At 58.1% G+C, this 57,671-nt stretch carries 54 protein-coding genes and 1 tRNA gene (1 of these 55 running past the window's edge); 31 read left to right on the top strand and 24 right to left on the bottom strand.

Annotated features, from left to right (window positions below):
- The 11 genes from murD to PHC90_06060 form a co-directional block, all read left to right on the top strand.
- Positions 1-928: the 3' portion of a UDP-N-acetylmuramoyl-L-alanine--D-glutamate ligase gene (gene murD, locus PHC90_06110; GenBank protein MDD3845920.1), read on the top strand. 398 nt of this gene lie to the left of the window's left edge; 928 of the gene's 1,326 nt are visible here — the last part of the coding sequence; the start codon falls outside the window, past its left edge; the stop codon is at positions 926-928.
- On the top strand, positions 925-1,713 hold the full coding sequence (locus tag PHC90_06105; protein ID MDD3845919.1) for a hypothetical protein: 789 nt from the start codon (positions 925-927) through the stop codon (positions 1,711-1,713). Before murD ends, PHC90_06105 begins: the two co-directional genes overlap by 4 nt.
- Entirely contained in the window at positions 1,710-2,777 is a 1,068-nt protein-coding gene (gene murG, locus PHC90_06100; GenBank protein MDD3845918.1) for an undecaprenyldiphospho-muramoylpentapeptide beta-N-acetylglucosaminyltransferase, read from the top strand. The genes PHC90_06105 and murG overlap by 4 nt, the downstream gene beginning before the upstream one ends.
- On the top strand, positions 2,764-4,140 hold the full coding sequence (gene murC, locus PHC90_06095) for a UDP-N-acetylmuramate--L-alanine ligase (GenBank protein ID MDD3845917.1): 1,377 nt from the start codon (positions 2,764-2,766) through the stop codon (positions 4,138-4,140). The genes murG and murC overlap by 14 nt, the downstream gene beginning before the upstream one ends.
- Complete coding sequence (gene murB, locus PHC90_06090) at positions 4,122-5,018, top strand: UDP-N-acetylmuramate dehydrogenase (GenBank protein ID MDD3845916.1); 897 nt, start codon at positions 4,122-4,124, stop codon at positions 5,016-5,018. Before murC ends, murB begins: the two co-directional genes overlap by 19 nt.
- Positions 5,011-5,919 carry a D-alanine--D-alanine ligase gene (locus PHC90_06085; protein ID MDD3845915.1) on the top strand — a complete coding sequence of 303 codons (909 nt, stop codon included), beginning with the start codon at positions 5,011-5,013 and terminating at the stop codon, positions 5,917-5,919. The genes murB and PHC90_06085 overlap by 8 nt, the downstream gene beginning before the upstream one ends.
- Positions 5,916-6,617: an FtsQ-type POTRA domain-containing protein gene (locus tag PHC90_06080; protein MDD3845914.1), complete on the top strand. Its 702-nt coding sequence runs from the start codon at positions 5,916-5,918 to the stop codon at positions 6,615-6,617. Before PHC90_06085 ends, PHC90_06080 begins: the two co-directional genes overlap by 4 nt.
- A gap of 4 nt (positions 6,618-6,621) precedes the next feature.
- Positions 6,622-7,866, top strand: coding sequence for a cell division protein FtsA (gene ftsA / locus PHC90_06075; protein ID MDD3845913.1), 1,245 nt, complete (start codon positions 6,622-6,624; stop codon positions 7,864-7,866).
- Between the two features lie 19 nt (positions 7,867-7,885).
- Positions 7,886-9,043 (top strand): cell division protein FtsZ, encoded by a 1,158-nt coding sequence (gene ftsZ / locus PHC90_06070; GenBank protein MDD3845912.1) that lies wholly within the window; start codon positions 7,886-7,888, stop codon positions 9,041-9,043.
- 239 nt (positions 9,044-9,282) lie between these two features.
- Positions 9,283-10,890: a radical SAM protein gene (locus tag PHC90_06065; GenBank protein ID MDD3845911.1), complete on the top strand. Its 1,608-nt coding sequence runs from the start codon at positions 9,283-9,285 to the stop codon at positions 10,888-10,890.
- Between the two features lie 100 nt (positions 10,891-10,990).
- On the top strand, positions 10,991-11,428 hold the full coding sequence (locus PHC90_06060; GenBank protein ID MDD3845910.1) for a single-stranded DNA-binding protein: 438 nt from the start codon (positions 10,991-10,993) through the stop codon (positions 11,426-11,428).
- A gap of 11 nt (positions 11,429-11,439) precedes the next feature.
- On the opposite strand, the gene mtgA is transcribed toward PHC90_06060, so the two are convergent.
- Positions 11,440-12,300: a monofunctional biosynthetic peptidoglycan transglycosylase gene (gene mtgA / locus PHC90_06055; protein ID MDD3845909.1), complete on the bottom strand. Its 861-nt coding sequence runs from the start codon at positions 12,298-12,300 to the stop codon at positions 11,440-11,442.
- A 150-nt stretch (positions 12,301-12,450) separates the two neighbouring features.
- Between mtgA and gatB the strand changes: the two genes are divergently transcribed.
- From gatB to PHC90_06040, 3 genes are all read left to right on the top strand, one after another.
- Positions 12,451-13,899, top strand: a complete 1,449-nt coding sequence (gene gatB, locus PHC90_06050; GenBank protein MDD3845908.1) for an Asp-tRNA(Asn)/Glu-tRNA(Gln) amidotransferase subunit GatB — start codon at positions 12,451-12,453, stop codon at positions 13,897-13,899.
- Between the two features lie 135 nt (positions 13,900-14,034).
- Complete coding sequence (gene mtnA, locus PHC90_06045) at positions 14,035-15,057, top strand: S-methyl-5-thioribose-1-phosphate isomerase (GenBank protein ID MDD3845907.1); 1,023 nt, start codon at positions 14,035-14,037, stop codon at positions 15,055-15,057.
- 11 nt (positions 15,058-15,068) lie between these two features.
- Positions 15,069-15,839: an SAM-dependent chlorinase/fluorinase gene (locus tag PHC90_06040; protein ID MDD3845906.1), complete on the top strand. Its 771-nt coding sequence runs from the start codon at positions 15,069-15,071 to the stop codon at positions 15,837-15,839.
- Here the strand turns inward: PHC90_06040 and PHC90_06035 are convergent.
- The 4 genes from PHC90_06035 to PHC90_06020 all read right to left on the bottom strand — a co-directional run bounded on the left by PHC90_06035 (position 15,826) and on the right by PHC90_06020 (position 18,577).
- On the bottom strand, positions 15,826-16,029 hold the full coding sequence (locus PHC90_06035; GenBank protein MDD3845905.1) for a hypothetical protein: 204 nt from the start codon (positions 16,027-16,029) through the stop codon (positions 15,826-15,828). The genes PHC90_06040 and PHC90_06035 overlap by 14 nt on opposite strands.
- 18 nt (positions 16,030-16,047) lie before the next feature.
- Positions 16,048-17,415, bottom strand: coding sequence for a DNA recombination protein RmuC (gene rmuC, locus PHC90_06030; protein ID MDD3845904.1), 1,368 nt, complete (start codon positions 17,413-17,415; stop codon positions 16,048-16,050).
- Positions 17,409-17,873, bottom strand: coding sequence for a phosphohistidine phosphatase SixA (sixA, locus tag PHC90_06025; GenBank protein MDD3845903.1), 465 nt, complete (start codon positions 17,871-17,873; stop codon positions 17,409-17,411). Before sixA ends, rmuC begins: the two co-directional genes overlap by 7 nt.
- A 62-nt stretch (positions 17,874-17,935) precedes the next feature.
- Positions 17,936-18,577 (bottom strand): SagB/ThcOx family dehydrogenase, encoded by a 642-nt coding sequence (locus tag PHC90_06020; GenBank protein MDD3845902.1) that lies wholly within the window; start codon positions 18,575-18,577, stop codon positions 17,936-17,938.
- A 156-nt stretch (positions 18,578-18,733) separates the two neighbouring features.
- Between PHC90_06020 and PHC90_06015 the strand changes: the two genes are divergently transcribed.
- A tRNA-Ala gene (locus PHC90_06015) sits at positions 18,734-18,809 on the top strand.
- A 51-nt stretch (positions 18,810-18,860) separates the two neighbouring features.
- Here the strand turns inward: PHC90_06015 and PHC90_06010 are convergent.
- Complete coding sequence (locus tag PHC90_06010) at positions 18,861-20,000, bottom strand: ATP-binding protein (GenBank protein MDD3845901.1); 1,140 nt, start codon at positions 19,998-20,000, stop codon at positions 18,861-18,863.
- Positions 20,001-20,311: 311 nt separating this feature from the next.
- On the opposite strand from PHC90_06010, the gene PHC90_06005 reads away from it, so the two are divergent.
- Positions 20,312-21,601, top strand: coding sequence for a hypothetical protein (locus PHC90_06005; protein MDD3845900.1), 1,290 nt, complete (start codon positions 20,312-20,314; stop codon positions 21,599-21,601).
- Between the two features lie 127 nt (positions 21,602-21,728).
- Here PHC90_06005 and phoU read toward each other — a convergent pair whose 3' ends face one another.
- The 10 genes from phoU to PHC90_05955 all read right to left on the bottom strand — a co-directional run bounded on the left by phoU (position 21,729) and on the right by PHC90_05955 (position 31,180).
- A complete protein-coding gene (gene phoU, locus PHC90_06000) occupies positions 21,729-22,388 on the bottom strand; it encodes a phosphate signaling complex protein PhoU (protein MDD3845899.1) in 660 nt (219 codons plus the stop codon).
- Positions 22,389-22,396: 8 nt separating this feature from the next.
- Complete coding sequence (gene pstB, locus PHC90_05995; GenBank protein ID MDD3845898.1) at positions 22,397-23,155, bottom strand: phosphate ABC transporter ATP-binding protein PstB; 759 nt, start codon at positions 23,153-23,155, stop codon at positions 22,397-22,399.
- Positions 23,137-23,985 carry a phosphate ABC transporter permease PstA gene (gene pstA, locus PHC90_05990; protein ID MDD3845897.1) on the bottom strand — a complete coding sequence of 283 codons (849 nt, stop codon included), beginning with the start codon at positions 23,983-23,985 and terminating at the stop codon, positions 23,137-23,139. The genes pstB and pstA overlap by 19 nt, the downstream gene beginning before the upstream one ends.
- The gene (gene pstC, locus PHC90_05985) at positions 23,982-24,899 is read right to left on the bottom strand and encodes a phosphate ABC transporter permease subunit PstC (GenBank protein MDD3845896.1); all 918 of its coding nucleotides are present in this window, start codon (positions 24,897-24,899) and stop codon (positions 23,982-23,984) included. The genes pstA and pstC overlap by 4 nt, the downstream gene beginning before the upstream one ends.
- A gap of 63 nt (positions 24,900-24,962) precedes the next feature.
- Positions 24,963-26,021 carry a phosphate ABC transporter substrate-binding protein PstS gene (pstS, locus tag PHC90_05980; GenBank protein MDD3845895.1) on the bottom strand — a complete coding sequence of 353 codons (1,059 nt, stop codon included), beginning with the start codon at positions 26,019-26,021 and terminating at the stop codon, positions 24,963-24,965.
- A 105-nt stretch (positions 26,022-26,126) separates the two neighbouring features.
- Positions 26,127-27,881, bottom strand: a complete 1,755-nt coding sequence (locus tag PHC90_05975) for an ATP-binding protein (GenBank protein ID MDD3845894.1) — start codon at positions 27,879-27,881, stop codon at positions 26,127-26,129.
- Positions 27,878-28,564, bottom strand: coding sequence for a response regulator transcription factor (locus tag PHC90_05970; protein MDD3845893.1), 687 nt, complete (start codon positions 28,562-28,564; stop codon positions 27,878-27,880). Before PHC90_05970 ends, PHC90_05975 begins: the two co-directional genes overlap by 4 nt.
- Before the next feature lie 139 nt (positions 28,565-28,703).
- Positions 28,704-29,777, bottom strand: coding sequence for an HD domain-containing protein (locus PHC90_05965; protein MDD3845892.1), 1,074 nt, complete (start codon positions 29,775-29,777; stop codon positions 28,704-28,706).
- A gap of 215 nt (positions 29,778-29,992) precedes the next feature.
- The gene (locus PHC90_05960; GenBank protein MDD3845891.1) at positions 29,993-30,646 is read right to left on the bottom strand and encodes an EF-hand domain-containing protein; all 654 of its coding nucleotides are present in this window, start codon (positions 30,644-30,646) and stop codon (positions 29,993-29,995) included.
- 93 nt (positions 30,647-30,739) lie between these two features.
- Positions 30,740-31,180: a hypothetical protein gene (locus tag PHC90_05955; GenBank protein ID MDD3845890.1), complete on the bottom strand. Its 441-nt coding sequence runs from the start codon at positions 31,178-31,180 to the stop codon at positions 30,740-30,742.
- A 73-nt stretch (positions 31,181-31,253) separates the two neighbouring features.
- Between PHC90_05955 and PHC90_05950 the strand changes: the two genes are divergently transcribed.
- Entirely contained in the window at positions 31,254-31,433 is a 180-nt protein-coding gene (locus tag PHC90_05950; protein ID MDD3845889.1) for a hypothetical protein, read from the top strand.
- A 91-nt stretch (positions 31,434-31,524) separates the two neighbouring features.
- Positions 31,525-33,429 carry a Mur ligase domain-containing protein gene (locus tag PHC90_05945; protein MDD3845888.1) on the top strand — a complete coding sequence of 635 codons (1,905 nt, stop codon included), beginning with the start codon at positions 31,525-31,527 and terminating at the stop codon, positions 33,427-33,429.
- A 15-nt stretch (positions 33,430-33,444) separates the two neighbouring features.
- Here PHC90_05945 and PHC90_05940 read toward each other — a convergent pair whose 3' ends face one another.
- The 8 genes from PHC90_05940 to PHC90_05905 all read right to left on the bottom strand — a co-directional run bounded on the left by PHC90_05940 (position 33,445) and on the right by PHC90_05905 (position 42,138).
- Complete coding sequence (locus tag PHC90_05940; GenBank protein MDD3845887.1) at positions 33,445-34,662, bottom strand: pyridoxal phosphate-dependent aminotransferase; 1,218 nt, start codon at positions 34,660-34,662, stop codon at positions 33,445-33,447.
- A gap of 105 nt (positions 34,663-34,767) precedes the next feature.
- A complete protein-coding gene (locus PHC90_05935) occupies positions 34,768-35,052 on the bottom strand; it encodes a hypothetical protein (protein ID MDD3845886.1) in 285 nt (94 codons plus the stop codon).
- A gap of 31 nt (positions 35,053-35,083) precedes the next feature.
- Entirely contained in the window at positions 35,084-35,383 is a 300-nt protein-coding gene (locus tag PHC90_05930; GenBank protein ID MDD3845885.1) for a hypothetical protein, read from the bottom strand.
- Between the two features lie 89 nt (positions 35,384-35,472).
- A complete protein-coding gene (locus PHC90_05925) occupies positions 35,473-36,819 on the bottom strand; it encodes a histone deacetylase (GenBank protein ID MDD3845884.1) in 1,347 nt (448 codons plus the stop codon).
- On the bottom strand, positions 36,819-38,495 hold the full coding sequence (locus PHC90_05920) for a hydantoinase/oxoprolinase family protein (GenBank protein MDD3845883.1): 1,677 nt from the start codon (positions 38,493-38,495) through the stop codon (positions 36,819-36,821). The genes PHC90_05925 and PHC90_05920 overlap by 1 nt, the downstream gene beginning before the upstream one ends.
- Before the next feature lie 40 nt (positions 38,496-38,535).
- Positions 38,536-39,450, bottom strand: a complete 915-nt coding sequence (locus PHC90_05915; protein MDD3845882.1) for a hypothetical protein — start codon at positions 39,448-39,450, stop codon at positions 38,536-38,538.
- A 48-nt stretch (positions 39,451-39,498) separates the two neighbouring features.
- Positions 39,499-40,848, bottom strand: coding sequence for a phosphoglucosamine mutase (gene glmM, locus PHC90_05910; GenBank protein ID MDD3845881.1), 1,350 nt, complete (start codon positions 40,846-40,848; stop codon positions 39,499-39,501).
- 36 nt (positions 40,849-40,884) lie between these two features.
- A complete protein-coding gene (locus PHC90_05905; GenBank protein ID MDD3845880.1) occupies positions 40,885-42,138 on the bottom strand; it encodes a hypothetical protein in 1,254 nt (417 codons plus the stop codon).
- 258 nt (positions 42,139-42,396) lie between these two features.
- Here PHC90_05905 and PHC90_05900 point away from each other — a divergent pair, with 258 nt between their 5' ends.
- The 13 genes from PHC90_05900 to PHC90_05840 all read left to right on the top strand — a co-directional run.
- Entirely contained in the window at positions 42,397-44,235 is a 1,839-nt protein-coding gene (locus PHC90_05900; protein ID MDD3845879.1) for an ABC transporter ATP-binding protein, read from the top strand.
- Positions 44,210-44,950: a lasso peptide biosynthesis B2 protein gene (locus tag PHC90_05895; protein ID MDD3845878.1), complete on the top strand. Its 741-nt coding sequence runs from the start codon at positions 44,210-44,212 to the stop codon at positions 44,948-44,950. Before PHC90_05900 ends, PHC90_05895 begins: the two co-directional genes overlap by 26 nt.
- The gene (locus PHC90_05890) at positions 44,947-46,704 is read left to right on the top strand and encodes an asparagine synthase-related protein (protein ID MDD3845877.1); all 1,758 of its coding nucleotides are present in this window, start codon (positions 44,947-44,949) and stop codon (positions 46,702-46,704) included. The genes PHC90_05895 and PHC90_05890 overlap by 4 nt, the downstream gene beginning before the upstream one ends.
- Positions 46,705-46,789: 85 nt before the next feature.
- Complete coding sequence (locus PHC90_05885; GenBank protein MDD3845876.1) at positions 46,790-46,960, top strand: hypothetical protein; 171 nt, start codon at positions 46,790-46,792, stop codon at positions 46,958-46,960.
- A 144-nt stretch (positions 46,961-47,104) separates the two neighbouring features.
- Complete coding sequence (locus PHC90_05880) at positions 47,105-48,136, top strand: radical SAM protein (GenBank protein ID MDD3845875.1); 1,032 nt, start codon at positions 47,105-47,107, stop codon at positions 48,134-48,136.
- Positions 48,105-49,673: a glycosyltransferase family 9 protein gene (locus PHC90_05875; protein ID MDD3845874.1), complete on the top strand. Its 1,569-nt coding sequence runs from the start codon at positions 48,105-48,107 to the stop codon at positions 49,671-49,673. Before PHC90_05880 ends, PHC90_05875 begins: the two co-directional genes overlap by 32 nt.
- Positions 49,674-49,732: 59 nt before the next feature.
- Positions 49,733-50,005, top strand: a complete 273-nt coding sequence (locus PHC90_05870) for a hypothetical protein (protein MDD3845873.1) — start codon at positions 49,733-49,735, stop codon at positions 50,003-50,005.
- Positions 50,006-50,049: 44 nt separating this feature from the next.
- On the top strand, positions 50,050-50,337 hold the full coding sequence (locus tag PHC90_05865) for a hypothetical protein (protein ID MDD3845872.1): 288 nt from the start codon (positions 50,050-50,052) through the stop codon (positions 50,335-50,337).
- Between the two features lie 13 nt (positions 50,338-50,350).
- Complete coding sequence (locus PHC90_05860) at positions 50,351-50,953, top strand: hypothetical protein (GenBank protein MDD3845871.1); 603 nt, start codon at positions 50,351-50,353, stop codon at positions 50,951-50,953.
- 9 nt (positions 50,954-50,962) lie between these two features.
- Positions 50,963-53,194: a WD40 repeat domain-containing protein gene (locus tag PHC90_05855; protein ID MDD3845870.1), complete on the top strand. Its 2,232-nt coding sequence runs from the start codon at positions 50,963-50,965 to the stop codon at positions 53,192-53,194.
- A complete protein-coding gene (locus PHC90_05850) occupies positions 53,187-55,625 on the top strand; it encodes a WD40 repeat domain-containing protein (GenBank protein MDD3845869.1) in 2,439 nt (812 codons plus the stop codon). Before PHC90_05855 ends, PHC90_05850 begins: the two co-directional genes overlap by 8 nt.
- Positions 55,622-57,226: a hypothetical protein gene (locus PHC90_05845; protein ID MDD3845868.1), complete on the top strand. Its 1,605-nt coding sequence runs from the start codon at positions 55,622-55,624 to the stop codon at positions 57,224-57,226. The genes PHC90_05850 and PHC90_05845 overlap by 4 nt, the downstream gene beginning before the upstream one ends.
- A partial coding sequence (locus PHC90_05840) for a hypothetical protein (protein MDD3845867.1) occupies positions 57,223-57,671 on the top strand: 449 nt, incomplete at its 3' end. The genes PHC90_05845 and PHC90_05840, both read left to right, overlap by 4 nt.

The raw sequence follows: 57,671 nt of genomic DNA, 5'->3' as shown, positions 1-57,671 counted from the left end.
CGGCTCCGCCTTCGTGGGAGGGAATATAGGGAATCCGCTTATCAATTACGTCGCCGACGGGGAAAAGGCATCCCACGTCATCGTCGAGGTGAGCAGCTTCCAGCTCGAAACCATAGAGACCTTCAGGCCCGCGACAGCGGTGCTTCTCAACATCACCGAAGATCATCTTGACCGCTACCGCAGCTATGACGAGTACAAAGGCGCAAAATACCGCATCTTCGACAACCAGAGGGAAGGGGATTTCGCCGTCGTGAAGAAGGGGCTCGAGGTCGTCATGAAGGGCACCCCCCGGATCCTTCCCTTCTCGGTGACAGACGAACTCGATGAGGGTGCCTTCTCAAAGAACGGCAGGCTCTATGTCCGTCTTGACGGGCAGGAAGCCTCGTGGTCGAGAGACATCTCCCCGCTGGCGGGCATCCACAATACAGAGAACATCCTTTCCGCCCTCCTTGCGGCCCGCATCCACGGCGCAGACACGGGTGCCATTGAAGAGGCGCTGAAGGCCTTCCGGGGGCTCTCCCACAGGGTCGAGTTCATCCGCACCCTCCGGGGCGTCTCCTTTTACAACGATTCCAAGGCAACCAACGTGGATGCCACGAAAAGGGCGCTCGAGGGAATGGAAGGGGGCATCATCCTCATCGCGGGAGGAAAGGACAAGGGCGGAAGCTACCGGGCCATCCGCGAGGAGGCCGGGAAGATAAGGGCCCTCATCGCCATAGGCGAGGCACAGGACAGGATCGCTTCCGAACTCGGCGACGCCATACCCACCTACCTCGAAAGGGACATGACCGCCGCCGTTTATCAGGCTCTGGCAAAGGCCGGACAGGGAGATTCGGTCATTTTATCGCCCATGTGCAGCAGCTTTGACATGTTCAAGGACTACAAGGACAGGGGAAACACCTTCCGGAGGATAGTGGAGGCACTATGAAAAAGGTCCTTATCGCCATATTGTCGCTCCTTCTCGTGTACAGCTTTTTCCAGGAGTACAACGTCGAGAGGGTCCTTGTCATCATTGCCGGAGCGGCTGCGGGCTTCGCCATTTTCCGGCTCCCCCAGCGCTATGTCGAGTCCATGAAGTACCCTCTCATCGTCATGTCCTTCATGGTCACCGTCCTTTTCTTCTTCTACCCGAAGCTGGCCGTTCCGGAGATCGCCCGGATGGCCATCGTCTTTGTCTCTTTCTACGCCTTCATATTCTATCTCACAGGCATGGAAGAGAAAAACCAGGACTTCTTCAAAGAGGTGATGGCCCTTTCGATCCTCTTCTTCTCATCGGGTTTCAACCTTTACATAACGGGCAGGCTGGTCTTCATGATATCTTTCGCAGCGGCCCTTATCCTCTTCCTCTTCATCATCGGCAGGCACCGGATCATACCTTTCATCGCCGCCTACGCCATCATCGCGGCCTTCATGGTATACCGGCAGGGCTCCGGTATCCTGGGAAGCGGCCTCACGGGGCTCTCCGAGATCAACAGGTACATACTTCTCGGGGCGTCCTTCGCCCTCCTGGCCACAAGTTTCGCCCTCATCATGAAGAAGAGCACTTTTTCCACCATGCTGCCCTTTCTCGGGTTCCTCTATATCGCCATGGACATCCTCCTCGTCGTGGGAATCAGATTCTCCACGGGGCTCCTCTACCAGCCGGTCCTTTTCGTCGCCATGCTCGTCCCCCTTGCGGGAACCATGCTGAAGGGCGAAGGGGGGAGATCATGAGGCTCGTCATATCCGCAGGCGGGACAGGGGGGCACATCTTTCCGGGAATAGCCGTCGCCGAGGAACTCATGGCGCAAAACGCGGGCAACAACGTCCTGTTCATCGGGACGCCCTACGGCCTTGAAGGGAAGATCATACCCGATGCAGGATTCAGGCTCCATCTCATCGAGGCACACCAGTTCCTGGGACGCTCTCCCGTCCACAAGGCTATCACCCTTCTGAGGATAGCGAAAGGCATCGTGATGTGCCTTAAGATCCTCAAGGCAGAAAAGCCCGATGCCATCCTCGGCATGGGCGGGTTCACCTCGGTGCCTGTCATAGTCGCGGGAAGGATGCTCGCCATCCCCTCCTTCATCCATGAACAGAACGTCCAGCCGGGTCTTGCCAACAAGCTCCTTTCAAAGATAACCCGCAAGGTCTTCATCAGTTTCGACGAAACAAAGAAGCATCTCCCGGCGGCGCGCACCGTCCACAGCGGCAATCCTTTGCGGCAGAAGCTCAAGAAGCTCGAAGGTCTAAAGGAACCGGGTTCCTTCGGCATCTTCGTCTTCGGCGGGTCGCGGGGCGCGAAGAGCATCAACGATGCCGTCCTGTCCCTCTTGCCGCTGCTCGAAGGACAGCCGGGCGTGGTCATCTACCATCAGACAGGAACAGATGATCTGGACCGGGTAAGGGACGCCTATGCGAAGAGTTCCCTCCCCCATGAGGTCTTTGCCTTCACAGATGAAATGGAAAGGTACTACGCCCTCAGCGATGTCGTCATCGCGCGGGCGGGCGCCACGACCATTTTCGAACTCGCCTTCTTCCAAAAGGCGGCCATACTCATCCCCTACCCTTATTCGGCCGGCAACCACCAGTGGCAGAACGCCGCGCAGGTGGAGGAGGCGGGCGGCTGTTATCTCGTAGGCAACGACGAGGCGACGGGAGACAGGCTCTTCGGTGTCATCGCGCAGCTCATGAAAGACCGGACCCTCATGGAAAAGATGGGCAGCAACCTGGGGAAGATATTCGTGGAAGACGCCGCGTTGCGTATCATTGGAGGAATAGAACATGGTCTTTCATAAAATAGAACGGGTCCACTTCGTGGGCATCGGCGGCATCGGAATGAGCGGTATCGCGGAGGTGCTCATCAATCTCGGTTTCAAGGTTACAGGTTCCGATATACGCCGCACGGATATAACGGAGCGTCTTGGGTCGCTTGGTGCGACCATCTTTCAGGGCCACAACGAGGAGAACATCATCGATTGCGACGTGGTGGTCGTCTCATCGGCGGTGAGGCCCGACAACCCGGAGGTAAAAAAAGCCCGGGAGCTTTTCATTCCCGTCATCCAGCGGGCGGAGATGCTCGCCGAGTTGATGCGCATGAAATACTCCGTGGCCGTTGCCGGCGCCCATGGGAAAACGACCACGACGTCCCTTGTCTCCTCCATCCTCGGCCATGCCGGCCTGGATCCGACCTGCGTCATAGGGGGAAAGCTGAACAGCCTGGGGAGCAACGCAAAGCTGGGGGACAGCAAGTTCCTCGTCGCCGAAGCGGATGAGAGCGACGGCACATTCCTGCTCCTTTATCCCACCATTGCCGTCGCAACCAACATAGACCTCGAACACCTCGATTTCTACAAGGACATGAATGAGATCAAGGCAGCCTTCCTTGCCTTCCTCAACAAGGTTCCCTTCTACGGCGTCAACATCATCTGCATGGATAACGCGAACATTCAGAGTATTATCCCCATGCTCAAGCGACGCTATACGACCTACGGTCTGTCCAAGCAGGCCGACCTCAGAGCGGACAACATCTCTTACGAGGGTTTCCTGACAAGATTCAGGGTCATATATAAAGGATACGACCTCGGGGAGATCAAACTCACCCTCCCCGGCATACACAACGTCGTCAATGCTCTCGCCGCCTGCGGCGTCGCCATCGAACTCGACATACCCTTCCGCACGATACAGGAGGCGCTCGGGAATTTCTCGGGCATCCATCGCAGGCTGGAGATAAAGTGGGACGGGGACATAAAGCTCATAGACGACTACGGCCACCACCCCACGGAGATCAAGGCGACCCTGTCGGCCATCCGGAAGATGTGGAAGGACCGCATCATCGTCGCCTTTCAGCCGCACCGCTACACGAGGACCCAGGCGCTGATGGAGCAATTCGCCACCTCCTTCAACGAGGCGGATATCCTGGTCCTCACCGAGATATACGCGGCGTCGGAGGACCCCATCGAGGGGATAACGGGGGCGAACCTCGCCGAGAACATACGGGCGAGCGGGCACAAGAACGTCATCTTCGCTCCCACACGGGACGATGTGATAGAGAAGATACTCGAGAACGCACGGGCAGGAGACGTCGTCGTCACACTGGGCGCCGGCGACCTCTACAAAATTGACGAGAGACTGAAAAGCACATGGACTGGAAAGGAATAAAGGGGACGGTACTGACAGAGGTACCCATGAAACGCTACACCTCGATGAGGGTTGGCGGGCCGGCGCAGCTGCTTCTCTATCCCGCCGGAAGGGCCGATTTTTCCGCTATGGTGCGGCGCCTCGCCGACGACGGCACCCCCTACCGCTTCCTGGGCAACGGTACGAATATCGTCGTCAGTGACGAAGGGATACGAGCGGCGCTGATAAGGATAACCAAAATGAACCGCCTTCATTTCCAGAAAACCCCCGATGGCGCCGTCGCCGACGTAGGCGGAGGGTATTCCCTGAAGAGGTTCATAAGCGAGTGCGCAAAACGGGGCCTCGGAGGCCTTGAAAAACTATACTGGATACCCGGCAGCGTCGGCGGCGGCATCAGGATGAACGCCGGGAGTTTCGGCCAGTCGATATCGGATACCGTTATCGGGATCGATGTCCTGAACAGACGCGGCGAGATCATTGAAAAGGCGATCCGGTCCCAGGATTTCGGCTATCGCACCTCACCTGTGGGGCCGCATGAATGCGTCATCAGCGGCAGATTCCGTCTCAGGACCGCCGACGTGGAAGAGCTCGAAAGCGACATGGACCGCGTGTACCGGGAAAGAAAGGAACGCCACCCCATGGAATACCCTTCGGCGGGGTCGGTCTTCAAAGCGGTCCAGGGCCGATCGGCCTGGTGGTTCGTGGAAAAGGCGGGCCTGAGAGGGTACCGCATAGGCGATGCCTGCGTCTCGGAGAAACACACCAACTTCATCGTGAACCTGGGGCACGCACGGGCCCGCGACATTGCGGCCCTCATTGAAAAGATAAAACAGGAGGTCCACTCGAAGCTTGGGGTAAAGCTCGAAGAAGAGGTGGAGCTCTGGGGGTTCAATGGATAGTAACAGCTTCAAAAATATGAAGATAGGCGTCCTTCTGGGAGGAAGGTCGTCGGAGCGGACAATATCCCTCAAAAGCGGCGGCGCCGTTCTGGAGAGCCTTGCCAGATCGGGATATGACGCAGTCGCCATCGATGCCAGGGAACGCCTCGTCGAAAAACTCAAAAAGGAGAAGGTCGGTGCCGCCTTCATCGTTCTCCATGGCAGATGGGGCGAGGACGGTACCGTCCAGGGCCTCCTTGAGATCATGGGGATACCCTACACGGGCCCCGGCGTCCTCGGTTCATCGGCAGCGATGGACAAGGCCGTTATGAAGTACATTCTCCAAGCGACGGGCATCCCCACGCCGGCCTACGTTATAGCGGGAGAGGGCGAGAGGATCGCCTTGAAGCCGCCCTTCGTCGTCAAGCCCGCGAACGAGGGATCGACGATCGGCATATCTCTGGTCCACAAGACAAAGGACGTGCCCGCCGCCATGGATCTCGCCCTGAAATATGACAGGAAGATCGTCGTCGAGGAGTTCGTATCGGGTCAGGAGATCACCGTGGCGGTCATAAACGGAAGGGCCCTTCCCGTCATCGAGGTGCGGCCGCTTTCCGGTTTTTACGATTTCGAATCAAAGTATACCAGGGGGAAGACGGAATATATCGTCCCCGCAAAAATATCACGGCATGTGGCGAAAAAAGCCCAGGCCATCGCCATGGACGTCTACCGGAGTTTCGGCCTCTCAGGATGCGTGCGAACAGACATGCTCATCAGGGACGGCATACCCCTCGTCATCGACATCAACACGTCTCCGGGGATGACGGAAACCTCTCTCGTCCCCAAGGCTTGGGCCCACGAGGGAAGGACATTTGATGAGCTTATCGAAGAAATACTGACGGGGGCATCGCTGAAGACATGAAAAAGCTTCTTTACACACTCTTCATCGGGCCGGTGTGCATCCTTTCGATGCTGTCCATCGCCTACCTGTTCTCCCGGGAGGAACCCCTCTTTTTTCTGCAGAACATAAAGGTGAACGGTTTGAGCCAGCTCGGCGACAAGGAGACGATGGCAAAGATAACCCCTCACCTCACGGAAAGCATTTTCAAGGTGGACGTGGCAAAGGTCCGGGAAGCTCTCACATCCCATCCCTTCGTGAAGGAAGTAAGCGTGAAGAGGGTCTATCCCTTCTCCATCATCATCGACGTCAGGGAAAAGACTCCTTCTGCCCTCTGGGTCGCCGGCGACGGCTCCATTTACGTCCTCGATGAAGAAGGAGAGCCCTATCGCTTCCTTGGAAAGGATGAGGTCCAGGGCCTCTATCTCATCAGCACCCGGGACAGGTCCGACGTGAAGAAGGTCTTCAACGAGACGAACGGTTTTATAACCGAGGATCTCCTGAAAAAAGGACAGATCTCGGAGGTATCCTACCGGGACGGCGGCCTTACCATCTTCGGACTCAAGGACGGAGTGGAGATAATACTCGGCAGAGAAGACCACAGGAAAAGATTGAAAAGGGCCATGGCAGTCCTTCGGGACGCGGCCAAGCGGGGCCTTGTCATAAAATGCATCGATGCGCGCTTCGAAAAGGGCGCCATAATCCAGGAGAGAAAGGGGTGATAGGGTGAAGGACGACGAACAGCTCCTCGTGGGGCTTGACATTGGGACGACAAAGATCTGCGTGGTCGTCGGAAAGGCGTCGGAAAGCCAGGTCAACATCATCGGCATCGGTTCGCACCCGTCAACGGGTCTGCGCAAAGGTGTTGTCGTCAACATGGACAGCACCGTAAATTCCATCAAGAAGGCCGTCCAGGAAGCGGAGCTCATGGCCGGCATCAAGATCGATTCATGTCTCGCCGGCATAGGGGGGGCCCATATAAAAAGCTTCAACAGCAACGGCGTCGTGGCCGTCAAGGACAGGGAGGTCCGGCCCGATGACATCGACCGCGCCATAGACGCCGCAAAGGCGGTGGCCATCCCTGCGGACAGGGAACTCATCCACGTCATCCCCCAGGAATTTATCGTCGACGACCAGGACGGGATCAGGGACCCCGTCGGCATAACGGGAGTGAGGCTCGAGGTCAAGGTGCACATCGTGACGGGCAGCATCTCCTCCGCCCAGAACATCATCAAGTGCTGCAAACTGGCGGGGCTCAACGTCGACGACGTCATACTCTGCCAGCTTGCGTCCGCCGAGGCCGTCCTCACACCCGAGGAGAAGGAGATCGGCGTCGCCGTCGTCGACATCGGCGGAGGGACGAGCGATATCGCCGTCTACGCCAGCGGCGCGATAAAGCATACGTCCGTCCTGCCTTTCGGCGGCAACAATATAACGAACGATATCGCCATCGGTCTCAGGACGCCCATCGATGACGCGGAAAAGATAAAGAAAAAATATGGCTGTGCCATGGCAAGCCTTGTCGGTCAGAACGAAACCATCGAGGTTCCGAGCGTCGGCGGGCGCAAGCCCCGGACGCTTCAGCGCAAAACATTGGCCGACATCATAGAACCAAGGGTCGAGGAGGTGGCTTCCCTCATCTACGAAGAGATAAAGAAATCGGGTCTGGAAAAGCTCCTCGCCTCCGGCGTGGTATTGACGGGCGGCTGCTCGAACCTCGACGGCCTCCCGGAGATGGCGGAGAACATATTCAACCTGCCGGCGCGAAAGGGAGACCCCACAGGCGTGGGAGGCCTTATCGACGTCGTCAACAACCCCGCCTATGCAACGGCGGTGGGGCTTTTGCTTTTTGGTTTCAAGGAGGGGAGAGGAAAGAAACGTGGGTTCGATGCGACGCGGTCGATGAGGAAGCTCTTCAGCAACCAGAAGCTGCTCACGAAAATGAAAGACTGGTTTAAAGAAATCTTCTAGGAGGTGCGAGGTGAGTGGAATGTTCTACATGGACGAGAGCAACGGATTTTCGGCAAAACTCATAGTGGTCGGCGTTGGAGGGGGTGGCTGCAACGCGCTCAACAACATGGTTCAATCGGGGGTTCAGGGCGTGGAGTTCATCGCCGTCAACACCGATATCAAATCGTTGAGTGCGTGCAAGGCTCCCATCAAGATCCAGATCGGCACGAAACTGACAGAGGGTCTCGGAGCGGGAGCGAATCCCGAGGTGGGCAAGAAATCCGCCCTCGAGGATGTCGACAAGATCAAGGACCATCTCAAGGGAGCACACATGGTCTTTATCACCTGCGGCCTCGGCGGCGGAACCGGAACCGGAGCGTCACCCGTCATCGCCGAGATAGCAAGGGAAGTCGGGGCCCTTACCGTGGCCATCACCACGAAACCCTTTGCCTTTGAAGGAAAGGACAGGATGACGCAGTCGGAGAACGGCGTCGTTCAGCTGAAATCGCGTGTCGACTCCCTCATCACCATACCGAACCAGAGACTTCTTTCCATAGGCGGCAAGCATATGACGATCATGGAGGCCTTTCTCAAGGCGGATGAGGTCCTTCTCAATGCCGTCAGGAGCATCTCCGACCTCATCGTCGGATCCGGCCATGTCGTCGTCGACTTTGCCGACGTGAAGACGATCATGAGCGAACGGGGCATGGCGATCATGGGCATCGGCGAGTCAACGGGCGAGAACAGGGCCCGCGACGCGGCCCAGAAGGCCATATCGAGCCCGCTCCTCGAAGACATCTCCATCCACGGCGCCCGCGGCGTTCTCATCAACGTCACCGGCAACACCGATATGACCCTGATGGAAGTCAGCGAGGCTTCCACCCTCATTCAGGAACAGGCCCACGAGGATGCGAAGATCATCTGGGGTCTCGTCTATGATGAGTCCATGCAGGATTCCTTAAGGATAACCGTCATAGCCACCGGCTTCGAGGAACGCGCCGTCATCGACGAAGACAAGACGGAGCCCTTCCTCCGCGGCAAGCTCTTTGACGACGAGAACGTCCCGTCCTTCATCAAAAAGAAGGTGGCCATCGACTACAAGGTCGACTATAAAGAGATCAGGCAGAAAAGCGACACCATCGACATCGATGATGACCGCTACGACATTCCGACATTCCTCAGGAAGCAGGCAGACTAACCTCCTGAAAAGAGGGGTGGCGAAAGCTCTCGTCCCGCCACCCCTCAAAACTCACCAGAAGATAATAACCAATAATCAAATCTCAATGACCAGATGAACGACAAGAAACGAAGCGAGCTGTGTCCTGGCCGGTAACTCATGATCGGTCATTTTGCATGAGTCAGCCTCTTCCCGGACGATCCAGGGGTTTTTCCATAACCTATCACTCATGACCTGTTTCATGCTATTCTGGTTACGTTATGGTTCAGAAACACACAGGTAAGGCCGGTGAGCGAAGAGATTACCTTCTCGGGGAAAAAGGCACCGTCCGCAAGAAATGGGGAGGCAGGATACCCGTTGTTGTTGTTTTTCCCAACTCCTATCATGTGGGGATGTCGAACCTTGCGACGCATATCCTTTACAAGACGCTGAATGACCGCGATGATATTGTGTGCGAACGGCTCTTCTATGAGGAGGGCAGACCCCTTGTCTCGCTGGAGAGTTCGCGGCCCCTTTCCTCCTTCGAGATCGCCTTCTTCACCCTTTCCTTTGAACTCGACTACCCGAATATCCTCAGAATACTCGAAGACTCGGAAGTACCCGCTTTTTCACGGGAACGGCCGAAGGAAGACCCTCTTCTTGTCGCCGGGGGGATCTGCGTCATTTCCAATCCGGAACCTCTTTCGCCCTTTTTCGATCTCATGGTGATGGGCGACATCGAGGCAACCGTCCCCTCTCTCATGGAACGCTTCATTGCGGTCCGGGCATCCGGAAAGGAAAGTGTCATTGGTGAGCTGGAAACGCTTCCCTTTGTCTATAACCCTGACAATTTGTCGCTGAAGCATGCCGAGGGCGGACAGATCGAAGCCTTTGAGCCGGCCGATTTCGCCGTTACCGTAGAGCGCTACCGGGGGGAAACCCTCGGTACGTCCGTCATTACCTCATCGAACACCGAGTTCGCCGACATGACCCTCGTGGAAGGGACCCGAGGATGCCCCTCGCGCTGTTCTTTCTGTCTTCTCGGCAACCTCTACGGCTTTCGGACCGAGGATGTCGAGGCCGCGGTAGGGGACGCAAGGGACGTCGGTATTATCGGGGGAGGGATCTCCTTTCACCCGCGCATTGCGGATATCGTCGGCGGCCTCCGGTCCCGGGGCATAGGCGTGCACCTCCCCTCCCTTCGCCTTGACAAGGTCCCCCTCGGCCTCATCGAGCTGATCAAGGACGACGTGAAGACCCTCACCTTCGGCGTGGAGGCGGCAACGGAGCGCCTGCGCAGGCTCCTTGGCAAACCCATGAAGGATGAGGAGGTGATCTCGCGCATTGACGCCATTATGACCCTGAAGTCCTTCAACCTTAAACTCTATTTCATGATCGGACTCCCCGGCGAAACACTGGACGATATAGACAAGATACCCGGGCTGGTCAAAGGCATCCGCCACGCGATGATCAAGCGCGGCGCCCCACGAGGCGCCCTGGGCAACATCACTGTTCACGCAAGCCCCTTCGTGCCAAAACCGGCCACGCCCTTTCAATGGCTTCCCATGGCCGACATGGATGAGATGAAGCAGAAGATTTCCCGTCTCAGGAACGCCTTCAGAAAGATCGACAACACCTACTTCACCCACGATTCCATCAAGTTCAGCTTTCTTCAGGCCGCCCTCTCCCGCGGCGACCGGCGCGTCGCTGACACGGTCATACGCCTTTCCCGGGGCGACAGCCTCACCCGGATCATACGGGAAAGCTCCGTCAACCTCAGCTTCTATGCCCTTCGCGAACGCCCCTGCGACGAAACCTTCCCCTGGGACTTCATCCGCGGCACCACCCCGAAAGAAACTTTGCGCAAACGATTTGAAGCTCTCCTTTGAAACATCCTCTCGCGCACACTCGTTAACAGGCCGTTGACTTTTTCCACCGCATACTATAGGATTTGGATTATTTTCCGTCAAAATCAAGGGGGTAGGAAGAATGTCCAATCTCAATAAAGTATTGCTCATGGGACGGCTCGGAGCGGACCCGGAGCTTCGGTATACAACCGACGGCACGCCCGTTGCGACCTTTCGCATGGCCACATCGGAATCATATAAAGACAAGTCCGGCGTCAAACAGGAACGGACGGAATGGCACACCATTGTCATATGGCGCAAGCTCGCCGAGATCGCCGGTGAGTACCTGAAAAAGGGAAGGCTCGTCTATATCGAGGGCAGGATACAGTCGCGCGAATACGAAGGGCGCGACGGCGTCAAACGCAAAGTGTACGAGATAGTCGCATCCGACATGAAGATGCTTCCCACGGGCCAGGGCGGGCAGGGCCAACCTCAAGAGGAACGCCGTCCTTTCGGCGCTCCGAAGGGACAGGTCGAGGACGATTTCGTCCCCGAGATGGAAGACGACGTCCCGATGTAGGAAGACTTATCTCATTGCCCATCAGGCGCCGGTGTAGACAAAGGATCTACAGGGTTGGCGCTTTCCCTTTCGGCTGGCTGCGTGGGGACAGCTCCTTCGGTGGGTTCCTGCTGGGTGGCCACGACTTCCTCGTATTCGGGGATCACGATGCCCCTTCGTACCATGATCGCGTAGATGGCTTTCGCCCGGCGCTCGACGTAGCGTGATGTTCCGTCCACGCGGTAGCGTCTCGGGTTGGGCAGGGCCGCTGCCAGCTTTGCCGCCTCTTCGGCGGTGAGTGCCGCCGCCGACTTACCGAAGTGGCGGCGGGAAGCCACCTCGGCCCCGAAAACACCTTCCCCCCATTCGACCACGTTCAGGTAGATCTCGAGGATCCGCCTCTTTGAGAGTGTCCGCTCGAGCCTCCAGGTGATCATCGCCTCTTTGAGCTTGCGGACGGGGTTCTTGGCAGGCGTGAGGTAGAGGTTCTTCGTGAGCTGCTGACTGATGGTGCTTCCCCCCAGTTTGAACTTGCCCGATTCGAGGTTCTTTTCGAAGGCCTTCTGGATGGCCTCCCTATCGAAACCATGGTGGGACCAGAACTTATCGTCCTCCGCTATGAGAACGGCCTTCATAAGATAGGGGGATATGGCCTTCAGCGGAACCCATCGCGATTGTATCCTTATCTTCTTACCCTTCGCCCGGTATTCATCCTCGCGGTACTCCATGAAGGATGTCTTGCCCGGGTTTTGTTTCTTGAGCTTCGATACGTCGGGGTAGACCATGTAGAACCCCGCGAACCCCAGTATCAGGAGGAGCATGAGAACAATGGATATCTTGATGAAACGCAGGAGCTTCCCCGGCCTTTTCTTTTTGCCTCTTCTTTTTGCCATCTTTTACGCCCATTTTTTCTTATCACATAGCGGGCTGCATTGAAAGGCTCCTTTTCCCCGAAGAGGGCAATTTGTTTTGAAAAGACACCGTTACCTGTTGTATAGTTTCAATCATTTGTAAGCGATAGAAGACGGTGAGCGAGGTGCATCGTGGATTACGGTAATTACGAGGGCGTGATGGGTCTTGAGGTCCATGCCCATCTTCTTACGGAGAGCAAGATCTTCTGCGGCTGTTCGACGCGGTTCGGCGCACAGCCCAACAGCCATACCTGCCCTACCTGCATGGGCCTGCCGGGAGCGCTGCCGGTTCTCAACAGGAAGGTGGTCGAGTTCGCCATAAAACTGGGGCTCGCTCTTCATTGTTCCATCAACCCCAGGAGCATCTTCGCCCGGAAGAACTACTTCTACCCCGACCTGCCGAAAGGATACCAGATATCCCAGTACGAAGAACCCATCTGCGGCAGCGGATGGCTCGACATCGCCACAGAGGGTCAGACAAAGCGCATCCGCATCCTGCGCATCCACATGGAAGAGGACGCGGGCAAGCTCGTCCACGAACGCACCATCGAGACAAGCAGCTACAGCATGGTTGACTACAACCGTTCGAGCACTCCTCTTCTGGAGATTGTCAGCGAACCCGATCTGAGGACACCGGAGGAGGCGACGGCATACCTCAAGACGCTGCGCGATATCCTCATGTACCTGGAGATATGCGATGGCAACATGGAAGAAGGCAGCTTCCGCTGCGATGCCAACGTCTCGGTCAGGAAAAAGGGAGATGACGCCTTCGGTACGAGGGCGGAGCTTAAGAACCTGAACTCATTCCGTTACATCGAGAGGTCCCTCGATTACGAGATCGTCCGCCAGATAGCCCTCATCAAGAAAGGGGGCACCGTGGTTCAGGAAACGCGGCTCTTCAATGCGGAGCAGGGTGTCACCTATTCCATGCGCGGCAAGGAAGAGGCCCACGATTATCGCTATTTCCCCGAACCGGACCTTCTTCCCGTCATCGTGGACGACGCATGGGTGGAGAACGTAAGAAAGACCTTGCCCGAGCTTCCCGCGGAGAAGATGGAACGGCTCATGAAGGAATATGGCCTTCCCCGCTATGACGTGGAGATACTCGCCTCCGACAGGGAACTGGCCGCCTATTTCGAGGACGTCCTCAGGCTTTTCCCCGAGGCGAAGACAGTGAGCAACTTCATCATGACCGAACTCTTGCGGGAACTCAAGGACGGCAACGTCTCCCCCAAGGACTCCCCCGTCACACCCGCACAGCTTGCCGAACTTCTCGCACTTATCAAGGACGGCACCATCAGCAACAAGATCGGCAAGGAGATATTCCCGGAGATATACCGCACCGGCGCCTCCCCCCGGGAATATGTTAAGGAGAAGGGCCTTCTCCAGATATCCGACGAGGGGGCCATAGTCGGCATCATCGACGCTGTCATTGCCCGGTCGCCGAAAGAAGTGGCTGACTTCAGGGCCGGCAAGGAGAAACTCATCGGCTTTTTCGTGGGGCAGGTCATGAGGGAAACGAAAGGCAAGGCCAACCCGGCGCTGCTCAACGAACTGCTGCTCAAGAAACTGAAGCCATAGATTTTTTCCGCCATTTTGACGAATGCCGGAATCCAGGAAAACCCTTGGAACAGAAAGACCTCTGGATCCCGGATCAAGTCCGGGATGACGACGCAGGGAAAGCGCGGGATGACTACAAGAGAGAAGAGGTGAAGCATGACCGATCACATTTACTGGAAGAATGGTGTTCTTTACCTTCTTGATCAAAGGGAACTGCCCTTCAGGAAGACCTACGTAAAATGCAGTACCGCCGCTGACGTCATGCTTGCCATCAACAATATGACGGTCCGGGGCGCGCCGCTTCTCGGCATCGTCGCCGCCTACGGCCTGGTGCTGGGGCTGAAAGAGCGCAAAGCGGCGCGACAGTCGATCGGTGCCAGGGACGTGGCCCGCATCGCCAAAAAGCTCGGCGATACACGCCCGACGGCCGTCAACCTGTTCTGGGCCTTGAGGAGAATGACAGAGGCCTTCAAGGGCCATGCCGGCGATGCGGACATCGTGGAGGACATGCTTGGCGAGGCGCTCGCCATCCACGTTGAGGACATCGAGAACAACAGGATACTTTCCCTCTACGGCGCGGAACTTATCGACGACGGTGACACCATCATGACCCACTGCAATGCGGGAGCTCTCGCCACCGGAGGCTACGGGACAGCCCTCGGTGTCATGCGCGCCGCCCATGAATCGGGCAAGAAGATAAAGGTCATCGCGACGGAGACGCGCCCCTATATGCAGGGGTCGCGCCTGACGGTCTGGGAACTCATGCAGGAGGGCATCCCCGTCGAGCTTGTTCCCGAGAACCATGCCGGGCTTCTGTGTTCAACCAGGGCGGTGAACAAGATCATAACGGGCGCAGACAGGATAGCGGCGAACGGGGACACGGCTAACAAGATCGGCACCTTCATGATCGCCCTTGCCGCGAACGCGTACAAGATACCCTTCTACATCGCCGCCCCGGTGTCGACCTTCGACAGGACCATCGAAGACGGGAGTCATATAGTCATCGAGGAGCGTAGCGCAAGGGAAGTGAAATACCTGGATGACCGGCTCCTGACGGTCAAGGACGCAAAGGCACGGTATTTCGGATTCGACGTCACCCCGTCCCGCTGCATCACTGGCTTCATCACCGAAAAAGGCATAATCGAGAAACCTTTTAAGAAATATATCAGGATGCTTTAGCCGGCAGGCCGATGGGCGCCATCACGCTTCTCACCGATTTCGGAACGAAAGACCCCTACGTGGGCATCATGAAGGGGGTTATTCTTGCCATCAGTCCCGGCGCCACCGTCATTGACATAACCCACGAGGTGGAGCCCCAGGACATACGCGAAGCCGCCTTCCTCGTCAGTGACTGCTGGATGTATTTCCCGCCAGGGACGGTCCATGTCGTCGTCGTCGACCCTACCGTAGGCGGTGCGAGAAGACCCGTCGTCCTGTCGACGAAGGGCCATTATTTCGTCGGGCCCGACAACGGTGTATTCACGCTCCTTGCGGACGATGCCGCAAATATCCACGTCATCGAGAATCGCAATTTCATGCTTCCCACGGTAAGCTCCACCTTCCACGGCAGGGACATCTTTTCCCCTGCGGCGGCCCGCTTGTCCCGCGGCTTCGAACCTTATGCCTTCGGAAGGAAGATAACAGATCCCGTTCTTCTCGACGGCATTCATCCCGTCGCCGACGGCAGGACGCTCAGGGGTGACGTGGCGCGCTTCGACCGCTTCGGCAACGCCATCACGAACATAAAGGCCGACGCCCTCATGTCCTTCGTCAAGGATGGCCCCTTCGAGATAAGGATCGGCGAGCATTCCTTCCGGGCCCTGAGCAAGAGCTACTTCGAGGACGACATCACCTGCCTCGAGGGCAGTTCCGGTTACATAGAATTCGGGGTTTTTAGGGGGGATTTCAGGCAGAGAACGGAGGTAAGGAAAGGGGACCCGGTAACGGTCACTGTTCCATGAGGCCCAGGGCGCCTTTGAGCTTCTGCGTGGCTATCTGGATGAACTGACCTGCCTCGTCGATCTCCTTCGATACGTTGTCGAGACCGCCTGTCGCCGCGACCCTGGACCATTTCCGGTAATTCTCCGCAAGATATTCATTGTTCTCGATGAGCTGTTTCAATACGATGAGCAAACGGTCCTGTTCTTCCATCAAAAGCCTCCTTCCCACCTAACTTTCATCCTGCGCAAGGCCTCCCGCCTCGAGTTCGAGGGCATCGGCCGTGCTGAGGTCATCGATCTTTCTGAGCGGTCTTTCGAGCATATTGGTCCGTGTCGTCGCGAGAATGTCGTATTCCTTCTTGGCCGCGTCAATACGGTCACCCATGACTTTGAACTTTTCCTTGTACAGCTTCCACTGCTTCGAGAACTCGGCAAGGAGCCTGAGTATCTCCGACGCCGTCCGTTCCAGGTTGACATTCTCGATGGTCTGGCGGATCACGGCGAGAACCGCATAGAGGGTGAATGGCGAACAGAGGATGACCTTCTGTCTCAAGGCCTCGTCCATGATCGTCATGTCCGATTCCTGGATGAAACTGTACACCTGCTCGTTGGGAATGAAGATGATGACGTAATCCACGGTATTGTCCGCGGGATTGATATACTCGCGGGTCGTCACCTGTTTTATCATGACCTTTGTGTTCTTGAGCAGTTCCTCGCGGTATCTCTTCCTGTCATGGTCGGTCTCGGCATCGAGATAGTGGGTGAAATTATCGAGAGGGAACTTTACGTCCATGTTGACCCTGAGATCATTGGGGAGAAAGAAGGTGAAATCAGGCCTTCCCGGACCATTCTCCAGGGTCGTCTGCTTGACGTAGTTGATCCCTTCCACCATCCCCACGAGATGTATGACATCCTCGGCCATCCGCTCACCCCACTCGCCGCGTTTCTTTGAACTGGCGAGGGCGCGCCCAAGGTGTTCCGTGGTGTCCTTGAGCTTCGTCGTCACCTCTTCATGCTTCTTGATCAGGGTGGTCACCTCGGTGATCTTCTCGCCGCTCACCCTCCCCACCTCTTCGACGCGCCGCTGGACTTCTGTCAAGGTCTTGCCGATGGAATCGATATTCCTGTCGATGAGGTCCTTCTTGCCTTCAAGCTCCTTTTTGCCTTCAGCGGTCTGGGACTTGAGCTTCTCCTCGGCAAGCTTCATGAAATCATCGGCGTATTTCCTGAATTCGTTCGTATTGGACGCAAGGGCGTCGAGGGATAAGGCCTTGAAGGTCTCGGAAAGCTCCTTCCTGATGGCCTCGAAACGCTCCATCTCTTCCTTGAGACGCAGGTCCAAGGTTTCGCATCTCGTCAACGCCTGCACTTTGGCCTGTCTTTCCAGATCGAGCTCACCCTGGAGACGCATCGATTCGTCCCTGCCCTGCTGGTATTGCTGCCTCAGTTCGTTTACGACCGCCTCGGCGGATCCGGCTCTCGCCTCAAGCTCTGCCTGCCGGGCGCGCGAACGGGAAAACGCAAGGAGAGAGAAGACGGTCCCACCCAGCGCCACTCCGATAACAAAGGCGATAATCACCGCAAGGTAGCTCACCATATCACCTCGGGGCTCAATGCCCAGGCGATGAGCCAGTATCCGTTTCCCGCCGGTTTCAGGCAAACCGTTCCCGCCGTCTTGAAATCCATGATGGTCTTCCCCGCATCACCGAGGACGAGAAGGCCCAGCAGCCTGTCGAGGAAGGGGAGGTGGCCGACGATGGCCGTATCCTCCGTCATGGCGTTGATCCTCACCACCCATGGCGCCGGGTCGTCATTGGGGGCGAGGCCCTTCTCCTCTGTGATGCCCGTCCTGGGCCTTAAGGACTCCGCAAGGACCTCAACCGTCTGGGCGGCCCTCTTCTTCGCACTGTGGATTATGACGTCGAGCCCGACGTCCATGAAGGAAAGAAACTCTCCCATCCTCCGGGCGCTCCTTAAGCCATTGTCCGTAAGACCCCGTTCGGGGTCCTCGTCCTCGCGCTTCGCCTCACCGTGGCGCACAAGATAAAGCAACATTATCGTCCCTTCATTTTTTGTCGTTGTTTGACGGCATACCCCCGCCGGGAATACATTATAGTCTATTTCCTGCCCACAGGCATTATATAAAGGGTCTTCTCCCCGCCGGGCAGATTCACGGCCTCGCCGACCGCTTCAGCATTGAAACCCGCCATGACGACCGTTCCAAGGCCAAGGGGCACGCACTGCAGGTACACGTTCTGCGCGGCATGACCCGCCTCGAGATACATCCACCCCGCATTCGTTGCCCGGTCCTGCGCCCCGGCGATGATAAGCGCCGCCGGCGCCTTCTGTATGGGTGACTGTCCCGCCGCCTTGTACAGCCTGCCTTTCGCGTCCCCTTCCGCGACGAGCACGAGGGAGTGGCCCTGGGGCACATAGCGATACATGCCGGGCTTGAGACCTGTAACATTCCCGGCGAAAAGATACACGGTAAGGAAGTATTGTGCGCGCGCCGACGGGGCCGTCTTCAATCCCCTCCCCGATTCCGTTATGCCCTGGGCCGCGAAGAGCACCTGGGAGACCTCGGCCACCGACAGGGGAGAATCCTTGTAGACCCTCAGCGACCGCCTCTCCTTCAATGCCTTCTCAACGGAGACATTCCCGTCATATTTCGGTTCCGGCAACTTTATCTGACCCCCCGGCACTGCGGCCTGCCCGTACCCCGGCGCAACTGACAGTGCCAGAAAACAAGAGGCAATCATCAAACGCACCATTGATTTCAACCCGCACCTCCCGATGTGTTATTACCCTCACATGGTAATAACTTTTCCCCTCCTTTGCAACCTTTAAGGACGGGCATCCCACCGAAGGAATTGCCATTGACAATTCAGCTTCGGGCTGTTATAACACTTACCTGCGGGGCTGTAGCTCAGCTGGGAGAGTGCTTGACTGGCAGTCAAGAGGTCGAGGGTTCGATCCCCTTCAGCTCCACCAATGAAAACCAAGAGCCGCTCGAAAGAGCGGCTTTTTTGTTTCCGGGGCGTTTCAGTGAAATATTCTGTTCATCTGCGTGACGGGAAGGGTGAAGACATTCCTCTTTAATGGATATGATTCGTCCCCGGGGAATATCACGAAGGCCTTTTCGCAGGCGAGATCGTCGGTTGCGCTCCAGAAACCCCTGCCGGGTTTCGGGCTCAATGAGTATTTGATCTCGATAGCGGTGGGCCTGCCCTTACCGTCAAGCAGCAGCAGGTCTATCTCTGCCCCTGCAGAGGTCCGGTAGAAATAAGCCTCCCAGTCGTCTGGCTTTATTGCAATGATCTGTTCAATAACGAATCCCTCCCAGGACGCTCCGGCACAAGGGTGAGCGTCAAGGTCGTCTCTTTCCTTGATGCGCATCAGCGCGTGAAACAGACCGGGATCACGTATGTATACTTTCGGAGACTTTATCAGCCGTTTCTTGACGTTCACGAAAAAAGGCTGGAGTTGCCGTACGACAAAGGTATCTGAAAGGATGTCAAGATAGTGCTTTGCGGTGGGAGCCGAGATTCCCAGACTTCCCGCGATCTTTGACGCATTCCACAATTGTCCGTGGCTATGCGCCAGCATGGTCCAGAATCGTCTGAGCTGCGATGCCGGCACCCGTATTCCAAGCTGGGGTATGTCCATTTCCAGATAGGTCCTGATGAAGGCCTCCCGCCACGAATAGCTTTCGTCAATGCCGGCGGCAAGATAGCTTAAGGGATAGCCCCCGCGAAGCCACAGTCGGTCGCTATTCTTCTGACCGATCTCATCGAGGCAGAAAGGCAGCAGCTCCCGATATACGATCCGTCCTGCGAGTGTCTCCGATGCCTGCCTTACAAGGGCGGGTGATGCGGAGCCAAGGACGAGGAAGCGGCCGGCGCTTCTCTTTTGATCCACGAGCGCCCGTATGAGCGGGAAGAGTTCCGGCATGCGCTGGATCTCGTCAATGATGACCAGCCGGTCTTCGTATGTTCGCAGGTACATCTCGGGATCGCGGAGCTTGTTGACGTCGGAGGAGAGTTCCAGGTCAAGGTAAAGGGACCTTGTTTTCATCTTTTCGAGGATCATTTTGGCTAGGGTGGTTTTTCCGGCCTGTCGGGGGCCGACAAGACCCACGACAGGAAATTCCCTCAGGGAATCCTCGATTGAGGCCTCTATCATTCTCGATATCATTATTGTATATTAAAAGATTAGATTTCGATTTACAAGGATAATATTCTCCCGCAATGGTGGTCGAACCGGGGTCTCTTTTATACTGCGGCCGCATTGCGTGAACTTATCCGACAGGACGCTCAGAGTGGCGCGAGTGTCTTCGGAGTCTGAGCTCTTAACATTAATTTAACATCCACTTAACGCCTGCTTAATTAAAACCCGTTAATCTTGCTCCAGTGACAGCTAATCCAAATACAAGGAAAGGAGGAAAGGACACCACGTATCTTCTGTACCATGACAACCATTTCAAGGAGGCAGGAATGAAGAAGTTTGTATTCGCCCTGATTGCAGTCGCTTTGATAATTCCGGCGCTCGGCAACGCGGGCAGCGTATCGAGCAGGTACGACGTTACATTCGGCGGTTTCGTAAAATATGACCTTGGATATTCGACCCAGAACAGCCATGCAGACCCGGCGGCGGGCTTCAGGAGCAGCACATCCGACAGGGCCGTCCTGGCCGACGAGTACGGCAACACCTTCGCGACGGGCGGCGAAACCCGTTTCAACTTCCGCATAAAGGGTCCCGATCTGTGGGGAGCAAAGACAAGCGCCTTCATCGAGGGCGACTTCCGCGGCTCGACGACGGGCAACCAGCATGGCGGGTTCCAGCTGAGGCATGCCCATATGAAGATGAACTGGAAGTCCTCCGAGCTGTTGATCGGCCAGGCCTATCAGCAGTGGGGTATGCCATACTACGGTGCGCAGATCGGCGCTGACGATTTCAAACAGTACCTCAAAGGTATCAGGGCGCCCCAGATGGCCTACCGGTTCTTCATGGGGAAGGAATTCAACGCCATGATCGGAGTCACCTCGGCGACGCAGTGGTCGGGCGCAAGCAGCATCCGCCAGTACAATGACGGCTACGCGAGAAGCAGCTGGCCGGGGCTCCAGGGCGAGATCGCATACTGGACCGACCGCTGCGGCAAGATCGGCTCCAACAAACTCAAGCTCGGTCTCGGCGCTTACTACGGCAGGGATAAGGAATACTATTCCGAGTCGGCAACGGCAACGCAATACAAGGACAGCACGATCAATGCCTGGGTGACCGCATTCAGATATTCCATTCCCATCGTTCCCGAGAGACAGGGCAACAAAGCAATGTCCCTGCTCCTCAACGGAAACTTCTTTCTCGGCCAGAACGTCGCGGGCAACAACTGGATGGGCAGTTCGGGCCCGAGCAACGGCTCCTACATGAGACCGGGAAACGATGCCGCGGCGCCGACGGCATTCGGCCTCTTTAGCCAGGCCTCCTGGTGGATCACCAACAATCTTTGGGTCAACGGCATGTACGGCTACCTGAAGTACAACTACAGCGAGTGGGCACGCACGAACAATGCAGCTGCCCGCGACAAGATCAATATGTCGCAGAGCTACGGCGCCAACCTCTTGTGGGATGCAAACCAGGCCGTCAGGTTCGGCCTCCAGTGGATGAGAATATTCACCCATTATAACGGCGTGGGCACAGGCGGCACAAACAGCACAGGTACGGGTTTTGCCGGGTCGAGCGGCGCGATAGACCAGTACAGGTTCGCAGCCTGGTATTTCTTCTAAGATCCTCGAGTGCAGATAAAGAAAGGGGCCTTGAAAAAGGCCCCTTTCTTTATTGATTCCCCGTGAGGCATTCCCTGAGGATCTTCGCAGGTCGCATTCCCCGGTTGCGCTGTTGCGGCGGCGCCCTTTAGATTCTTTCTTCGAGATGGTGTTTGATGACCCGTCCTTCGACCATGAAGATCACGTCCTCGCAGATGTTCGTCGAAAGATCGGCAATGCGTTCGAGATTGTTCGATATCCTTATGAGATGCAGGGACCTCTCGATCGTCGTCGGGTCCGATGACATGAAGGTCACGAGTTCGCGAAAGATCTGGTTCTGCAGGGCGTCGATGATGTAGTCCCGCTCACAGACAGTCTGGGCGAGGACCGCGTCTTCATCGAGGAAGGCCTTGATGCTGTCGTTGAGGCTTTCTATTGTTTCCCGGGCAAGCCTCGGGATGTCGACGAGAGGTTTCACCGGAGAGTGGGACATGAGGAACAGCCCGCTGTCGGCTATATTCGCCACGTGATCCCCCATGCGTTCCAGGTCGCTGTTCATCTTGAAGACCATGAGGACCACCCTCAATTCCCGTGCCTTTGGCTGGTACTGGGCTATGGTGGTGGTACAGAGGTCGTCGATCCTTATCTCGAGATCGTTGGTCGCCGGCTCCATGACGCTTATGACCTCGCGAAGGAGACCCTCATCCCTTCCGAGGAGCCCGTCTATGCTTTTCGTTATCATGTTTTCGACGAGCGTCGCCGATTCGACAAGTTCTTTCTTGAGAGCCTTTATCCTGTCTTGAAGCATCCCGCCTCCTATCCGAATTTTCCCGTGAGGTATTCCTCTGTGCGTTTGTCCTTGGGCACGGTAAACATCTTCTCCGTGGGACCGAACTCCACAAGTTCGCCGAGATAGATGAAGGCGGTGAGATCGGAGACCCGTGCGGCCTGCGCGATATTGTGCGTGACGAGGAGCATGGTGACGTTCCTCTTGAGTTCCACGAAAAGCTCTTCGATCTGTGATGTCGACCTGGGGTCAAGGGCCGACGTCGGCTCGTCAAGGAGAAGTATCTCGGGGTTCATCGCCAGTGCCCGGGCTATGCACAGCCTCTGCTGCTGCCCGCCCGACAGGAATGTCCCCTTCCTGTGGAGCGTGTCCTTGACCTCCGTCCACAGAGCCGCTCTCTTGAGCGATTGCTCGACGATGGCGTCAAACTCCCCCCGGGGCATGCGTATGCCGTTCAATTTGTAGCCGGCTATGACATTCTCGTATATGCTCATCGTCGGAAAAGGATTCGGTTTCTGGAAGACCATGCCCACCTTTCTCCTGAGAATGATGGGCTGCATGGCGTAGATGTCATCATTGACAAGGGTCATGGTCCCCGACACGGTGGCACCGGGAATGAGCTCGTGCATCCTGTTGACGCATCGTATGAGGGTTGTCTTGCCGCACCCCGACGGCCCCATGAGCGCCGCCACTATGTTTCTGGAGACGGAGAGATCCACGTCCTTGAGTACTTTGTTATCACCGAAATAGGCGCTGAACTTATCTACCTTTAGAACTGTGTCTTCCATTTAGCGGAGATCCCCCTTGCGATAAGGTTCAGGGCAAGCGTCAGAACAACAAGAATGAACGAGGCTCCCCAGGCGAAAGAATGCCACTCGGGATACGGACTCATGGCGTAATAAAATATTCGATACGGAAGTGAATCTATCGGTTTGAAGATGTTGATGTTCATGAACTGGTTGCCGAATGCCGTGAAAAGAAGCGGCGCCGTCTCCCCCGTGATCCTCGCCACGCTCAGAAGTATGCCCGTCAGTATGCCGCTTATCCCCGAAGGGAGTATCACCTTGAGGATCGTCCTGTAATAGGGTACACCGAGGGCGAGCGAGGCCTCCTTCAGGTGATAGGGAACGAGTTTCAACGTCTCCTCTGTCGTCTTGACGATGACGGGAAGCATCATGATGGAAAGGGCGACGCCGCCGGAAAGCGCCGAAAACGTCTTCAGCGGCGCGACGATCCACATGTAAGCTATGATGCCTATGACGATGGAAGGCATCCCCTGGAGGACGATGACGCAAAGGCGTATGGTGTTCCCCAGCTTGCCCGTCCTGTTCTCCGCCAGATAGATGCCGGCCGCTATCCCGCAGGGTATGGAGATGACACAGGACAGGACGATGAGCATCAGCGTCCCCACGATGGCGTTGACAATGCCTCCCCCCGCCTCCCCGATGGGCCTCGGGAGGCTGAAGAGAAAATCCCAGTTGATCACCATTATCCCCTTCTTCGTTATGTAATAAAGAATAAGAAAGAGGGGAAGAAGGGACAAGAAGGCAAGGAGGCAGATCATCCCTTTGAAGACCCTGTCTTTAACGAGACGGGCGCCGAGATGGTTATCCGTCATGAAACCTCCCGGGAGGCTTCTATGCTGATCTTCTGGATCACGTACGTCCCGATGATGTTCACGATCATGGTGACCAGGAAGAGGACGAGGGCGACATAGATGAGCGATGCCGCCGTGATCCCCGTGGCCTCGGCGAATTCATTGGCGATGACGCTTGCCATGGTGTTGGCGGGGCTGAATATGCTCGTCGGAAGGAAATTGCTGTTGCCGATGAGCATCGTGACGGCCATCGTCTCACCGATCGCCCGCCCCAGCGCGAGGAGAATCCCCGCTATGATGCCGGAGCGCGCGTAAGGGATGACGATGCTCTTTATGACCTCGAAGCGCGTAGCTCCCAGAGAGTATGCCGCCTCCTTCAGATCGCCGGGCACCAGCGTGATCACCTCCCTGCCGATGGATGCGGAAAAAGGAATGATCATGATCGCGAGGATGAGCGAGGAAGTGAGTATCCCGACACCATGGGGGGCAACGCCTATCTTCAATTCTATGAACCGTACCGCGGGCATAAGAAAGAAAAGGCCCCAGAGCCCATAGATGACGGAAGGGATGCCCGCAAGGACCTCGACGGCACTGCGAAGAAACGTCGAGAGGGCCCCTGCCTTGAAATATTCACCGAGAAGAATGGAAATGGCTATCGAAAAAGGCACCGAGATCAGGAGCGCCAGAAATGAGGTGAGAAGGGTCCCCGCCAGGAAGGGGAGGGCGCCGAAGGTTTCCGTCGTGGCGTCCCACACCCTCCCGATGAAAAAGAAAAACCCGAACTCCTTTACCGACGGGAGCGCCGTTACGAAGAGGGTGGCGAAGATCCCAACAAGAAGAAGCACGATCAGGACCCCGCTCAGCGCCAGAATGACATTGAACCTTTTTTCCGAACGGTCGGTGCTTCCCGGTGCTGTTTTTTCCTGGGTTTCCATATATATCCGGGTCCATCTCAGAACGGTGCCTCAAGTGAGCACCGTCTCCATTTCATAAGCTCCCTATTTCACGAGAGGAGCGCCATTGTAGGTCATGGAACGGACCAGCCTGTTCGCCTTTGCGGCCGCGTCTTTCGACAGTGGTGCATACTGAAGGGGCTCGACGTATCTCTGCCCGTCGCCCACCATCCATAAAAGCAGTTTCGCCAGGGTTTCCGCACGGTCCTTTGCCTTCCCGCCGTAGTTCTGTTCCTTGTAGAAGATAAGCCAGGTAAAGCCGCTGATGGGATACCCGGCGGCCGCTGCGGTATCGGTCAAGGATACATTCGTATCGTCGGGGATCTTTACATTTGCGGCGGCGCTCACCGACTTGAGCGTGGGCTCGATGAACTTGCCCGACCTGTTCTTCACGCTGCCGTAGGGCATCTTGTTCTGGATGGCGTAAAGGAGTTCCACGTATCCGACCGCACCCGGCGTCTGCTTCACGTATCCTGCAACACCAGGGTTCCCCTTCTGGCCGATCTGCGCGGCGGGCCAGTTGAGGGATTTTCCGGTGCCGATCTTCTCCTTCCATTCCTTGCTCACCTTCGTGAGGTATTCGCTGAAGATATAGGTGGTGCCGCTTCCGTCGGCACGGTGCACGGCGCTGATGGATAGATCGGGAAGCTTTACCCCGGGGTTGGCGGAGGCTATCCTCGGGTCATTCCATTTCGTGATCTTGCCGAGAAATATTCCCGCCACGGCATCGGGGGTGAAATTGAGTCTGGGGTTGCCGGGCAGGTTATAGGTAACGACCACCGCACCCAGGCAGGTGGGGATATGCAGGACCGGCGCTCCGGCGGCCTGCAGTTCCTTCGCCCTCATGAATGCGTCGGTGCCGCCGAAGTCGACGGTCTTTTTGACAAGCTGATTGATCCCTCCGCCCGAACCGATGCCCTGGTAGTTGATCTTGACCTTGTACTGCTGGTTATAGGCGTCGAACATCTTCGAGTACAGCGGCTGGGGGAACGTGGCCCCGGCACCGAGAAGCTCCATGTCGGAAGATGATGCGGGAGTCGCAAAGCACACAAGAACAAAGATGATAGCCGTCAAGGATAAGGCTCTTGAAAAAATGCCAGACATAAGGTCCTCCTTTGGTTTTTTCAGGCACGTGCCTGAATCGTTGACTCAAGCTTATCCTTCGTCTGTTAATATTAGAAAAGAGAATTGTTAAGATTAGGTTAAGGATCAGGCATTCACGGAGAGCCGATCGCGGGCGGGCAGGGTGATGACAAATCTCGTGCCCTTTCCTGGACTGCTTTGCACGGTGATCTTTCCATTGTGGAGAAGGATGATGTGCTTGACGATGGAAAGGCCGAGGCCCGTGCCGCCGAGCTTCTTGGATCTCGATTTGTCGACAACGTAGAACCTCTCGAAAATGCGGTCGATGTGTTCCGAAGGAATACCCTGACCGGTGTCGGCAACGGAGATCACCACAGTGTTGTCGCGGGTTTCCATCTCGACGGTAATTCCGCCTGCGTCAGTGTACTTGATCGCATTGTCGAAGAGATTTACAAAGACCTGCTCGAGTTTGAATGCATCTCCCATGACCGGCAGCAATTCCTCGGCTGCCCTGACCTCCACGAAAAAACCCTTTGCGCGTATCTGCTCTTCGAAGATCTTGAGCACCCCCTCAACGAGTTCGGGCATGTCCAACGGTTCGAGTTCCAGGACAGGGTTTTTTTCTTCCAATCTGGAAAGTGCGAGAAGATCGCTCACAACGTTGATGAGCCGGGCCGTATTTCGCTTGACGATCATGAGGTAATGCCTCTGTTCGTCGGAAAGTGATCCCTCCATCTCCATGGTTTCCACAAACCCCTTGATGGACGTGAGAGGTGTTCGCAATTCGTGGGACACATTGAGGACGAAATCACTTTTTACCTTCTCAAGCTTGCGGATCTCGGTGATGTCATGAAAGACAAGAACCATCTCCTCTTTGGAGCCGAGGAAGGTGGCGCTGCACAGAAAGACCGCACCGTTGATCGTTATCTCCCCGATGTGGTTGGTCTTCTCAACATGGACCCTGTTCACCAGTTCATTCAGCGCGGGCTCCCGAATCACCTCCCAGTAAGGCCTCCCAATCTCCACATCAGGGCCCATCAGGGTTTTCAGGCTGTCGTTGATAAGGAGCACCTGCTCCTCCCTGTCAAGGACGAGGAGCCCCTCCTGCAAAGACGAAATTATGCTGTTCAGCTCTTCTTTCTGAGCGGTAAGGTCGGAGAAAAGGTCCTGCATTTCGTCGGTCATATCGTTGAAGCTGTCGGCGACCTCTTTGAGTTCGTCCTGTTCCCTGAGTAGTACCCGTGTGCTAAAATCATGGCTGGCCACTCGCCTTATGGCGGCGCTCAGTTCCCCGATGGGCCGGTAAATCGTCCGCGCGAAGATGAATGCCCCGATCAGGGCCGCGACAAGGACAACGACGGTTATCAATAGTATCTTCGTGTTCAGCTCCCGGGAAACCGTCTTTATGTCCTTGAGGAACTTGCTGACCCGCAGAACATACATGGTCTTTCCCTCCCGCTGAACGGGAACGGCGATATAGAGCATCTCCTGGCCAAGGGTCTCGCTCACGCGCAGAAACCTGCCTGTGCCGCCTTCAAATGCCTGGGCGATCTCAATTCTCGTACGATGGTTTTCCATCCTGCCCGGATCTTCCTCGGAGTCGGCAATGACCTTGCCGTCAGGGGCAACGAGGGTGATCCGCGTGTTGATCCTCTTCCCCATCTCCTTCACGAAGCGATCGGTCGAAGCGCTGCCGGTTCCCGAAGGCATCTCCATCGTTCGCGTCCCGATAACGATCGCGATGTCCTTTAACTCCTGCGCGGTCCTCTCTATCTGGTAATCGCGTATGAGATATGACGAGATGAGAACGATAAGACCGGAAAGGGCGACGGTGAGGATCAGATACCCGCCGAATATCTTGAGAAAGAGGGAGCGTTTCATTCCTCCACCCTGTACCCGGCGCCGCGGACATTCTTGATAATGTAAGAGGTCGACCCGAGCTTCTCGCGCAAGTGCCTGATGTGAACGTCGACGGTCCGGTCAATGACATACTTTTCGTCTCCCCAGAGATAGCTCAATATCTGGTCCCTCGACTGAACGCGCCCCCGCCGGGAGACAAGGAGCTGCAGTATCCTGAATTCCGTCGGGGTGAGTTCGACCTTTGCCCCCTTGACCTCCACTTCATGCCTGTCGAGATCGATTACCACGAGATCGGAAAGCACCATCCTCCGGGCTTCGTCGTCTTTCCTGCCATAACGCCGCAGAACCGCCCGGACGCGTGCCACGAGTTCCCGGGGCGAAAAGGGTTTGGTCACATAATCGTCTGCCCCCAGTTCAAGGCCGATGACCTTATCGGCCTCCTCCGTCTTTGCAGTGAGCATTATTATGGGAATGGAAGAAAAACGCTCCTGCCCCCGCAGGTGCTTGCAGATCTCGAGACCATCCACGTCGGGAAGCATGAGGTCGAGTATGATGAGGTCGGGCACTTCCTTCGCGATGAACTGGTAGAGGGACTGAGCTTCGGCAAACCCGCTCACGCGGAAATTCGATCTTTTCAAATGAAGCGACACCAGTTCCAGTATGTCCGGTTCATCATCGACAACCGCTATCAGGTGGCTGACCATACTATGAGATTACCTCATCCCGCATTTTTTGCAAACTCCTTTCACTTTGTATCCTAAGATCCTATTGTTAATTCTGGATTAAGAAAACGGGGGCTTTCGGGTGGAGGGGGAGGACGCCTGTTCCGCGGGTCCCTCCGGCTCACATCTCCGACGATACCTTTCCCAGGAACACTATGAATTTTCGGAGCAGTTTTTCGTCGAAGCATTTCATCATGCCCTGATCGCGCGCATCCTGCACCGGGTTGTCTGACGAAGTGTTGCTCTCCCCCGGCGTTCCGACCATGATCTTCGCCGCCTCCATCGGAGAGAAAGCTTCCTTGTAGGGGCGGCGGGACGTCATGGCGTCGAAGACGTCGACTATCCTCAGAACACGGGCAAGGATGTTAATGCTCTTCCCTTTGAGGCCCATCGGATAGCCCTCGCCGTTGAAATCCTCGTGGTGCTGAAGTATCGCCTTCTTCACGAAAGCAGGGGTTTCCGTATCTGCGAGCATTGCGAAGCCCATCAGGGGGTGGCGCTTGATGACCTCCCACTCGACTGCGTCGAGAGACCCGTTCTTGTTGAGTATTTCGGGAGCGACAAAAACCTTTCCAATGTCGTGGAGCAGAGCTCCGACACCGCATTGTTTCAACAGCTCCTTTTTCTGAACCTCGTGGTAGGACTGAATATCGGGCACTATCTGCGCGAGAACTTCGGGATTGTTCCTCAAGAAGGCCACCGTGAACCACAGGACTTTCGTGGCATGTTCATATGTCTTGTAGTCATGGCCGATCATCTTTGCCAGCGGTTGAAGGGAATTGGATTCGGCTATAAACATGAGCGAGTGATTGACCAGCGACTGTGTCCGGCGCAATGCATCGGGCTGCATTGTCCCGAGGCCCAGTGACGTCTCGAAGGAATCCTTGACCACATTGGTGGAAACCCTGCTGAACACCTGTGCCTTCTGGTCATCGGGCATCGCCTGGTTGTCGAGAATGCTACCCAGGTGATTCTCGAGGTATTCCTCATACTTGATCTCTTCATCGAGATCGATGAACACCTCTTCCTGCCCCGTCTCGGCAAGTATGTTCAACCGGTCCTTGCTGACCTCGTTGCCATCGCGGGCCCAGAGGATGTAGCGCCCGTCGGGTGCAAGGACATAGATCTTGAATTTCGGCAGGCTTCCCGGCAGTATCGCGCCGGGAGGAACGGCCATGTATTTTGTATCGCGCATAAGATGCTTTTCTCCAAATCCGCCGCCACAGCCACAAAACCAGGCAAGGGGATTCTTTTACAGGGTAATACTACTATCGCACATTGTAATAGAAGCTTAAGAACGCTGGTAACATCCTTGTATGACAACGGCCGCGCGGCGTGCCGGGGTGATTGCCCGAGATTCAGGCACGAAAGGGCGAAAAGGAATGCTTGTTCTCCCTTACCGGGCAGGCCCTATTTCTGTGAGGGTGCCTCTTGTGTCGCGGGTTTCTCTCCTTTCCCGGCAGGCTTGTTCCTTATGGTGACCTTGTCCTTTCCCACCCAGGATACGTAGTATTCCTCTATGGTAATGACGCCGTCGCCGTCAAGGTCCATCGTCTTCGCCATTCCCTTCATCCTGTCGAGATATTCCTCGCGGGACATCTTGCCATCTTTGTTTCCATCGAGATCTTTGAACCGGCCTGCCCAGAAGACCACACATTCGTCCTTGCCTATCTTGCCATCCCTGTTGGCATCCATGAGCTTCGCGCGCGACGCCTTCCTGCCCATCTTGACGGGTTTCTTAACCTTCGCGGCGTCCTTGTCCGTTCCGCACCAGTAGATGGCCCACTCTTCGATCCCGACAACACCGTCCTTGTTCGTATCGGCATCGTCGAAGTTCCTTTTCCTGGCATCCCGGTACTCATCGACGGTCATCTTCCCGTCCTTATTACCGTCCTCGTTCCCGTACCGTTCTTTGAGGGCCGTCTTCATATCTTCCTTCATCACGATCCCGTCTTTGTCGGCATCGGCCTTGTCATGAACGGACTGCGCGCCCGCAATGCCGAAACCAAGGGAAAGAGCGCAACAGATCACCGCAACAACACCAGGAAACATCAACTTTTTCATAAATCCCTCCTCACGAGAATAGATGACGGTTTCAGGTTTCAGGCAAAGACCTCAAGAATCAGAATAGTGATCATTACTCTGGAACATACGGCCTTACAGGCCGATAGGTGTTATCTGGTACTTGAAGGCATAGCCGGCGTCCTCAGCCTTTTTCTGAATGGCGGCGCGTATTGCCTTGAAGTCGAACTTGTAGCTGTACTTGCTGCCGAAGAGGTTTGACTGTTCCTCTATGGTACCTTCCCGGCCGCCCATTCCCGTTCTGTATGTCCCTTTCTTGAATCCGAAACCCGAGGGACTGTCGTCACCGAAACCGCCGCTCGACAGACCCGAGCCAGATTCCTTGAGCATCTCCGTGAAGCGGACCTCCTTCGCGTCTTCAACTATCCGGTATTTCGCGATATAGGTCACCTTCTTTTTCGACAGGAAAGCCTTCCGTTCGGCAACGACATACTCAGCCGTGACAACGCCCTTCTTTTCAGAAACTTCCGCCGGGAAGGCGGAAAAAACCTCTTTTATCTCTTCCTGCAGTGCCATTCACATCTCCTTTGCCAAATAAAAAAAGCTCGAATTATACATGATTTGGCAAATATAGCAAAGCGGCACAAGCATGTCAAAAGAAAGTGATATCCTCTTTGGCAACCAATTCACGGGAAGAAGCATCTCTGTGGGAAACAAGAGCATGTTCATGCACATGGTGGCCGGTGCAGACATCTGCGTGGAGTGTTTTGCACGAAACCTCTACAACCAGGGTACGATGGCCGTGATCCACCGGCAGGACAAAGCCTGATCCTCCGGGAATGCTGAAGTTCCTGTTGAATCCTCAGGCCGCCGATGGTATCAATAAGTGCACACCAATAATTCAGAATACAAGGTTTGGCATGGACAGATTCCGATTGGCCGGCATCTACAATACAATACTGAAACACCTCGTCAATCCGGCGGACCCTTTTCTTGTTGAGTCCGTTGAGGAGCAAAGGCTCTTCCTCTGCGAGGCGGACCGGGTCACCGGCAGTTACCTCGCCTCCACCGCCCGCCTGGGGGTCGGCATACGTGAGGATTCCTTGAAAACGCCCCCTGGAGCTCACCGGATCTCGGAGAAGATCGGCTCGGGAGCGCCCATCGGCCGCATTTTCAGGGACCGTGAGGACACGGGAGCGGATTGGGACGGGGTTTCCGTCGGGGAGAACCTTATATTGACCCGCATCCTTCGCCTCAACGGATTGGAGGAGGGGATCAACCGGGGTCCGGGGGTGGATTCCCGCGAACGCTACGTCTACATCCACGGAACCAGCCGGGAAGACCTCGTGGGCACGCCTTTCTCCCACGGCTGTCTGTGCCTTGGCAATGCCGATATCGTCCGCCTCTTCGACGTGGTGAGCGAGGGGACGATCCTCTATATCGACCCGCCGCCGGTAACCGTTGCCGACCGACCCTGCCGGAATATCCACTTCACAGGCATCTTCGGCACGGGCATGAGCGCCCTTGCCCAGTACCTGCGTTTCCAGGGGCTGGGAGTATCGGGTTCAGACCGAATGCTTGAAAGCGACGACACCGCATCAATGCGGCGATCCCTCGAGAAACTGGGCTGCGTTATCGCGAACCAGGACGGTACGGGCATCACGGGCAATACCGATGCCCTCTGCATTTCCACCGCGATCGAGGAAGCGAATCCCGACATCGCTGCTGCACGGGCCCGGAATATCCCCGTTATTCACAGGTCCGATCTCCTTGCGGCGATCATCGCATCGAAAAGAACGATCGCCGTCGCCGGCACAAGCGGCAAGTCAACAGTAACGGCGATGATATTCGAATTCCTGTCCGCCTGCGGCCAATCCCCCTCCCTCATCAGCGGCGCACCCCTCGTAAGGCTCGAGACAGAGGGGCTGATCGGCAACGCCTTCGCGGGCGGCTCCGATCTCCTCGTCGTGGAGGCGGATGAGAGCGACGGCACTCTTGTCAGGTATTCCCCGGCAATGTCCGTCATCCTCAACGTTTCCAAAGACCACAAGAGCATCGATGAGCTGCAGGCGCTTTTCGCGACGCTCATTTCGCGCTCCTCATGGACGGCCTCCAATGCGGACGATCCCGTCCTCGCGACCCTTCCGGCGACCATCCGTTTCGGACGGAACAGTCCGGCCCCATGGCACCCCGACCGCGAAGAACTCTTTCCCTCCTCCGTGAGGATCGTGCGAAAGGGTACCGACTATCATCTTCCTCTCCCGGGGGGGCACAACCTCGAGAATCTTCGGGCGGCGTTGTGCGTCTGTGAACATCTCGGGTGCGGCGGCCCTGCTCTTGCCGATGCGGCGAACCGCTTCGGGGGGGTGGCGCGGCGCTTCGCCATAACGGCTACAGCGCGCAATGTCCATGTGGTTGATGATTTCGCCCATAACCCGGCGAAAATAGCCGCTGCGGTCACCACCGCGCGGGGCCTCTCGGAGCGTGTCATAGCCGTTTACCAACCCCATGGTTTCGGCCCGACGCGCTTCCTGAAGGATGAATACATCGCAGCCTTCCGCGCCCTTTTCCGGAAAGGCGACGGCCTCTACCTCCTGCCCATCTACTACGCAGGTGGCACCGCGCAAAAAGACATCTCCTCGCAGGATATCATAGACGGACTGGGAACCGTCCCCTTCCACACCGAGGCCATGGGAAGCAGGGACGAACTGCTCGCAAGACTCCCCGCCGATGCGAAACCAGGCGATTGCATCATCGTGATGGGCGCAAGGGACCCATCCCTGCCGGCACTCGTCAAGAGAATCGTGGAATTGTTCGGAAGTTGAAACCCCAAACGGTTTTTACTGGCTGTACTCTCTCAGAAAATCCGTCATGCGGTCCGCCACGCTCCTTATCTCTTCGACAGAGGGAAGGAAAACGACGCGGAAATGGTCGGGTGCAGGCCAGTTGAACCCTGTGCCCTGCACCATGAGGACCTTCTTGTCCGTCAGGAAATCGAGGAGGAACCTCTGGTCGTCCTTTATGCTGTATCTCTCCGTGTCAATCTTCGGGAAGAGGTAGAGGGCACCCATGGGTTTGACACAGGTTATCCCCGGTATGGCGCGAAAACCATCATATGCCGCCTCCCTCTGTTCGTAGAGACGGCCGCCGGGCGATATCATCTCCTGCAGGCTTTGATATCCGCCGAGGGCTGTCTGGATGGCGAGCTGTCCCGCCATGTTGCCGCACATTCTCATGTTTGACAGGGTGTCAAGCCCTTCCTCGACGTAGTCCTTCGCATAACCCTTCTTGCCGCTTACGATCATCCATCCCGCCCGCATGCCGGGGATCCGGTGAGACTTGGACAGCCCGTTGAAGGTCACGATGAAGATATCGTTCGTCAGCGACGCAAAAGGAATATGCCTCGCGCCGTCATAAAGGATCTGGTCATAGATCTCGTCGGAAAAGACTATAAGGTCGTGTTCGGCCGCCATCTCGGCGACCCTGACGAGAACTTCCTCGGGGTATACGGCACCGGTGGGGTTGTTGGGATTGATGAGCACGATCCCCCGCGTCTTCTCTGTGATCCTGGACTCCATATCTTTCAGGTCCGGGATCCAGTCCGATGCCTCGTCGCATACGTAGTGCACTGCCTTTCCACCGGAGAGCGTGACGGCTGCGGTCCACAGGGGATAATCGGGCGAGGGCACGAGCATCTCGTCACCGTTGTTGAGAAGACCCTGCATGGCCATCATGATCATCTCCGACACCCCGTTGCCAACGTAGACATCCTCCATCTCCACACCCTGGATGCCCTTGAGCTGGCATTGCTGCATGATCGCCTTTCGCGCCGCAAAAAGACCCTTCGAATCGCCGTAGGCCTGGGCTGACCTGATATTGAGGACAACGTCGTGGATGATCTCGTCCGGTGCGTAGAGCCCGAAGGCGGGGGGATTCCCGCTGTTAAGCTTGATGATGCTGTATCCCTCTTCCTCCAGGCGTTTCGCCTCTTTCAAGAGCGGCCCGCGGATCTCGTAGCATATGTTGTCCATCTTGTTCGATTTCAGGATCTTGCGCATAAGATAATTCCTCTTCCCTTAAGACTGCGTTTCGGCGGCGAAGCCGTTCATAATTATTTAGAAAAGCTTCGTATTTGTCAACCGCGAGAAGGGCAAGGTAATGTATCACTTCTTTTTGGGAGGTGTCTCTTTCTTCGTCGATGTAGAGGTGTTCACGTCAAAGGAAGATGCCGTGGACGTGGATTTTCCCACTTCATTTGTCTTTACCGGCGTTGGCGCTGGCACTTTCGGAACCTTGACGTCCTCGATCTTTTTGCCGGCGGCTGTCTCGAGCTGCCGCAGCGCAGGACCTTTCTTCTTCTGCTGCGAGTAGGAAAGACTGGAACTGCAGATGACCAGTGCGACGATCGTCATAAATGCCAGGGCCGTTCTCAAAGTTGTGTTCTTCATTGATCTTTCTCCTTTATCTCTAAAATGTCGATTATTTTGCCTGCCCGTAGGATCCCTTCCGGTTGATGTTGGGCACCGAGTACCTCGGGGAATTCCTCTGGCGCTCCTGCATTTTTTCCCGCTCGGCGGCATAGCTGCCGGAATTGCCGCCATTGTTCTTGCGCTCCCGCTGAGCGCTCGTCGCCACGTAATCCTGGTAGGAAGGATCGGCCGCCGTCCCGGCATGTTTGAAGTACTCCTGCGGGGTCGTCTTGACCGGGTCCGCCCCATAACACAGACCGGTGGAAGCCAGAAGGGTCAAAATAGCTGCTGCGCTCAGGATCCTTTTCATTTTTGCTTTCCTCCTCATTTTTCAAGGTGAGACAGTGAGGGAGTAGAAAAGTTCCAATAAAAAACCGTTTCAGGAATAGGAAACCGTCCTCACACACGGGTTTCCTGCCCCGTTCCCGTTTCAAAGGTGCGGTATTCGTCCTCTATCCTATCCTGCAGGTAGAGGTATCCGTAGCCTGTCTTCTTCTTCATGTCCTCGTAATCGCTTCTGGCCCTCGCCGCACAGTCCGGACAGCAGGCGGCCGGCAGGGCGACACAGAAGACGGAGTAGCTCCGGCCGCTGTGGTGGACGCATGATGAATCGATGCGGCGGTAGCCGCAGCAATCGGGGCACATCCTCAGATCGAGGCGCTGTTCCTCCTGAAGGTACTCCGTATCGTAGAAGGTGCTCCGGGAGCTGCCGTAGAACTCCCGACCCTGCTTGCGGTTCGCCTCCACAACCGCTTCCCTTCCCCGGAAGTTTGTGAGCTGGTGCGTGACGAGAGACCGGATGTACTCCAGATTCTTTGCCGATTCCTTGAAGCGTGAAGGGTCATAGTCGGGTTCACGAAGGTTGGAGAAGTCGATCCCCGCCATGGCCATGATTATGGCCATGTTGATGTAAGGCAGGGCTGTCTCCACTGAGTACCCTCCTTCCAGGACCGCTATGTCGGGCTTCAGTTTCTGGTTTAGGATGGCATAGCCCTTCGCTGTGAAGCTCATGTTCGCCAGGGGGTCGCTGTAGTGATTGTCCTGCCCTGCCGAGTTGATCACCAGTTCCGGCTTGAACTCGTCCAGCACGGGCCGGACGAGGTTATCCATTATATAATGGATGCCTTCATCGGTCGTCCCGGGAACCATGGGTATGTTGATGGTGGTGCCGTGGGCGAGCGGGCCGCCCAGCTCATTCGTGAACCCCGATCCCGGAAAGAGGGTGCGCCCGTCCTGGTGGAAGGACATGAAGAGCACGTCGGGATCATGCCAGAAGATCTCCTGGGTCCCGTCGCCGTGGTGAACGTCGGTGTCCACAATGGCGATACGCCTGACTCCGTAGGTCCGGCGCAGGTATTCCACCATGACGGCCTCGTTGTTGATGTCGCAGAAACCCCGGTTGCCATGAACGACTGTCATGGCATGGTGGCCGGGCGGGCGGGTGATGGCAAAGGCGTTCTTGACCTCTTTCTTCATGAAGGCGTCGGCCATCACCATTGCGCATCCCGCCGATACCATGTGGGCCTGCGTCACGCGGCTTTCCACGTCGGGGACACAAAAGTGGACGCGGGAGACATCCTTCGCCGTGGCAAGGCGGGGATGGTACTCCTTTACCTCGGGCATGTCCATGATACCTTCCTCAAAAAGCTGGTCGCGCGTATAGAGAAGCCTCTCCTCCCTTTCGGGGTGGGTGGGGCTTATCGCCCAGTCGAAAGCGGGAAAGAATATGAGGCCTGTGGGTTTCATTACGCCACCCCCTTATACTCATGAATGAATCCCGGAGCTATCTGTATCCCCACGTCAAAGAGCTTGCCTTCCTGCTCCCACCCCCGGATGACGTTGAACTGTTCCTCGAGATACACATGGGCCTCGTCGGCGTAATCGGCAAGCCCTCTCTCGCGGCTCGCTTCCTTGAGGCAATTTACCGCCAGTTCCTTCGCGTCCTCAAGCTGAAAGTTGCGCTTCTCGACCGTGCCGCTCAATCCTCCCGGAGATCCCGTGTAGGTGCTCCTTCCCGTATCGATGTGCACCTCCACCGCCAGCGTCGGCCGTGCCACGGCGGCGCCCAAGGCATTCGCGACGGGAGAATAACGGTGCAGGAAGTGCCCCACACCCATCCTCTGAGCAAGCACGGGAATGATGGCGGGGGCCGCCGCTCCTATCCCGATCACCCGGTGGAGCTCGAACTTCCTCCTGTGCACCACCTCCCAGACCTTGTAGGCGGGCTCATCCTCCCAGAGTTCGAACATTTCCTCGATGTTCCGCTCCAGGGTCGCTGCCACCTCATCTGCGACCATCCGGCACAGTCCGTCAACGGACTCTCCGAGGCCTGCGGCCACGGCCTCAAGCTTTTCCCGGGAGGCGTCCGGGTTCCCGAGGCCAAGGCCGTTCAGAAGGTTGAAGGCGTCCGTCACGGTGGGTGCCTCCCCTCCCAGACAGGCCGCCGGACCGAGGCGCATGGGGCCCACGCGCAGTCGGCCCGATTCCTCGCGAACGAAGCTGTCCCCTCCCAGGGCTATCGACCTCACCGCAAAGGAATTGATGTGGGTGAGATGACCACCGATGAGGGCCCCCCGCGAGGCATACAGAGGCATCCCCTCGATGAGAAGGCTGATGTCGGAGGTCGTTCCGCCGATGTCCACCGACACGGCATTCAGGGTTTCGCGGCTCAAGGCCATGGTTCCCATGGTGCTCGCCGCCGGACCCGAGAAAACGGTCTCACAGGGGCGCATCCGGCTTGCTTCCAGGGTGGTGGTGCCGCCGTCGGCTTTCAATATGTGCAGGTCGCTATGGGGCACCCTAGCCCGTACCGCAGCCTCGATTCCGTCGGCAAAGCGGTTCCATTCCCGTATGGTCATCGCCGTATAGTAGCAGGTCACGGCGCGGCGCGGGAAATTGAGCCTCCCCGAGATCTCGTTGCTCGTGCACACGTCCATGTGGGGGTACAGGCTCTGCGCAAGGTCCCTGACGGTCCTCTCGTGCGTGTCGTTGCGATTGGAGAACTTCCCCGCCACGGCCACCCTTTCGATGCCGGACTCATGGACCTGACCCAGGGTTTCCTCGACCTGCCTCGTATCAATGGTCTCTATCTGCCTGCCGCGAAAATCAATGCCGCCCCTGAGAAAATACGTGTCGGGGCTTATCCGGTAGGCGGAAAAGGGCAGCCCGCTTCCGGGCAGAAGGAGAAGCGCCGTGCGTTCTCCCCGTCCCGTTGCCAGAAGGTTGGTGACGAGCGTGGTGCTGAGCACTACCCTGCGCACCTCTTTCGCGTCCCCATGGGCAAGGAGTTCGTCCAGCACGGACAGAAGGGTGCCCGTGAGGTCATTTTCGTCAGTGGGGTGCTTGACGCTGTGAAGGACTGTGCCGCCTGAAAAAACCACCCCATCCGTATATGTGCCGCCGACATCTATGCCTATCAACATGTTTTTCCCTCTAGGTTTTCGCGTTATCCCTTTTTCGGGGTCATTCAAATTCCTCAAACTCTTCCGCGGAATAAAAAAGATGCATTTCCCTTATCCTTCTCTCGTCAAGGTCGTCATTCAGGATAGATGCTTCGGCCCTCAACCTCGAGGATTGAGCGCGCGCCTCGAGTTCCTGAAGCCGCCGGGGAAGGTCCCGTTCCTCCAATATTTCCTTGACATCGCTGAAGATCTTTTCACTGCCATGGAGCAGTACTCCCTCATCGAGGATCTTGATGGCGACCATGCGTTTGAAGTCGTCAAACTCCGCCTGCTCCCTGACACGCCCCAGTCCTTTTATCTTGTAGTCCACTTCTTCGTTCACGGCGGGATCGATGAGCATTCTGTACTTCTTCCGATATATCAGCCCGTCGAGCCTCGTTATGCATGCATGGGGCACGTCGTCGTCCACAACGACCACAAGGTCAATGTCGGAGCCCCTGACGAGCCTCCCCGTGCTGCGCTCCGGCCGGGGTAAGTCGTGGGCCATATCGTAAACGATATCCCCGGCAAGAATGAAGCAGATCTGGCTGGCCCACCGGGCAGCGTCCTCGTACTCATCCATGATCTCCGAGACCATCCGGCGGGCAAGCCCGAATTTGAGCCTGTTTATCTCCAGGATGCGGTTCCCTAACGCCGCGCATCTCTCATTGAGACCGGCCCGGTCGCCGGCGTGGCCGACAACGGAATATGTAAAGAACTCCCGGAGTATGGAGGGAGAAAGGCGGGCAAAACCGTCAACATGGCGATCGAGCCGCATGTATCTCTTCCCCACGGTGCGCACTTCAAGTCTGCCGGAAGTCCTGCATGTCTTCCACAGGAGCAGGCTGTCCGTTCCCGTTTCCTTCTGGATCTCAGAGCCTGTACGGGGACCGTTCCTACCGATGAGATCCACTATGGTGTCTTCAATGCCGCTCATTTCCTCAATTCTTGACCGCAAAGGATACGAATCTTCGGCAACGCTTTTCTAGCCGAGTATGGTCCTTATGACGTCGGCGATCTGCGTGCAATGCTTTTCCGTCACCGCATCGGTGGGCCCTTCGACCATTACCCTGCACATGTTCTGGGTGCCGGAATAGCGCACCAGAACCCGCCCTTCGTCGCCCAGCTCCCGCTCGACCTCCTCTATCACCTCCATTACCGGCGGCAGTGTGGAGATATCGGGCTTGCTCTTCACGTCGACATTGATGAGTTTCTGCGGATATACGTCCATCCATGCGGCGAGTTCCGACAAAGGTTTGCCCGTTCTGACGACGGCCGCGACAAGCTGCAGGGCGCTGACGATGCCGTCGCCCGTGGTATGGTGGTCGAGAAATATCATGTGTCCCGACTCCTCCCCGCCTATGACGCTGCCGAGGCGCATCATGTCCTCGAGAACGTAACGGTCGCCGACCTTCGACGCATGGCACCCGAAACCATACTTCCTGCATGCGACCCTCAGTCCAAGGTTGCTCATCACGGTGCTCACGAGGAGGTCGTTCTTCAGTTTCCCCTGTTCCTTGAGCATCCTCGCGCAGATGAACATGATCTGGTCGCCCGTTATTTCCCGGCCCTTTTCATCGACGGCGATGAGACGGTCACCGTCGCCGTCGAAGGCGAGCCCGATGGCGGCCCCGCTTTCGACAACCTTGTTTCTCAGGTCCTGAGTATGCTGCGACCCGCATTGGTCATTGATGTTTATGCCGTTCGGGGTATTGTGGATCACCTCGATGTCGGCGCCAAGCTCCCAGAAGGTTTCGGGCGCAACCTTGTACGTTGCCCCGTTGGCGGCGTCTATGACGATCTTCATCCCCTCGATGGACAGGTCACGGGGGAAAGAGTTCTTCAGGAAAACGATGTATCTTCCGTGCACATCCTCGAGGCGGTAGGCCTGTCCCATCTCCCGGACGGGCGGGACCAGACCGTGCAGGGTGTTGCTCATCATCAGGCCCTCTATGGCCTCTTCCTGTTCGTCGGAAAGCTTGAAGCCGCTGCCGGAAAAGATCTTTATGCCATTGTCCTGATAAGGGTTATGGGATGCCGATATCACGATACCCGCGTCTGCGCGCATGCTCTGCGCTATGAAGGCTATTCCCGGTGTCGGCAGCACACCAACGAGGTAGGGGTTGCCCCCCATCGATGTTATCCCCGATTCCAGGGAACCCTCGAGCATATAGCCGGAGATGCGCGTGTCTTTGCCGATCACTATCCTGGGACGGTCATGCGTCTTCTTCAGGATGTAGACCACGGCCTGCCCGATGGCAAAGGCTATTTCCGCGTTCATCGGATAGCGGTTGGCCTCTCCGCGCACACCATCGGTACCAAAGAGTTTGCCCATGATCATCCCTCCTCATTTATAAAGCAAGTTTGCACATCATTCTCCGAACATGTTGAGAGACGGAAGCAGCGCCTTTGCCTTCTCGCAGTATCCCTCGACTATCGCCTGGAGCCATGCCGTCCCCATGCCCGAGGTCTGAGGGTCAAACCCCTTTACGGCATCTACGTAGTTTGTGCCTCCGGCGTTCCTTGCCCTGTCGGACAGGGAAAGGAACTCGTCACGGTATTTCGCCGTGATGCCGTCCTCCGGCGGCGATGTGAACACCCCTTCTATTTCCGCGAACCTCTCGCAGAACTCATTTCGAGCGCCTGCGTTCTTCGCTGCATATGCCTCGTTATCGGGAGACACTCGTGCCTTTTCCGCCAACGCCTCAAGGCGCTTCCACCGCTCTTTCTTCGCAAGGGCCAATGCGTCGATAAGCCCCGAAAACATAAGACCGCCGAATTCCTGTGCATCCAGGAAGGAACGCCGCACATGGATGTACCACTCCTCGAGAGCCATCAGATTGGCTATATAGATAATGTTGTTTCCCACGATGCGGCGGAGATTCGGATACGTCCTGGGTTTGAAGTCTAACGTTATTGCTGAGTGGGTCTTTCCCACGATGAGCTTGTTGTCTCCGGGGACATCGTTCCTGAGCACCGAGTTCGCCGCTACGACGTTGCCGTATCCCATGCGCAGGGGACCCACCAGACCGCCCTGGCCGCCGAGAAAAATGGCGGGCTGGTTGAGCATGACGCCGCGGGGGACGTCGCCGATGAGTGAAGCCGTGGACTTGTCCCCGTCGGGTGTGAAATTGAAATGAATATAGGAGCTTCCCACCTCGCTGTGATCCTTGCGGCTGGTCCCTCCCGCCATGAGGCAATCACAGAAGTTGATGAGACTCCCGAGGGTCACGAAGGGAAAGAGTATCGTCTGTTTGATGCCCACGCAGTGCGCGCCGCCCGCTTCCTCTTCAAGGATGCAGCCTTCGCGCACGTGGGCTCCCAGACCCATGCTGGCCTTCTCGAGAAAGACGGCCTTGTTGAAAAACCCGCCCTTCAGCTCCACCTTTGGCCCGAGCTGGCAATCGTCTATTGTGACCGGGCCTTCATAACCGATCCTGGCCCCGGCGGATATGACCGTCTTCTCGCCATAGATCCTGCAGCCGGGATAGATCCTGACATCCTTTCCCGATATGTGGTCAACATTCACCTCATCGCCCACGTCCAGGGTAAGGGGGTTCGGAATGTCGACCCCCTTGTCGATCATCTGCACAACTTTATCGTAGCATCGAGGCTGAACGTCCATTCCGGGCCCTCCTCCGTAAAGATTGTCAAGATTGGCGAAACATCGGGACCATTGATCTGAAAGGAATGATAACAGCTTTTTCCCTGTTATTGCAATATCCATATAGGCTTAGCAAGGCTCTTGCAGGGCGCTGCGCACATGCGGCCATCCATGTGACAGCCGCCGTGGAAGAGGAACCCATTTCAGACGGCGGTTCAATTATGGATCGCCAGAAACGGCTTTGTATGGTACAATGACGGGGGTTCGGAAGATCAAAAAATGAGAGCAGCCACGCAGTCAATCAACCCCGACACATCTTCCCTGTCCGCTTCACCTCACTCACTGCGCACAACCGCACGGTACCTGAGGCGCACCGCGCGCTATCTGCGGCCCTACGCAGGCATCGCGGCGGCGGACATGCTCTGTGCCTTTGCTTCCCTCGGCTTCTACTTCATCTTTCCCCAGGTGACACAGTACATCATCGACGACATCATCGGCAAGAACCGGATGAACCTTCTTTTGCCCGTCATCGCCGGCCTTGCCGGTGCGTTTCTCCTGTGCAATCTCTTCAGGGCGCTGGGCATCATGATCAACGCAAGGTTCGAGCAGAACGTCATCTTCGACATGCGCAACGACGTCTACGCGCGGCTTCTGCGCCTGCCCGTGGGTTACTTCGACGAACGGGCCTCGGGCGACATCATGACGAGGGTGACAGACGATATCACCGCCGTCCACCGCGTGCTAATCGACGGCACGGAGCAGGGCGCCACCGCCGTGGCGAGCGTCATTGCCGTGGCGGCCATCCTCTTTGTCAAGAACGCGCCATTGGCGATGTATGCCCTTATTCCCCTCGGCATCCTCATCGCGGGCGCACTCTGGTACACCCTTTCGGCCCACCGGCGCTATCGCCGTCAGAGACAGGCCATGGGCGCTATGAACGCGCTGCTCATGGACAACCTGCAGGGCATCCGCCAGATCAAGGCCTTCGGGCGCGAGGAACACGAGAACGGCCGGTTTGCGCGGCGGGCAGATGCACTGCGGCGCAGCACCTTCGGCGTCATGAGGGTCTGGGCGGTTTACTCCCCCGCCATGGCCTTCGCCGGGTCTCTGGGGATGGTCTTCGTCCTGTGGGCGGGCGGTCCCATGGTGACGGCGGGGGCGATGACCCTTGGCGAACTCGTGGGTTTCCTCTTCTACCTTTCCCTTTTCTACGAGCCAATTGGGAGACTGCACAGTCTCAACCAGCTCGCTCAGTCCGGCAGGGCGGCAGGGGAACGGGTCTTCGATATCCTCGATGCAACGGAGGAGGACAGCGAGCATCGCGATCGCACGGCGTTCCCGGGGCCCGTCCGCGGAGAGGTTCGCCTTGAAGATGTTTCCTTCAGTTACGACGGCGGGCATTATGCCCTCAGGCACATCTCCCTTCATGCCCGGGCGGGACAGATGATCGCCCTCGTCGGCCCCACCGGTTCGGGGAAGACCACGCTGGCCAACCTGATCCCGGCATTCTACCGGCCTGGTCGCGGACGCATCACCGTCGATTCGACGGACATCGCCGGGGTTGCGCCGGGGGCGCTTCGCGCCCACATAGGCATCGTCAGCCAGGAAACCTTCCTTTTCAATGGCACTGTGAGGGAGAATATACTCTACGGGCGACCCGATGCCCCCGTGGAAGCAATGGAGGAAGCCGCGCGTGCGGCGAACTGCCACGATTTCATCACACGCCTGCCCCAGGGTTACGATACCCCCGTCGGAGAAAGGGGAATAAAGCTCAGCGTCGGGGAAAAACAAAGGGTCAGCATAGCGCGGGCGCTTCTCAAGGACCCGCCCATACTCATACTCGACGAGGCCACCGCAAGCGTGGACACGGCAACGGAAAAGATGATTCAGGAAGCCCTGCAGCGGCTCATGGCAAACCGCACCAGTTTCGTCATTGCCCATCGCCTCTCCACCGTCATCGACGCCGACCAGATACTCGTCCTTGTCCGCGGCGAGATAATCGAGCGGGGAACCCACGACGAACTGCTAAAACTGGCGGGCGTCTACGCCAGCCTCTGTCTCATACAGAACATCGATCTTTTCGAGGAAGGAATTGAAGGAAACCGGACCCCGCGCTGATCCCGACAGCAGGTATCACATACCCGCCCATGTCCGCCATGTCAAGGTGGGGGACCGGGTAATAATCCTCGATATCCGTTCCGAATCCTACTTCGCGCTCGACCCCATAGCCTCGCTCATGTGGGCTGAACTGGTCCTTGGCCAGGACAAGGATGCGGGCATCGGGCACCTTCAAGAAGAGATTTCCGCGGACCCTCCGGATATCGACAACGATTACGGGGAGTTCACGCAGAGATGCCTTGCGAGGGGGCTGCTGTCCCGATCGACCGAAGGGCCCCTCACTGAGAAAACCCCGCGCCGGAGGAGCCGCGCAAAGCACCTCTTCGCCCTGAGGGCATGGTGGAGCCTTGTGAAAACAAGGCTGTCCCTTTCGCGGAAGGGGTTTTCCGTCACCTATAACGGTGCCCTTCACATGGCCGGCCCCGATGAAACCGCCGGGGGTGACGCCGCAATGGAGATACTGCCGCAGGCTCTCGAGGCCTTTGCGAGGGCCGAGAATTTCTTTCACCTCAAAAAGGCGCCCCTCGACTGCCTTCCAAGATCGCTGGCGCTCTTCCGGTTCCTGCGCTCCATCGGCCTGCCGGCGAACCACTGCATCGGCGTCAGGCCCTTCCCTTTTACCGCCCACGCATGGACCGAGTGTTATGGGCGCGTTGTCCATGACGACACTCTGAACAGGAACAGGTTCACGATAATTGCGAGAATACCTCAATGAGGAGATTCATCGGAGAGATCCGTAACGGCACCCTGAGGTGCAATCCCGGCACCGGGCTCTTTGAGGGCTGCCGCCTTCTGTGGCGCGGATACATAGCGAACAGGGACGACATCCTCTCCGAGGCGAGGCGCCGCGGCATGAGGACGCATGACGGCTCTGACGGCCGCCTTTTTGCCATCGCCTACAGGTGCTGGGGAGAGGCGCTCCAGTCCTATGTCCTGGGGGAATTCTGCCTTGCGGTCTTTGACGACGCCTCCTCCACAGCGCTTCTTACCCATGACGCCCTCGGGCTCGTACCCCTGTTCTACGGCGCAAGACCCGAAGGCGTGATCTTCGCCTCCCATCTTGAAGACCTCGTCGCCGCCGCGGGCGTCGGTGACCTCGATGAGGATTTCATCGCCGATTACGTGGCTGACCCCTCCTTCGTATCCCGGCACACTCCCTACATGGGCCTCAAGCGCCTTGACCCTGCGAGTTCCATGGTCTTCGGCCCTCAGGGGCAAAGGGAGGTGAAGGGTCGGGAACTCAGCCCCAGCCGGACCGCTGGGACCGGGGGGGCGGACTTCGGGGAACAGTTCCTCTCGCTCCTGGAAAAAGGAGTGAAGGCCGCGGCCGCGGCTCCCGGCCCGGTGTGGTGCGAACTCTCGGGCGGTCTCGATTCCTCGACGGTCATGTCCATGGCGGTGCGCGGCGGCGGGGCGGACCTCGGAGCCTTTTCCATCATCTACAGGCGGTATGCCGAGGCCAATGAGGAGGAGTGGATACGCCTTGTCCTCGAGTGCTTTCCCGTGCCCTGGCACCGCCTGGACGGCGACGGCGCACTTCCCTATTCAGAGGTGCCGGACCGCTTCTGCGCACAACCCGCGCTTCACATGGTCGATTGGGCAGGCCGCAGGGCCTACGAGGAGATGGCGGCTGCCCATGGCGTCGCCGCCGTCCTGACGGGCCAGGGGGGCGATGTCGTCTTTTTCGGGGTTGGCGCCGAACCTTACCATCTGGCCGATCTTGCCCGCGCGCTTCGGCTCCGGCGGCTCTTCGGGGAAATGGAGCGCTGGCGGTCCCATGACAGCCGCAGGCGGTCCCGCCTTTACTGGCTTGTGAACTACGTGATGCGCCCTCTCATGTCCCGCCTTCGCGGACAGCCCGTTCTGCCCGCCTGGCACAGGGACCCTTCTCCGTGGATTCACCCCGAGTATGCCGGAAGGATGGGCCTCCGCGAACGGGGGATGGGAAGGGCCTCGCGGGGCCGGGGCACGATCGAGCGCTCATGGTTCATGGAAAGACTCTCGGCCATGTGCGGGCAGGTCGCAAACGTCAACCAGATACCGCGCTCCTTCGAGTTCAGGCACCCCCTCCTCTACCGCCCCCTCGTGGAATTCATGCTCTCCTTGCCGTGGGACGAGAAGTTCGATCCCGGAACCGACCGTCCCCTTCAGCGCAGGGCGCTCTCGGGCATACTCCCGGAACCCCTGCGGCTCAGGACGACGAAAACGATCTACGACCAGCCCTGCTATGAAGGACTTCGCCAGGGCAAGCGCTTCGTAAGGCTCCTGACCGAAGACCCCCTCGTCGCACGGCGCGGCATCGTCGAGAGCGGCCCCTGGATCGAAGCGGTTGCCCAGGCGCGAATGGGGCGCACCCACTCCCTGCCCCAGTTCGAGGCCGTGGCATCCCTCGAGATATGGCTGCGCCAGATCGAGGCCCTCCGGCAGGGGCATCTGGAACTGGAGGAAACCCCTCTTCCCGCACTGTGACATTGTCGGACAAGGGGCCGCAGTTTGCCGTTGACAGAAAGATGAAAGAACTTTACACTCACGGTATAGTGAAGGAGGCAGGCACATGAAAAAGGAAGAAAAGACAAATGCGACACGGCGCGAGGCGCTCAAGCGCATTGCCGAAAGACCCGGGTTGACCTATATGGGAAAGGTCGTCGATGTAACCGCCGGCGGCGGCGGTGACTCGAAAGATTACGGCGGCTACACAATACCGGTTGACACGAGAAAAAGCTAGGCGCCGTCAGCAAGCAGTCAGACCTGGACCGTTCGAAGACTTTCACCCGAACTGCTTGACCATTTCTTATGGTATAGTGTTTTCTTGCACTTTTATATCCGGGATGCATCAGGCATCCCGGATACTTGTTTTCCCCGGGGTACCATGGCAAATATCCTCCTTTCCACGCGTTGCAACCGCTCCTGCCCCTATTGCTTTGCCCAAAGCGAAATGGCCGGGTCATCACCGGAGAGGTTCATCTCCTGGGAAAACCTCATCTACATAGCAGACCTTCTCGAGGCGGGGGGCCAGAAGACCGTTTCCCTCCTCGGCGGGGAGCCGACCTTGCACCCTCAGTGCGTCGACCTCATCCTCTATCTTCTCCGGCGCGGCTTCACGGTCACCGTCTTCACCAACGGGGTGCTGGGCCCCGGGCGCCTTGGCGAATTCCGCCGTCACCTGACATCGATTGGCCCCGACCGGCTCAGTTTTGTCTGCAATCTCAACGACCCCGTCCAGACCCCGGCGCCCCCGGAACAGGCGATGAGGATCGAGCGCTTCCTGTCCCTCATGGGTCCCTGGACACTACCGGGTTTCAACATCTACCGCCTTGATTTCACCCTTGATTTCCTCTTCGACCTCATCAACCGGTTCGGAATGAAACGGCATATGCGCCTCGGCATCACGCACCCCTTGCCGGGAAGGCAGGGAGGGTTCATACTCCCTTCGCAGATGAGGGCGGCCATCGAGAGGCTCTGTTCCTACCGGCCCCTCTTCGATTCCTTGAGGGTCAGCCCCGGCATCGACTGCGGCTTTCCCTTGTGCACGTTTACCGAAGAGCAACTGGGCTGGCTCCACCATTTCGACAGGCCCCTCCAGTTCAGATGTGCCCCCGGACTCGACATAACCCCCGACATGAGCGTCTATCACTGCTTTCCCCTGTCGAGATACAGGAGGCGCTCCCTCTTCGAATTCGATTCCATCAAGGAGGTGCGCGATTACTACCAGGGGATCCATGACGAGATCAAGGCCGAGATAGCGGGAATATTCGACGAATGTGACGGCTGCAGGCACCAGCAGGAAGGGGTATGCGGCGGGGGCGGCCTCTGCCAGGTCGCACACAGCCTCGTGACGGAAGCCCCTGTGAGGGGAAAGGATATGGAAGATGAACTCGCCCGTTATCATCTGCCCTCATAACAAGCGACTCCTCAGAGGGCTCGAGGGCCGCGAGATCGCCGTACGGGTGCGGGACCCCCGAAGCGCCGCAAGGGCGGCGGCGGATGTGCGCGCCGTCGGCGGGAGCCTTGTGTGTGTTCTCGTCGATCCCGCCCTGCCCCTCGACAGGCTGGAGTGGGGCAAGCTCCCGGCCGCGGTCCCTTCTGTTGTCATTGCACCGTCTTTCGGCGCGTTCCGGGACCTCGCGCGGAACATCCCCCTTCTTCAGAGCCTCGATGTTGCCATCCACCTTCCCGCCAACATTCCCGATAACGTGACGGGGCTGCGCATTCTGGCCTCCCTGGGGATCCGGTGCGCCGCGGTCATCGGGCCGGGGAAGCTTGACTGGGATGCCCTCGCCGACCTGGCAGCGTACGCGGTGCTGGGACCCGTCCCCCACGCGGCGATCGAGCCCTTTGCCTCCATCGCTTCCCGCCTCGGACCTTCCTCCCCGATTCATTGGGACTTCCCCTATTTCAGGGATTCCCGGCGTTTCCTGCACATGGATGACAAAGGCCGCCTGGCGCCCGAGAAAGGGGCATCACCGGGGGCACCGGCCGGCCCCTGTGCCTGCTGCATGGGATGGAAGACCTGTCGCGGGAGATTTGCCGCCGAGGCGGGGGAAGGGAAATGTTCCTCCTTTCTTGAGGAGATGGCGGACATCGCGCTGCGGGCCAGAAAGAAGGCACAAAGCGGGGCGGGCGAAGCAGATCCGACACCCCCGGCAGTACCCGGCGAACCGGCCCTTATTGAGGCAAGTCAGGAGAGACCGGCGAAGGCATCGAAAAGAACGGGCGGACAGGAATGGATAGACCTCCGCGGCGGTGCCGGGCACGCCCTCATGCTGTCGGGGATACTGAAGCAGGTGCTGGAACAACACCCGTCGCGGCGATACAACCTCGTTGCGAGGACCGGCCTCACACCCATCCTGAGGGGCCACCCGGCAATAAAAGGCACAGGCCATCCGCCAAAGGGCGCAAAGGTCCTCACGATCGGTCCCGGAGGCGGCGCAAATATTTTGAAGCCCGAACAGAGGGAATACCAGTTGCTCGCCGCCTCTCTCGGCTTGAAAACACCCGTGGAGGAACGCCTTTGGGTCCCCTGGGAGTTCGAGGATGACCCCACGCTCATGGCCATCCTTCCCCACAAGGAGCGACGGGTCCTCATCTCCACCGCCTCCGACTCTCCTCGAAAGGAGATGCCCCCAGAGAGATGGGAGTCCCTCGTCGCCCTCCTCGCCAACGATGGGATAGCGGTGGTGCAGGCGGGGGACACGAAAGACCCCTACATCCGAGGCGCGTACAACATTCTCGGCCTTCTCACACAAAAACAGTTCATATCCCTGCCCCGCCATTTCGACGCCGTCGTGACCACCGATGCTCTCATGATGCACGCCGCCCGCCTCTGCCAAACCCCCTGCATGGTCCTCGGCGACTCCCCAGGCCCCGTACCCGGCACCACCCGCCCCTCAACCATCCACCGCGCAATAGTCAACCTGGTCAAAACGGGAAAAACCTGAAAAGAAAAAGGCCTGTCTCACGCCCGCTTTTTGAACACATCCCGCCCCGCCCCGTGGTCATGAGCATCGTTGAGCCGGGAGGCGACCCTCAGAGACACGTGATCATCTCAACCGCCTCCGGAGCCACCACCATAGGCGCCCTCAGGACCAGGGCGCGGTCCCTTCTCTTTTTGCCTCTGCGCGCCATCGCTCCGGGCCTGACGCCATTTGTGCCTGCACAGGACGGCGGACAGGCATTTCATCTTTGCAGCCACATGCCCTTGTGCTATCGGCGCTTCCTTGTGCATGACACCCCCCTTCTTTTGCCATTGCATGCACGGGACTTTGACTGATATCCAATTAGAAAACGCACTATAGTCCATCCAGGGAGGTGCACATGGCAAGAGATGAGGAAATAGACTGCGGGATCAAGGCATACGGAGAGGCTTTGCTGTTCGCGTCGGTGGCTTCGACGCGGGAGGACCTTGCCGGCGTGGAGGAGAGCTACTGGATCGCCTTCAACAAGCTCCGGGGGTCCCCCCTCGAGGAACACCGGCTTATCTGCGCGGAATGTCTCGAAGCCGTGGCTCGCATTCTCGACGGGGAGGGCCGCCGGGGCGCCGGTGATGATCTTCGGAGGCAGGCGGAAACCTTCCGCAAGCCCCCCACCGACGGGGAACGATAGCGGAACGGGGAGCATGGGACACCATCGGCTCATCGCGTGGATAAGACAGGAGATCACATCGACGGAGGTGGTTATGCGCGAGGAAGTGGTCGGCTATAAAGAAAGACTGGAGCCCAATCCCGCCATGCATATCTCCGAGGGCACCAATTACCCAACGACCGCGAACGGGGAGTTTGAGATCCACCAGGACCCCATCTACGCGGACGTCCCCCGGACCGTCCCCGACGAAAGGCGCGCATCGGATGCCGCCGAGGCGCTCGTGGCCCTTGTCCTCACCGATGAACGGCACCTGTACCTGGCGGAGGAACTCATGGGAGAGCAGAAGGTATTCATCCGGCACTGGGAGCGCCTTTCCCTCCACGGCAGGGACAGGAGGACGAAACGCATCGCCCTCCACCATCTCGGCAGGGGCCCCTCTCAGCTCTTCATGAAGGCATTGCGCTGGACACTGGCACCGTTGAAGACTCCCCTGGAATTCCTCTGGCAATTATTCGTGGGTGTCTGTTTCTATGGCTGGATCATCTGCCTCATCTGGCCCGATTCGAAAGCAGGCATGTGGATCGCGGCGGCGGTAAAGAGAATTCTCGCGGAAGCGAGAAGAATAATATACGATTAGAAGGAGATCATGAAACATCCGAAGGTTTCCGACAAGAAGAGGGGCATGCGGCCGGCGCAGGCTGAGGGACAGGCCCTCGATGTGTCCCGCGACATCATCAGGGACACGCTGGCGGATCTCGTCCCCGGGGGAAGGACCACCCACCATATAGGGGGGCACACGGACTGGTATCACGGAGCAGCGGTCTCCCCCGACGGGTCGCGGCTGATCACCGCCAACCGCGACGGAACGGCCCGCCTGTGGGACATCGCCAGCAGTCAATGCCTCATGGTGCTTCGGGGACACACCGGCGAGGTGGTGCGGGCGGCTTTCATGAACCACGCAGACCGGGCCGTCACAACCGACGATGACGGCACCCTGCGCCTGTGGGACTGCGCGACGGGCGCCTGCATCCTCGTCCTGAAAGGTCACTCGGGACGTGTCGCCGGCCTGGCGGTGAGCCCCGATGACAGACATATCGCAAGCAGCGACACCTTCTGGGCATTGCGGGTATGGTCCCTTCCCGAGGGTACCTGCGAACATTCCGCGGCAGGGATCAACAATGTTACGAGAATCCTTGTGGCCCGAGACGGCAACACGCTGCTCACGCTGGACTCACACCACGATATCCTTCAATGGAACTTCCCCGGCCTCGGTGATCCCTCTCTCGTTGCGAGCGGTGATTATTGGGACATAGCTCTTTCGGGGGATGGAGAGGTTGTTGCCGCAGGAAGGGATGGTCTTTCCTGCTTCGATATTCGCACCGGCGCCCGGAAGAGGTTCTATTCCCTGGAACCGCACAAACCCTACAAGGTGACCACCGCTTCCGACGAAACACGGTTTGTGGCCTGTTGCAGGCCCGGGGAGACTGTCCTCGTGCTGGACCACGGAACGGGCGCGATTGAGAAACAGTTTACCGGTCCGAGGTTCGTGACCGACATGGCCCTCTCGCCGGATGGGAAAACCCTCTATACGGTGGGCTCCGACCGGACATGCAAAATCTGGGATATCCGCACGGGCGAGTGCCTGCAGACCATCGGTTCCACCCGGAACGTGCACCATCTCTCTCTTTCCAGCGACGGCATGTGTCTTGCCGCCTGCGACAAAGGCGACACGGTCAAGCTCTGGAACCTCGCGGATGGTTCCCAGAGGGCGGCGTTCCGGGACGCGACGTCCGTCGCCTTTCTCGAACGCGCCCGTCTTATTGCCACCGGTCATGATGATGGCCGAGTTCGATTCTGGGACATCGAGAGCGGCAACGAGAAACCTGGGGCGGTCCTGCGCGCCTACTCATCCCCGGTCGCCTGCGTCCTGCCGGTGGAATCAGGCGCCTCCTTCGCAACCTTCGCTCGACACGGAATGCCGAAGCTCTGGAACACGGAACAACGCAATTGTCTCAGGATCCATAACACGGCCGGAAATATCGACATCAACACCGTCGCGATAGATGAAGACACGCAATGCGTGGCGATGCGTCGCCAGGGGAAGAACCATATACTGGTCTGCGATCTTCGGTCCGGCGACATTCTTGCCACGTTGACGGACCACGCACGGAGGTACGGCAACCTCTCTGTCATCATCACGGGCATTCGTTTTCTCCCGCGGGGAAGGGGTCTTGTTTCCTGCGGCCGTGACGGCCTTATTATCCTCTGGGACCTCTCCACGTTCAAGGCCGCACGGTCTATCAATGTGGGTAGTTCGATCCTCTCCATCGCCGTCGAGAACGACGGCCGTCATGTGGTCATCGGCACCCACGCGGGAGGGGTGGAACGATGGGACCTCGAAAGCGGACAACGCGAGATCTGCCGGCCTCCTGAAGGGAGTCCGGTGGCGGGGCTCGCTCTCTCTTCCGACGAAAGCCGGCTCTTCGTCTCCTTCGGCGACGGGACCGTGAGGATCATAGACAGACAGAGCACGACCCTCGTCTGCTCCCTCTGGAACGTCGATGACGGCTTCTTCTGGTTCACACCGCCCGACGAGCACGCCCCGGACGGCTGGGTATGGACTGACAGGGAAGACCTGTTCCATCTCGTCGAGGAGGGCGGCGATGGCGAGGTCCTCGGGGCCGTACCCCTGGCTGACGAAAGACGAGGAGCCTATATCATGACCCGCAACAATGCGGCGATCGTACAGGCGCGCTTTAAGGGCCTCGACGAATACGCGCGCCTCGCGCGTCGTTATACCTGTGCCCTTGCAGACAGACAGAGCAGTATCGAGGCCCGCCCGCGCCCGATGCTGACCGGGAAAGATAAAGATGCGTAAGACAGGCGAAACACCGGCGTCTTCCTCGGTTGTATCCTTTCGCCCCGGGAACCTCCCGGTCCAGGCGGTGACCGGCGTCCTCAAGAGGTCCGCCCCGGAGAGCCGTCTGACCCACGACGCCGGGTTCCACGGACACAGGATCGCCGCGCTTGCGGCAGCCTTTGGCGGCACGCATCTGCTCACGGGAAGCTCGAGCGGTGAGGTGCGCCTCTGGGACATGGTTTCCGGAAGATGCGTACGGACGTTCTCCTGCGGTGGCCCTACCCTTTCGGACATCTTCACGACACCCGGGACGAACCGCATGATAACGGCCTTTCTCTTCGGTACCAAGAAGGTCTGGGACCTTGAAAGCGGAGATTGCCTGGCGACCCTGTCTGACCATCCCGGCGATCCCGTGCACTGCAGCGACGACCATCTCTTCTGCAAGCAGAACTGGAATGTCCGGACTTTCCTCAGAGGAAAGGGTCCGGACTCGAAAAGGTCCGAGGCCCTCATCTACGACCTGAACACGGGGAAGAGGGTCCGGACTTTCCGGATCGAGAACAGCCATATCAGTTCCCTCGTCGTAAGCCCCGACGGCGGCAAGATAGCCGCCGCCGGCGACGACCACTCCGTCCGGATATGGGATGTAGCGTCGGAGGACATCCTTCACCAGTCTCACCGGTGGTTGAAGTGGCCGGTGATCGCCGGCTTCAGCCCCGACAACGGGTCAGTTGTTCTGAGCTGGACCGACAGGGTCGAGGTGCAGGACATAACGGGGTCGGGGGCCTGCCTCACCATCGCGATGCCCTCACCCACCCGGCCCTATCGGGCGCGGCATGTGGTCAAGGGTTACCGCCTGATCGAGAATCAGATAGATCTGACGGATCTCGACCCCCTGTCGCATGTCCGCATCATCGATATCCGGACGGGGCAGACCCTGGACGGGCACACCTTCACGGGATCCATGGAACTTCAGTCCCTGACGGAGGACGGGCGGTTCTGCCTGGGGTTCCGCCACGGCTGGATCGACGCATGGGACCTGGAACGCCATGAATTGACGGCCTCCCTGTCGACAAGCCGGGAATATCACGGCTATGCGGGCGGGTACAACAGGATCGCCCCCGTCAACGGGCGCATCGCCATCTCCCGGGAGGAATCGGTGGTGCGCCTCATCGATCCGACTTACGGAAGACCGGCAAGGATACTGCCCGCCGGGCAGCCGGTCAGGGACCTCCTGGCGACTCCCGACGGGAAGGGGCTCCTGACGATGCTCCATGGGACGGTGAAATACTGGGACCTCTCAAGCGGCCAATGCCTCAGTGAGTTCGGCATCCCCGAAATGGAACTCTGGGACGACCTGCCGCAGGGCGCGCCGGTGATGGCGGTGACACCCGATGGGAAGCAGCTGGTACTGCCGTCGGAGGATGGGGTTGCGATCCATGGCCTGTCGACGGGCCGGCATGAAGGGGGTTTCCCCCTGGCCGAAAAGATGGAAGGTCCTTTTGCCCTCTATGTGACCGGGGACGGAAAAAGGCTGATGGCAGTGGCGGGACACACGGGTTTTCTGGGAGCCTACGACCTTCGAACAGGCGCCCCCGTTGCCGGTTTTCCCCTGGACGGCATGAACCCGTTCCAGGCCTTCTGCATGGGCACAGAGGTCCTCGCCACCGCGACCCGGACGCTCCTTTCACTCCGGGATGGACAAACGGGTAAGCTCCTGAGGACATGCGACCATAACCATTACATCAACGACATCCTCTTCGTCCCATCGCAGGCAAGGGTGCTCGCCGCGGGATTGGGAGGGTTTCACTTCTGGGACCGGGAAGGCGGGGAGCCCCTGACGGAGAAACCAGACAACGTGGACGGCGTCGTTACATTCGGCGGATGCCCGCCCTTATCGCCCGGTGAAACGCATATCATCGTTCGGGGCCGGTACTACATCGCCCTGTGGGATATAAAAACACACCGGCTCCTGTGGCGGGACGACTTCCTCCGGGGGAACCGGATAAGAAAGGTCGTCACCTTTCCCGACGGGAAACGCTTCGCAACATTGGATATAACGGGGATCGTAAACGTGAGGAGCCTCGAGACCGGAGAGGTCCTCGCCGCTCTTCACATACTGCCCGACGGGTTCCTCTGGGAAACCCCGCCCGATGACCATGCCCCCTCGGGATGGCTGTGGACGGACAGGGAAGATCTGGTCAGCGTCATTGCCCCGTCCGAAGGCAATCGCGGCGCCCGGATCCTCCACGAGGGGGATGAAGAGCACGGGGCTTACCTGAAAATATACAACAACTGGAGAATGGTTATGGCCAGGGTCGACGGGGGCGAGGCATACGGGGAACACGCCAGGCTGTACGCCCGCGCACTTGATACGGCCCGGATCGCAGGAGGCTCCGGCCGCTCTCTTGCTGCCCTACCGGATGGAAGGAAAGGAGACAGGACATGATACCATGCAGCAAACTCGGCGATGATATGGACGCGGTCATACGGTTCTTCGACACGAACCCTGCCGTCACCGAACGGCAGAGAAATATCTGGAAACCGGAGGGTAAGAAGAAGGCGATCACCCACGACATGTTCGGGTGCGACCACGAAAAGGCCCTTGCCTTCGAAGACGGGACGAAGGTGGGCTCCCTGAAAAAGAACAGCGCCCGCCGGTTCTGGGACTATGCGGGATGGCATGTCTTCCCGCCGGTTCAGGACGTGGCCCGTTTCTGCCTTTTCATGCATCTCGACCTTTACCGGACGGTGGCGCTCCTGCTCAAAGCCGAATGGGAACGCTTTTTCGCCCACGAGGTCAGCGGCTGGAGGGCCGCGGACGGGACAAGCCTTACCGACATCCTTTTCGACAGGGACGAGCACGCCCTGAGGGAGGCCCTTGCCCGGTTCCAGCCCCGGGAGGACCTCTATAACCTCATCGGGGACCTTGCCGCCCGCCACGCGCCGGCGTCCGACACCGGCAGGCCTTTTCTCGAGGGGCACACACCTTCCACCTTCGGGGAACTGGTAAAGGAGATGCTCATGGGAAGGTATCATTTCCATTCGGTCTTGAGCGGCGAGGTCTCCCAATTTGCGGCGCGGGCACGGGAGGAGTTCCTCCTTCTCGTGGAAGGCACCGAAAAAGACCAGCAGGCCTACGCCATTGAGAAGGCACGGTGGGTATCTCTGCGGCAGGAACTGGAAGACGTCTACCTGCTCATCGAGAACCAGCGGATCAGGAACGCCCACACCCGCCGCGAGTGGCTCGCCCTCTTCGGAAAGGAGGAGATCGCCCTCAGGGAGGCCGCCCTCATGCTGGAACGGTGCGATATGCGGCTTAACCTCAAGAAGGTCAACCCCGACTGGTCCCGTGAGGATATCGAAGAGTACATCGAGAGGGAAGAGGCGCGGAGGCAGCTTGAGCTCACGCGGCTTAAGACCGACGCGGCCCTGGCCCCCCACCTCGTGAGGATCTCCGGGGAGACGGGCACGGGAGGGCAGACGGTGGAGGCCGACCGGTATCTGAAAGAGTGCAAGACGGTGCTCCGGCAGATACGCAGGCTTCTCCACCCCGACAGGCTTATGCACCACCCCTCCTACGGACATCTCACGGAAAACCAGAAGGAACGCCTTGAGGAGATGCTGCTGGCCGCCCTCGAGGTCCGGCCCGAGGAACTGGGCTATCCCGAGGGGTACATGCTCCACGACATGCGCTCCCTCGAAGGCCTGAAGAGCGCCCTCACACGGGTCGAGGCCATCCTGGGCAACCCGGGGGTCGAGGTCGACGAACGGCTCACCATCCAGGGTGAAACCCTGCCGGAGAAGCTGACGTGGCTGCAAAGAGAAGTGAGGATGCTCGAGGAAGAGGTCCTCGCCGCGAAGGCCGAACTGCAGGCGCTCTTCGAGGATGAGGACAGGGTAAGGGAGCGGGCCATCCTCGGCGCCCCGGCCGGTCACGACAAGGTGAGAGTCGACCTTACTGCCCGCGCCGCGGAGCTAAGGCGTGATGCCGAACGCCTGGAGCAGGCCTTCAACGCGCTTTTTGATCCGGAAGGGGAGTCCCGATGACCCTGAACGACCTCTGCGAGCTCGTGGGCCGGTACTACCCGGACGGCGAACGGACCCTTCCCCGGATCCTATTCGTCTGGACCATGCACGACGAGGACGGCGGTCTTGCCGCCGTCCTCAGCCAGGCGAAGATCCGGGTCAACGTCTTTTCCCTGGCAGTCGAATCCTTTATCGACGAACGCATGGATGAAGACAGGCGCCTCCTCACCCGGACCATCATCGAAGCGCGCAAGAAGCCCGTCACGGGATATGATGTCCTCTCCGCCCTGTGCAGCAGCCCCGACCACCGGATCTACCGCGCCCTTCAATCGGGGGGCTTCGATATGACGGCCCTCGCGATATGCGCGAAACACGCCGGCTATGCGGCGCACCGGCGGACACTGCGTGAAGAGCAACGCTCATTGCGGAATGACGGCGTGCTCCTCCAGTACGGCAGGGACCTCAC

The organism is Syntrophorhabdaceae bacterium (assembly GCA_028698615.1).
Classification (GTDB): domain Bacteria; phylum Desulfobacterota; class Syntrophorhabdia; order Syntrophorhabdales; family Syntrophorhabdaceae; genus Delta-02.
This window is presented reverse-complemented; position numbering and strand designations above follow the sequence as displayed.

Excerpts from the sequence above, each read along its gene's own strand:
- PHC90_06105 (MDD3845919.1), top strand. The coding sequence starts at position 925 with ATGAAAAAGGTCCTTATCGCCATATTGTCGCTCCTTCTCGTGTACAGC.
- murG (MDD3845918.1), top strand. The coding sequence starts at position 1,710 with ATGAGGCTCGTCATATCCGCAGGCGGGACAGGGGGGCACATCTTTCCG.
- murC (MDD3845917.1), top strand. The coding sequence starts at position 2,764 with ATGGTCTTTCATAAAATAGAACGGGTCCACTTCGTGGGCATCGGCGGC.
- murB (MDD3845916.1), top strand. The coding sequence starts at position 4,122 with ATGGACTGGAAAGGAATAAAGGGGACGGTACTGACAGAGGTACCCATG.
- PHC90_06085 (MDD3845915.1), top strand. The coding sequence starts at position 5,011 with ATGGATAGTAACAGCTTCAAAAATATGAAGATAGGCGTCCTTCTGGGA.
- PHC90_06080 (MDD3845914.1), top strand. The coding sequence starts at position 5,916 with ATGAAAAAGCTTCTTTACACACTCTTCATCGGGCCGGTGTGCATCCTT.
- ftsZ (MDD3845912.1), top strand. The coding sequence starts at position 7,886 with ATGTTCTACATGGACGAGAGCAACGGATTTTCGGCAAAACTCATAGTG.
- PHC90_06065 (MDD3845911.1), top strand. The coding sequence starts at position 9,283 with ATGGTTCAGAAACACACAGGTAAGGCCGGTGAGCGAAGAGATTACCTT.
- PHC90_06060 (MDD3845910.1), top strand. The coding sequence starts at position 10,991 with ATGTCCAATCTCAATAAAGTATTGCTCATGGGACGGCTCGGAGCGGAC.
- mtgA (MDD3845909.1), bottom strand. The coding sequence starts at position 12,300 with ATGGCAAAAAGAAGAGGCAAAAAGAAAAGGCCGGGGAAGCTCCTGCGT.
- mtnA (MDD3845907.1), top strand. The coding sequence starts at position 14,035 with ATGACCGATCACATTTACTGGAAGAATGGTGTTCTTTACCTTCTTGAT.
- PHC90_06040 (MDD3845906.1), top strand. The coding sequence starts at position 15,069 with ATGGGCGCCATCACGCTTCTCACCGATTTCGGAACGAAAGACCCCTAC.
- PHC90_06035 (MDD3845905.1), bottom strand. The coding sequence starts at position 16,029 with ATGGAAGAACAGGACCGTTTGCTCATCGTATTGAAACAGCTCATCGAG.
- rmuC (MDD3845904.1), bottom strand. The coding sequence starts at position 17,415 with ATGGTGAGCTACCTTGCGGTGATTATCGCCTTTGTTATCGGAGTGGCG.
- sixA (MDD3845903.1), bottom strand. The coding sequence starts at position 17,873 with ATGTTGCTTTATCTTGTGCGCCACGGTGAGGCGAAGCGCGAGGACGAG.
- PHC90_06020 (MDD3845902.1), bottom strand. The coding sequence starts at position 18,577 with ATGATTGCCTCTTGTTTTCTGGCACTGTCAGTTGCGCCGGGGTACGGG.
- PHC90_06010 (MDD3845901.1), bottom strand. The coding sequence starts at position 20,000 with ATGATAGAGGCCTCAATCGAGGATTCCCTGAGGGAATTTCCTGTCGTG.
- PHC90_06005 (MDD3845900.1), top strand. The coding sequence starts at position 20,312 with ATGAAGAAGTTTGTATTCGCCCTGATTGCAGTCGCTTTGATAATTCCG.
- phoU (MDD3845899.1), bottom strand. The coding sequence starts at position 22,388 with ATGCTTCAAGACAGGATAAAGGCTCTCAAGAAAGAACTTGTCGAATCG.
- pstB (MDD3845898.1), bottom strand. The coding sequence starts at position 23,155 with ATGGAAGACACAGTTCTAAAGGTAGATAAGTTCAGCGCCTATTTCGGT.
- pstA (MDD3845897.1), bottom strand. The coding sequence starts at position 23,985 with ATGACGGATAACCATCTCGGCGCCCGTCTCGTTAAAGACAGGGTCTTC.
- pstC (MDD3845896.1), bottom strand. The coding sequence starts at position 24,899 with ATGGAAACCCAGGAAAAAACAGCACCGGGAAGCACCGACCGTTCGGAA.
- pstS (MDD3845895.1), bottom strand. The coding sequence starts at position 26,021 with ATGTCTGGCATTTTTTCAAGAGCCTTATCCTTGACGGCTATCATCTTT.
- PHC90_05975 (MDD3845894.1), bottom strand. The coding sequence starts at position 27,881 with ATGAAACGCTCCCTCTTTCTCAAGATATTCGGCGGGTATCTGATCCTC.
- PHC90_05970 (MDD3845893.1), bottom strand. The coding sequence starts at position 28,564 with ATGGTCAGCCACCTGATAGCGGTTGTCGATGATGAACCGGACATACTG.
- PHC90_05965 (MDD3845892.1), bottom strand. The coding sequence starts at position 29,777 with ATGCGCGATACAAAATACATGGCCGTTCCTCCCGGCGCGATACTGCCG.
- PHC90_05960 (MDD3845891.1), bottom strand. The coding sequence starts at position 30,646 with ATGAAAAAGTTGATGTTTCCTGGTGTTGTTGCGGTGATCTGTTGCGCT.
- PHC90_05955 (MDD3845890.1), bottom strand. The coding sequence starts at position 31,180 with ATGGCACTGCAGGAAGAGATAAAAGAGGTTTTTTCCGCCTTCCCGGCG.
- PHC90_05950 (MDD3845889.1), top strand. The coding sequence starts at position 31,254 with ATGTCAAAAGAAAGTGATATCCTCTTTGGCAACCAATTCACGGGAAGA.
- PHC90_05945 (MDD3845888.1), top strand. The coding sequence starts at position 31,525 with ATGGACAGATTCCGATTGGCCGGCATCTACAATACAATACTGAAACAC.
- PHC90_05940 (MDD3845887.1), bottom strand. The coding sequence starts at position 34,662 with ATGCGCAAGATCCTGAAATCGAACAAGATGGACAACATATGCTACGAG.
- PHC90_05935 (MDD3845886.1), bottom strand. The coding sequence starts at position 35,052 with ATGAAGAACACAACTTTGAGAACGGCCCTGGCATTTATGACGATCGTC.
- PHC90_05930 (MDD3845885.1), bottom strand. The coding sequence starts at position 35,383 with ATGAAAAGGATCCTGAGCGCAGCAGCTATTTTGACCCTTCTGGCTTCC.
- PHC90_05925 (MDD3845884.1), bottom strand. The coding sequence starts at position 36,819 with ATGAAACCCACAGGCCTCATATTCTTTCCCGCTTTCGACTGGGCGATA.
- PHC90_05920 (MDD3845883.1), bottom strand. The coding sequence starts at position 38,495 with ATGTTGATAGGCATAGATGTCGGCGGCACATATACGGATGGGGTGGTT.
- PHC90_05915 (MDD3845882.1), bottom strand. The coding sequence starts at position 39,450 with ATGAGCGGCATTGAAGACACCATAGTGGATCTCATCGGTAGGAACGGT.
- glmM (MDD3845881.1), bottom strand. The coding sequence starts at position 40,848 with ATGGGCAAACTCTTTGGTACCGATGGTGTGCGCGGAGAGGCCAACCGC.
- PHC90_05905 (MDD3845880.1), bottom strand. The coding sequence starts at position 42,138 with ATGGACGTTCAGCCTCGATGCTACGATAAAGTTGTGCAGATGATCGAC.
- PHC90_05900 (MDD3845879.1), top strand. The coding sequence starts at position 42,397 with ATGAGAGCAGCCACGCAGTCAATCAACCCCGACACATCTTCCCTGTCC.
- PHC90_05890 (MDD3845877.1), top strand. The coding sequence starts at position 44,947 with ATGAGGAGATTCATCGGAGAGATCCGTAACGGCACCCTGAGGTGCAAT.
- PHC90_05885 (MDD3845876.1), top strand. The coding sequence starts at position 46,790 with ATGAAAAAGGAAGAAAAGACAAATGCGACACGGCGCGAGGCGCTCAAG.
- PHC90_05880 (MDD3845875.1), top strand. The coding sequence starts at position 47,105 with ATGGCAAATATCCTCCTTTCCACGCGTTGCAACCGCTCCTGCCCCTAT.
- PHC90_05875 (MDD3845874.1), top strand. The coding sequence starts at position 48,105 with ATGAACTCGCCCGTTATCATCTGCCCTCATAACAAGCGACTCCTCAGA.
- PHC90_05870 (MDD3845873.1), top strand. The coding sequence starts at position 49,733 with ATGAGCATCGTTGAGCCGGGAGGCGACCCTCAGAGACACGTGATCATC.
- PHC90_05865 (MDD3845872.1), top strand. The coding sequence starts at position 50,050 with ATGGCAAGAGATGAGGAAATAGACTGCGGGATCAAGGCATACGGAGAG.
- PHC90_05860 (MDD3845871.1), top strand. The coding sequence starts at position 50,351 with ATGGGACACCATCGGCTCATCGCGTGGATAAGACAGGAGATCACATCG.
- PHC90_05855 (MDD3845870.1), top strand. The coding sequence starts at position 50,963 with ATGAAACATCCGAAGGTTTCCGACAAGAAGAGGGGCATGCGGCCGGCG.
- PHC90_05850 (MDD3845869.1), top strand. The coding sequence starts at position 53,187 with ATGCGTAAGACAGGCGAAACACCGGCGTCTTCCTCGGTTGTATCCTTT.
- PHC90_05845 (MDD3845868.1), top strand. The coding sequence starts at position 55,622 with ATGATACCATGCAGCAAACTCGGCGATGATATGGACGCGGTCATACGG.